General features: G+C 71.3%; 49 protein-coding genes (1 of these 49 cut by a window edge). 19 read left to right on the top strand and 30 right to left on the bottom strand.

What is annotated here, in order from left to right:
- Positions 1-353: 353 nt before the first annotated feature.
- Positions 354-1,361 (bottom strand): stage II sporulation protein M, encoded by a 1,008-nt coding sequence (locus tag ACIBVL_RS21695; protein WP_399098890.1) that lies wholly within the window; start codon positions 1,359-1,361, stop codon positions 354-356.
- A 129-nt stretch (positions 1,362-1,490) separates the two neighbouring features.
- Here ACIBVL_RS21695 and ACIBVL_RS21700 point away from each other — a divergent pair, with 129 nt between their 5' ends.
- Entirely contained in the window at positions 1,491-2,429 is a 939-nt protein-coding gene (locus ACIBVL_RS21700; RefSeq protein WP_399098891.1) for an RDD family protein, read from the top strand.
- Positions 2,430-2,446: 17 nt separating this feature from the next.
- Here the strand turns inward: ACIBVL_RS21700 and ACIBVL_RS21705 are convergent, their stop codons facing one another.
- The 8 genes from ACIBVL_RS21705 to ACIBVL_RS21740 form a co-directional block, all read right to left on the bottom strand.
- The gene (locus tag ACIBVL_RS21705) at positions 2,447-3,061 is read right to left on the bottom strand and encodes a hypothetical protein (protein ID WP_399098892.1); all 615 of its coding nucleotides are present in this window, start codon (positions 3,059-3,061) and stop codon (positions 2,447-2,449) included.
- A 141-nt stretch (positions 3,062-3,202) separates the two neighbouring features.
- Positions 3,203-4,660: an adenosylhomocysteinase gene (gene ahcY, locus ACIBVL_RS21710; RefSeq protein ID WP_399098893.1), complete on the bottom strand. Its 1,458-nt coding sequence runs from the start codon at positions 4,658-4,660 to the stop codon at positions 3,203-3,205.
- A 325-nt stretch (positions 4,661-4,985) separates the two neighbouring features.
- Positions 4,986-5,966: a cation diffusion facilitator family transporter gene (locus tag ACIBVL_RS21715; protein WP_399098894.1), complete on the bottom strand. Its 981-nt coding sequence runs from the start codon at positions 5,964-5,966 to the stop codon at positions 4,986-4,988.
- Between the two features lie 125 nt (positions 5,967-6,091).
- Complete coding sequence (manA, locus tag ACIBVL_RS21720) at positions 6,092-7,243, bottom strand: mannose-6-phosphate isomerase, class I (protein WP_399098895.1); 1,152 nt, start codon at positions 7,241-7,243, stop codon at positions 6,092-6,094.
- Between the two features lie 49 nt (positions 7,244-7,292).
- Positions 7,293-8,426: an SIS domain-containing protein gene (locus tag ACIBVL_RS21725; RefSeq protein ID WP_399098896.1), complete on the bottom strand. Its 1,134-nt coding sequence runs from the start codon at positions 8,424-8,426 to the stop codon at positions 7,293-7,295.
- Between the two features lie 265 nt (positions 8,427-8,691).
- The gene (locus tag ACIBVL_RS21730; protein ID WP_079054586.1) at positions 8,692-8,862 is read right to left on the bottom strand and encodes a Trm112 family protein; all 171 of its coding nucleotides are present in this window, start codon (positions 8,860-8,862) and stop codon (positions 8,692-8,694) included.
- A gap of 146 nt (positions 8,863-9,008) precedes the next feature.
- Positions 9,009-10,373 carry a phosphomannomutase/phosphoglucomutase gene (locus ACIBVL_RS21735; RefSeq protein ID WP_399098897.1) on the bottom strand — a complete coding sequence of 455 codons (1,365 nt, stop codon included), beginning with the start codon at positions 10,371-10,373 and terminating at the stop codon, positions 9,009-9,011.
- A gap of 184 nt (positions 10,374-10,557) precedes the next feature.
- Complete coding sequence (locus ACIBVL_RS21740) at positions 10,558-10,980, bottom strand: DUF3499 domain-containing protein (RefSeq protein ID WP_053760356.1); 423 nt, start codon at positions 10,978-10,980, stop codon at positions 10,558-10,560.
- Positions 10,981-11,274: 294 nt separating this feature from the next.
- On the opposite strand from ACIBVL_RS21740, the gene ACIBVL_RS21745 reads away from it, so the two are divergent.
- The gene (locus ACIBVL_RS21745) at positions 11,275-11,724 is read left to right on the top strand and encodes a metallopeptidase family protein (RefSeq protein ID WP_399099473.1); all 450 of its coding nucleotides are present in this window, start codon (positions 11,275-11,277) and stop codon (positions 11,722-11,724) included.
- A gap of 4 nt (positions 11,725-11,728) precedes the next feature.
- Here the strand turns inward: ACIBVL_RS21745 and ACIBVL_RS21750 are convergent, their stop codons facing one another.
- The 3 genes from ACIBVL_RS21750 to ACIBVL_RS21760 all read right to left on the bottom strand — a co-directional run bounded on the left by ACIBVL_RS21750 (position 11,729) and on the right by ACIBVL_RS21760 (position 17,390).
- A complete protein-coding gene (locus tag ACIBVL_RS21750; protein WP_399098898.1) occupies positions 11,729-13,225 on the bottom strand; it encodes a DUF5719 family protein in 1,497 nt (498 codons plus the stop codon).
- A complete protein-coding gene (locus tag ACIBVL_RS21755; protein WP_399098899.1) occupies positions 13,222-16,947 on the bottom strand; it encodes a glycosyltransferase in 3,726 nt (1,241 codons plus the stop codon). Before ACIBVL_RS21755 ends, ACIBVL_RS21750 begins: the two co-directional genes overlap by 4 nt.
- A 179-nt stretch (positions 16,948-17,126) precedes the next feature.
- Positions 17,127-17,390, bottom strand: coding sequence for a WhiB family transcriptional regulator (locus tag ACIBVL_RS21760; RefSeq protein ID WP_030792866.1), 264 nt, complete (start codon positions 17,388-17,390; stop codon positions 17,127-17,129).
- A 699-nt stretch (positions 17,391-18,089) separates the two neighbouring features.
- Here ACIBVL_RS21760 and ACIBVL_RS21765 point away from each other — a divergent pair.
- The 4 genes from ACIBVL_RS21765 (at position 18,090) to ACIBVL_RS21780 (ending at position 22,190) form a co-directional block, all read left to right on the top strand.
- Positions 18,090-18,635 carry a cysteine dioxygenase gene (locus tag ACIBVL_RS21765; RefSeq protein WP_399098901.1) on the top strand — a complete coding sequence of 182 codons (546 nt, stop codon included), beginning with the start codon at positions 18,090-18,092 and terminating at the stop codon, positions 18,633-18,635.
- Positions 18,636-18,750: 115 nt separating this feature from the next.
- Positions 18,751-19,710, top strand: a complete 960-nt coding sequence (gene cofD, locus ACIBVL_RS21770; RefSeq protein WP_399098903.1) for a 2-phospho-L-lactate transferase — start codon at positions 18,751-18,753, stop codon at positions 19,708-19,710.
- Positions 19,707-21,011 carry a coenzyme F420-0:L-glutamate ligase gene (locus ACIBVL_RS21775; RefSeq protein WP_399098904.1) on the top strand — a complete coding sequence of 435 codons (1,305 nt, stop codon included), beginning with the start codon at positions 19,707-19,709 and terminating at the stop codon, positions 21,009-21,011. The genes cofD and ACIBVL_RS21775 overlap by 4 nt, the downstream gene beginning before the upstream one ends.
- A gap of 156 nt (positions 21,012-21,167) precedes the next feature.
- Positions 21,168-22,190, top strand: coding sequence for a DNA-3-methyladenine glycosylase family protein (locus ACIBVL_RS21780; RefSeq protein WP_399098905.1), 1,023 nt, complete (start codon positions 21,168-21,170; stop codon positions 22,188-22,190).
- Between the two features lie 569 nt (positions 22,191-22,759).
- Here ACIBVL_RS21780 and ACIBVL_RS21785 read toward each other — a convergent pair.
- The gene (locus ACIBVL_RS21785; protein WP_399098906.1) at positions 22,760-23,842 is read right to left on the bottom strand and encodes a sugar phosphate nucleotidyltransferase; all 1,083 of its coding nucleotides are present in this window, start codon (positions 23,840-23,842) and stop codon (positions 22,760-22,762) included.
- Positions 23,843-24,115: 273 nt separating this feature from the next.
- A complete protein-coding gene (locus ACIBVL_RS21790) occupies positions 24,116-25,525 on the bottom strand; it encodes an N-acetylmuramoyl-L-alanine amidase (protein ID WP_399098907.1) in 1,410 nt (469 codons plus the stop codon).
- A gap of 162 nt (positions 25,526-25,687) precedes the next feature.
- On the opposite strand from ACIBVL_RS21790, the gene ACIBVL_RS21795 reads away from it, so the two are divergent.
- The 4 genes from ACIBVL_RS21795 (at position 25,688) to ACIBVL_RS21810 (ending at position 31,637) form a co-directional block, all read left to right on the top strand.
- Complete coding sequence (locus ACIBVL_RS21795; protein ID WP_399098908.1) at positions 25,688-26,446, top strand: TIGR03089 family protein; 759 nt, start codon at positions 25,688-25,690, stop codon at positions 26,444-26,446.
- A gap of 266 nt (positions 26,447-26,712) precedes the next feature.
- Entirely contained in the window at positions 26,713-27,879 is a 1,167-nt protein-coding gene (locus ACIBVL_RS21800; protein ID WP_399099475.1) for an LCP family protein, read from the top strand.
- A 264-nt stretch (positions 27,880-28,143) separates the two neighbouring features.
- Positions 28,144-29,913 carry an LCP family protein gene (locus ACIBVL_RS21805; RefSeq protein WP_399098909.1) on the top strand — a complete coding sequence of 590 codons (1,770 nt, stop codon included), beginning with the start codon at positions 28,144-28,146 and terminating at the stop codon, positions 29,911-29,913.
- A gap of 80 nt (positions 29,914-29,993) precedes the next feature.
- The gene (locus ACIBVL_RS21810; protein WP_399098910.1) at positions 29,994-31,637 is read left to right on the top strand and encodes an LCP family protein; all 1,644 of its coding nucleotides are present in this window, start codon (positions 29,994-29,996) and stop codon (positions 31,635-31,637) included.
- 28 nt (positions 31,638-31,665) lie between these two features.
- Here the strand turns inward: ACIBVL_RS21810 and ACIBVL_RS21815 are convergent, their stop codons facing one another.
- Positions 31,666-32,700, bottom strand: coding sequence for a glycosyltransferase family 2 protein (locus ACIBVL_RS21815; RefSeq protein WP_399098911.1), 1,035 nt, complete (start codon positions 32,698-32,700; stop codon positions 31,666-31,668).
- 149 nt (positions 32,701-32,849) lie between these two features.
- On the opposite strand from ACIBVL_RS21815, the gene ACIBVL_RS21820 reads away from it, so the two are divergent.
- Positions 32,850-34,304, top strand: coding sequence for an LCP family protein (locus ACIBVL_RS21820; protein ID WP_399098912.1), 1,455 nt, complete (start codon positions 32,850-32,852; stop codon positions 34,302-34,304).
- 134 nt (positions 34,305-34,438) lie between these two features.
- Complete coding sequence (locus ACIBVL_RS21825) at positions 34,439-34,810, top strand: four-helix bundle copper-binding protein (RefSeq protein ID WP_399098913.1); 372 nt, start codon at positions 34,439-34,441, stop codon at positions 34,808-34,810.
- 58 nt (positions 34,811-34,868) lie between these two features.
- Here ACIBVL_RS21825 and ACIBVL_RS21830 read toward each other — a convergent pair whose 3' ends face one another.
- Both ACIBVL_RS21830 and ACIBVL_RS21835 read right to left on the bottom strand, forming a co-directional pair.
- Positions 34,869-35,486, bottom strand: a complete 618-nt coding sequence (locus ACIBVL_RS21830) for an HAD family hydrolase (RefSeq protein WP_399098914.1) — start codon at positions 35,484-35,486, stop codon at positions 34,869-34,871.
- Positions 35,479-36,768, bottom strand: coding sequence for an LCP family protein (locus ACIBVL_RS21835; RefSeq protein ID WP_399098915.1), 1,290 nt, complete (start codon positions 36,766-36,768; stop codon positions 35,479-35,481). The genes ACIBVL_RS21830 and ACIBVL_RS21835 overlap by 8 nt, the downstream gene beginning before the upstream one ends.
- A 120-nt stretch (positions 36,769-36,888) precedes the next feature.
- Here ACIBVL_RS21835 and ACIBVL_RS21840 point away from each other — a divergent pair, with 120 nt between their 5' ends.
- Complete coding sequence (locus ACIBVL_RS21840; RefSeq protein ID WP_399098916.1) at positions 36,889-37,446, top strand: acyl-CoA thioesterase; 558 nt, start codon at positions 36,889-36,891, stop codon at positions 37,444-37,446.
- A gap of 142 nt (positions 37,447-37,588) precedes the next feature.
- Here ACIBVL_RS21840 and ACIBVL_RS21845 read toward each other — a convergent pair whose 3' ends face one another.
- Positions 37,589-38,746, bottom strand: coding sequence for an acyl-CoA dehydrogenase (locus ACIBVL_RS21845; protein WP_399098917.1), 1,158 nt, complete (start codon positions 38,744-38,746; stop codon positions 37,589-37,591).
- 202 nt (positions 38,747-38,948) lie between these two features.
- On the opposite strand from ACIBVL_RS21845, the gene ACIBVL_RS21850 reads away from it, so the two are divergent.
- Positions 38,949-40,292 carry a UDP-glucose dehydrogenase family protein gene (locus tag ACIBVL_RS21850; protein ID WP_399098918.1) on the top strand — a complete coding sequence of 448 codons (1,344 nt, stop codon included), beginning with the start codon at positions 38,949-38,951 and terminating at the stop codon, positions 40,290-40,292.
- 169 nt (positions 40,293-40,461) lie between these two features.
- Positions 40,462-40,860 carry a VOC family protein gene (locus tag ACIBVL_RS21855; RefSeq protein ID WP_399098919.1) on the top strand — a complete coding sequence of 133 codons (399 nt, stop codon included), beginning with the start codon at positions 40,462-40,464 and terminating at the stop codon, positions 40,858-40,860.
- Positions 40,861-40,863: 3 nt separating this feature from the next.
- Here ACIBVL_RS21855 and ACIBVL_RS21860 read toward each other — a convergent pair whose 3' ends face one another.
- The 4 genes from ACIBVL_RS21860 to ACIBVL_RS21875 all read right to left on the bottom strand — a co-directional run bounded on the left by ACIBVL_RS21860 (position 40,864) and on the right by ACIBVL_RS21875 (position 44,942).
- On the bottom strand, positions 40,864-41,967 hold the full coding sequence (locus ACIBVL_RS21860; RefSeq protein ID WP_399098920.1) for a dipeptidase: 1,104 nt from the start codon (positions 41,965-41,967) through the stop codon (positions 40,864-40,866).
- A 121-nt stretch (positions 41,968-42,088) separates the two neighbouring features.
- The gene (locus ACIBVL_RS21865; RefSeq protein ID WP_399098921.1) at positions 42,089-43,267 is read right to left on the bottom strand and encodes a dipeptidase; all 1,179 of its coding nucleotides are present in this window, start codon (positions 43,265-43,267) and stop codon (positions 42,089-42,091) included.
- 5 nt (positions 43,268-43,272) lie between these two features.
- Entirely contained in the window at positions 43,273-43,770 is a 498-nt protein-coding gene (gene purE, locus ACIBVL_RS21870; RefSeq protein ID WP_399099477.1) for a 5-(carboxyamino)imidazole ribonucleotide mutase, read from the bottom strand.
- A 20-nt stretch (positions 43,771-43,790) separates the two neighbouring features.
- Positions 43,791-44,942 (bottom strand): 5-(carboxyamino)imidazole ribonucleotide synthase, encoded by a 1,152-nt coding sequence (locus ACIBVL_RS21875; protein ID WP_399098922.1) that lies wholly within the window; start codon positions 44,940-44,942, stop codon positions 43,791-43,793.
- A 200-nt stretch (positions 44,943-45,142) separates the two neighbouring features.
- On the opposite strand from ACIBVL_RS21875, the gene ACIBVL_RS21880 reads away from it, so the two are divergent.
- Entirely contained in the window at positions 45,143-45,682 is a 540-nt protein-coding gene (locus tag ACIBVL_RS21880; RefSeq protein WP_399098923.1) for a GtrA family protein, read from the top strand.
- 77 nt (positions 45,683-45,759) lie between these two features.
- On the opposite strand, the gene ACIBVL_RS21885 is transcribed toward ACIBVL_RS21880, so the two are convergent.
- Both ACIBVL_RS21885 and ACIBVL_RS21890 read right to left on the bottom strand, forming a co-directional pair.
- Positions 45,760-47,037, bottom strand: coding sequence for an ATP-binding protein (locus ACIBVL_RS21885; protein WP_399098924.1), 1,278 nt, complete (start codon positions 47,035-47,037; stop codon positions 45,760-45,762).
- Positions 47,038-47,092: 55 nt separating this feature from the next.
- Positions 47,093-47,770 (bottom strand): response regulator transcription factor, encoded by a 678-nt coding sequence (locus tag ACIBVL_RS21890; protein ID WP_030603615.1) that lies wholly within the window; start codon positions 47,768-47,770, stop codon positions 47,093-47,095.
- Positions 47,771-48,264: 494 nt separating this feature from the next.
- On the opposite strand from ACIBVL_RS21890, the gene ACIBVL_RS21895 reads away from it, so the two are divergent.
- Entirely contained in the window at positions 48,265-49,761 is a 1,497-nt protein-coding gene (locus ACIBVL_RS21895) for an oligopeptide:H+ symporter (RefSeq protein ID WP_399098925.1), read from the top strand.
- A gap of 63 nt (positions 49,762-49,824) precedes the next feature.
- On the opposite strand, the gene ACIBVL_RS21900 is transcribed toward ACIBVL_RS21895, so the two are convergent.
- The 6 genes from ACIBVL_RS21900 to ACIBVL_RS21925 all read right to left on the bottom strand — a co-directional run bounded on the left by ACIBVL_RS21900 (position 49,825) and on the right by ACIBVL_RS21925 (position 55,311).
- Entirely contained in the window at positions 49,825-51,066 is a 1,242-nt protein-coding gene (locus ACIBVL_RS21900) for a hypothetical protein (protein WP_399099479.1), read from the bottom strand.
- A 64-nt stretch (positions 51,067-51,130) separates the two neighbouring features.
- Positions 51,131-52,183: a neocarzinostatin apoprotein domain-containing protein gene (locus ACIBVL_RS21905; RefSeq protein ID WP_399098926.1), complete on the bottom strand. Its 1,053-nt coding sequence runs from the start codon at positions 52,181-52,183 to the stop codon at positions 51,131-51,133.
- Entirely contained in the window at positions 52,180-53,016 is an 837-nt protein-coding gene (locus ACIBVL_RS21910) for a hypothetical protein (protein WP_399098927.1), read from the bottom strand. The genes ACIBVL_RS21905 and ACIBVL_RS21910 overlap by 4 nt, the downstream gene beginning before the upstream one ends.
- Positions 53,017-53,047: 31 nt before the next feature.
- Positions 53,048-53,713 (bottom strand): LPXTG cell wall anchor domain-containing protein, encoded by a 666-nt coding sequence (locus tag ACIBVL_RS21915; protein WP_399098928.1) that lies wholly within the window; start codon positions 53,711-53,713, stop codon positions 53,048-53,050.
- A gap of 526 nt (positions 53,714-54,239) precedes the next feature.
- Positions 54,240-54,734 carry an ATP-binding protein gene (locus ACIBVL_RS21920; RefSeq protein ID WP_399098929.1) on the bottom strand — a complete coding sequence of 165 codons (495 nt, stop codon included), beginning with the start codon at positions 54,732-54,734 and terminating at the stop codon, positions 54,240-54,242.
- A 199-nt stretch (positions 54,735-54,933) separates the two neighbouring features.
- Positions 54,934-55,311, bottom strand: a complete 378-nt coding sequence (locus tag ACIBVL_RS21925; protein ID WP_399098931.1) for an STAS domain-containing protein — start codon at positions 55,309-55,311, stop codon at positions 54,934-54,936.
- 285 nt (positions 55,312-55,596) lie between these two features.
- Between ACIBVL_RS21925 and ACIBVL_RS21930 the strand changes: the two genes are divergently transcribed.
- Both ACIBVL_RS21930 and ACIBVL_RS21935 read left to right on the top strand, forming a co-directional pair.
- Positions 55,597-56,508 carry an RNA polymerase sigma factor SigF gene (locus ACIBVL_RS21930; protein ID WP_399098932.1) on the top strand — a complete coding sequence of 304 codons (912 nt, stop codon included), beginning with the start codon at positions 55,597-55,599 and terminating at the stop codon, positions 56,506-56,508.
- Between the two features lie 156 nt (positions 56,509-56,664).
- Positions 56,665-56,923, top strand: partial view of an RICIN domain-containing protein gene (locus tag ACIBVL_RS21935; protein WP_399098933.1) — the 5' end (the start) only. It continues 1,271 nt past the right edge of the window; the window shows 259 of its 1,530 coding nt (coding positions 1-259); it begins with the start codon at positions 56,665-56,667; the stop codon falls past the right edge of the window.

Here is a 56,923-nt window from a genome sequence, read left to right on the forward strand (position 1 = left end):
CAGGCTTTCCTCCGGGCTTCCCTTCGGTCTTGCGTTTCCGACTCTATCAGATCTTTTCTCGATCCGATTTCCTCGGTGCTTTCCAGGTTCCCGCTTTTGTCTCGCGGTTTCCTTTCCGGCGGGTCCGACTTTATCAGAGGTTCTGGACCGGTCTGACCGGCCAGTAGTTTTCCGATTCGTCGGGGGGCTTCTGCGGAATCAGAGTTCCGAGCTGCCGCATAGATTCTCACTGCTGCCGACCGGACCACATCCAGTTCCAGGCAACTGTTCGAATCTACCTCCTCGCGCACTCCGTGTCAACGGCTCTTGCGGGGCGAAGAGGAGACTAGCAGCTCTGCAAGCCGCTTCGCACATCAGGCGGCCGTGGGCACCGTGGCGCTGCGCTCGGTTGCCTCGACGTCCCCTGTGGCTCCGGCGCGGACAGCCCTGCCGCCGAGGACATGGACGTACGCGATGAAGGCCAGTTCGGCGGCGATGCCGATGGTGATGCGGGCCCAGGTGGGCAGGTCCGAAGGGGTGACGAAGCCTTCGATCGCGCCGGAGACGAAGAGGACAAGGGCCAAGCCGATGGCCATGCCGACCGCGGCTCGGCCCTCTTCGGCGAGGGCGGTGCGGCGGGAGCGGGGGCCCGGGTCGATGACGGTCCAGCCGAGGCGGAGTCCGGTGCCGGCGGCGACGAAGACCGCGGTCAGTTCGAGCAGCCCGTGCGGGAGGACCAGGCCGAGGAAGGTGTCGAGCCGGCCCACCGAGGACATGAGGCCGGCGCCGATGCCGAGGTTGAGCATGTTCTGGAAGAGGATCCAGAGCACCGGGAGGCCCAGGAAGACTCCCAGGACCAGGCACATCGCGGCGGCCTGGGCGTTGTTCGTCCACACCTGGGCGGCGAAAGAGGCGGCCGGGTGGCTCGAGTAGTACGTCTCGTACTGACCGCCTGGGCGGGTGAGTTCCCGCAGCTCGTCGGGGGCCGCTATGGAGGACTGTACTTCCGGATGGGTGCCGATCCACCAGCCCAGGAGGGCGGCGACGGCGGTGGAGAGGAGTGCGGTGGGGATCCACCAGCGGCGCGAGCGGTGGACCGCGGCGGGGAAGTCCTCGGTGAGGAAGCGGGTGACATCGCGCCAGGATGCGTGGCGGGTTCCGGTGACGGCGCTGCGCGCGCGTGCCACGAGCCGGCTGAGCCGGCCGATGAGCTGGGGCTCGGGGGCGCTGGACTGGATCAGTGAGAGATGGGTGGCGGTGCGCTGGTAGAGGGTGACGAGTTCGTCGGTCTCGGCGCCGGTGAGGCTGCGTCGGCGGCGCAGGAGGGCGTCGAGGCGGTCCCATTCGGCTCGGTGGGCGGAGACGAAGACGTCGAGGTCCATCGGTGTGCCTGCTCCTCGGCTTTCGTCGGCTGCCGGTGGCGTGGATCAGCTTGTCGTACTGCGGCGCGATGTGCCCTCAGCTTGGCAGACTGGCTGTTTTAGGGGCAGGTCGGGGAAGGGGTGACGGGCGTGAGTGAGCTGGTGACGGGTGAGGCGGTGGCGCTGGAGCTGCAGCCCGCCAGGCTGCCCAGCAGGGCGCTGGCCACGTTGCTGGACCTGGTGGTGGTCTTGGTCGCCTATGTGGTCGTGAGTGTCGCTCTGCTGTTGGCGACGGCTTCCCTGGACGAGGCGGCGCAGACTGCTGTCTCGATCGCCACGTTCCTCTTGGTTCTGGTGGGTGGGCCGATCGCCGTGGAGACCCTCAGTCATGGGCGGTCGCTGGGGAAGATGGCGTGCGGGTTGCGGGTGGTGCGGGACGACGGCGGGCCGATCCGGTTCCGGCATGCGCTGGTGCGGGGCGCGCTCGGGGTGGTGGAGATCGTGCTGACGTTCGGGGTGGTGGCCTGTGTCGCCTCGCTCGTGTCGGCGCGGGGACGTCGGCTCGGGGATGTCTTCGCCGGAACCCTGGTCGTGCGGGAACGGGTGCCGGTGGCGCGGAGCGCTTTCGTGCCGCCTCCTCCGCCCTCGCTGGCGGGGCGGTTCCAGGAGCTTGATCTGTCCGCGGTGCCGGACGGGCTGTGGTTGGCGATCCGCCAGTACCTGGGGCGGATGAACCAGCTGGATCCGCAGGTGGGCTGGGCCATGGCGGGGCGGCTGGCTGGTGATCTCGCGGAGCGGACGGGAGCTCCGGTGCCGCCGGGGGTGCCGTCTGCCGCGTATCTGGCCGCGGTGGTGCAGGAGCGGCAGGTCCGGGAGGCTCGGCGGGCCTTCGGGGACAGTCCGACTGCGGGTGGTCCGACGGCTGGTGGGGCGGTGGTCGGTGTGGTGGGTGCCTTCGGCTCGCCGTCTTCGTACGGGCCGCAGTCGCCGCTCGGTTCCTCGGCGCCGTCTGAGTCGCCGGTGGCCGCGGAGGGGTCGGAGGGTGTGGGGGGCGAGGGTCGGAGCACTGGTTTCGTGCCGCCTGTGTAGGGCTGGGCGGGGCGCCTTCAGGTGAACGTGGACGGGGGTGATTCGAGGTCCTCGAGTTCGATGCCGGGGGCTGAGAGGACCACGTCGCCGGCGATGTGCACGGCGTGCTGCTCGCCGGTGTCCAGGGCTGTGACCTGGTATTCGTCCACGGTCAGGGGGGCGTTGTCAGTGGCGTGTGTTTCTCTCTTCACCAGGGCCCAGGACTGGTCGACGGTGCGTGGGGCGAGGACCGGGTCGGTGAAGGCGACAAGGCGTACGCGGGTGGCCGCGGAGGAGGGGGTGAGGCGCAGGAGGCGGGTGGTGGCGACGAGGAAGGCGGGGGAGCTTCCGGTGAAGGCGTGTGCACGGACGTTGCCTTCGGTGGCGTGGGTGCCGGTGGGGTCGGTGCGGACCCAGGTGACGCCGTCCAGGGCGGCGCCGCGGACCTGCCAGCTGCTCGCGTGGAGTTCGAGGCGGAGGGGGCGGCCGAGGTCGTCGAGGGTGAGGTCGACGGAGCCGGTGTGATCGCCGGTGGGGGTGGTCAGCTGGGAGACGTAGCGCCAGCCGGAGGGGCCGGGGGCGCAGTGGAAGTGCTCGTGAGCGAGGGGGGTGTGATCGTGCGGATCGTGGAGCGAATATCGGCCGCGGGGCATGGGGGTCCTGGGGTGTGACGGGCTGGTCGGGCGCCGCGGCGGTCCGGCCGAGGGGCCGAAGGGGCAGGCCCCCGACACGGGGGTGCGGGGGCCTGCTCTGAGGTGCTGCTGCGGCTGCGGGCTCAGGAGCTCGCGGCCGGGTCAGTAGCGGTAGTGGTCCGGCTTGTAGGGGCCCTCGACCTCGACGCCGATGTAGGCGGCCTGCTCCGGGCGGAGGGTCGTCAGCTTGACGCCGAGCGAGTCCAGGTGGAGGCGGGCGACCTTCTCGTCCAGGTGCTTGGGCAGCGTGTACACGCCCACCGGGTACTCGTCGGGCTTGGTGAACAGCTCGATCTGGGCCAGCGTCTGGTCCGCGAAGGAGTTGGACATCACGAACGACGGGTGGCCGGTGGCGTTGCCGAGGTTCAGCAGGCGGCCCTCGGAGAGGACGATGATCACCTTGCCGTCGGGGAAGGTCCAGGTGTGGACCTGCGGCTTGACCTCGTCCTTGACGATGCCGGGGATCTTCGCGAGGCCGGCCATGTCGATCTCGTTGTCGAAGTGGCCGATGTTGCCGACGATGGCCTGGTGCTTCATCTTGGCCATGTCGGAGGCCATGATGATGTCCTTGTTGCCGGTCGTGGTGATGAAGATGTCGGCCTTGTCGACGACCTCGTCGAGGGTCGTGACCTGGTAGCCGTCCATCGCGGCCTGGAGGGCGCAGATGGGGTCGATCTCGGTGACGATGACGCGGGCGCCCTGGCCGCGCAGGGATTCGGCGCAGCCCTTGCCGACGTCGCCGTAGCCGCAGACGACGGCGGTCTTGCCGCCGATGAGGACGTCGGTGGCGCGGTTGATGCCGTCGATGAGGGAGTGGCGGCAGCCGTACTTGTTGTCGAACTTCGACTTGGTGACGGCGTCGTTGACGTTGATCGCCGGGAAGAGGAGGGCGCCGTCGCGCTGCATCTCGTAGAGGCGGTGGACGCCGGTGGTGGTCTCCTCGGTGACGCCGCGGATCTCCGAGGCGAGCTGGGTCCACTTCTGGGAGCCCTCGGTGATGGTGCGGTTGAGGAGCTCGAGGATGACGCGGTGTTCCTCGTTCTCGGCGGTGTCGACGGAGGGGACCTCGCCGGCCTTCTCGTACTCGACGCCCTTGTGGACGAGGAGGGTGGCGTCACCGCCGTCGTCGAGGATCATGTTCGGGCCGCCGGTGGGGCTGTCCGGCCAGGTCAGGGCCTGCTCGGTGCACCACCAGTACTCCTCCAGGGTCTCGCCCTTCCAGGCGAAGACCGGGACGCCCTGGGGGTCGTCCACCGTGCCGTTCGGACCGACGGCGATGGCGGCGGCCGCGTGGTCCTGGGTGGAGAAGATGTTGCAGGAGGCCCAGCGGACCTGGGCGCCGAGAGCGACCAGGGTCTCGATGAGGACGGCGGTCTGCACAGTCATGTGCAGGGAGCCGGTGACGCGGGCGCCGGCGAGAGGCTGGGCCTCGGCGTATTCCTTGCGGATCGCCATGAGACCGGGCATCTCGTGCTCGGCGAGGGTGATCTCCTTGCGGCCGAACGCGGCCAGGGAGAGGTCGGCGACCTTGAAGTCCTGTCGGTTGTCGACAGTCGTCATGGTGAGCTGCTCCTCGGGGTTGGGTCGAGGTGTGGGTACGGCTGGTCTGCGCGGCGGCGGACACAGGGGTGCCCGAAGAGGACACAGGCATGCCCGCGTGCGCGCAGCGCAGTCCGTCGGAGGCCCTCTCTCCCTCGGTCGGTCCGCAGGGGGACCGCCCGACCGCCATCAGCAGCGACGTCTGGCTCCGTTCCAAGCTACACCGGAGGCGGCGGGCAGCCCCAGTCCGCCTGCGAACAGATCACGCCGATCACGGATCGTGAGGGCGGGAAGCGAACAGGGCCCGCCGTGGTGGGGGCGGGCCCTGTCGGGAGGTGGGAAAGGGTCAGTGCTCCGCCGGGTGTTGGGCGGGGCCGCCCGGGGTGGCCTCGGGGTCGGGGCCCTTGGCGGCCTCTGCCTCGCTGTAGATGTCGGGTTCGAGGTAGATGACGCGGGCGATGGGGACGGCCTGGCGGATGCGGGCCTCGGCGGCGTTGATGGCGGTGGCGACCTCGGTGGCGGTGTCGTCGTGCTGGACGGCGATCTTGGCTGCGACGAGGAGTTCCTCGGGGCCGAGGTGCAGGGTGCGCATGTGGATGATGCCGGTGACGGTGTCGCCGTCGACGATGGCGGCCTCGATCTTCTGGACTTCTTCGATGCCGGCGGCCTCGCCGAGGAGGAGGGACTTGGTCTCGGCGGCGAGGACGAGGGCGATCAGGACGAGGAGGATGCCGATGCAGACGGTGCCGATGCCGTCCCAGATGCCGTCGCCGGTGAGGAGGGCGAGGCCGACGCCGCCGAGGGCGAGGATCAGGCCGATGAGGGCGCCGAAGTCCTCGAGGAGGACGACGGGCAGTTCGGGTGCCTTGGCGCGGCGGATGAACTGGGACCAGGACAGGGTGCCGCGCAGGTCGTTGGACTCCTTGATGGCGGTGCGGAAGGAGAAGCCCTCGGCGATGATCGCGAAGACGAGGACGCCGACCGGCCAGTACCAGTGTTCCAGTTCGTGCGGGTGCTTGATCTTCTCGTAGCCCTCGTAGATGGCGAACATGCCGCCGACCGAGAAGAGGACGATGGAGACGAGGAAGGCGTAGATGTAGCGCTCGCGGCCGTAGCCGAAGGGGTGCTGGGGGGTGGCGTCGCGCTGGGCCTTCTTGCCGCCGACGAGGAGGAGGGCCTGGTTGCCGGAGTCGGCGAGCGAGTGCACGCCTTCGGCGAGCATCGACGACGAGCCGCTGAACGCGAACGCCACGAACTTCGATGCCGCGATCGCGAGGTTGGCGCCGAGTGCTGCCACGATCGCCCTGGTGCCGCCTGACGCGCTCATGTGTTCGCGTTGTCCCTTCGCCTTCGTATGTGCGGTTCGCCGTCCAGGCCTTTGCCTGTCCTTTGCCGGTGGGTCATTCTTGCAGCCCGTCGCGGCGACGACGCGTCAGGTATCCACAAGCCCGGTCAGACAATCACAGTGGCGCGGAAGAGGGTGCCCGTGCCGGACACTTCGGCCTTGTCGCCGGCCGGGACGAAGACCGACTGGCCGGGTGCCAGTTCGTGCTCCCCCGCCTGGACCGTCCCCGCCGTGCAGAGCAGGATCTGCGGGGTCGCGCTGGTGAGGTCGTGGGCGGTGCCGCCCTCCGGGAGGACGTACCGGGACAGGCGGAATTCGTCGATGGGGGTCTCGTAGACCTCTTCGCCGTCGGGTGACGCCTCCGGGCGCAGCACTCCTGGGTCGCCGGGTTCGAAGCGGACGATGCGCAGGAGTTCGGGGACGTCGACGTGCTTGGGGGTCAGGCCGCAGCGCAGGACGTTGTCGGAGTTGGCCATGATCTCGACGCCGAGGCCGCTGAGGTAGGCGTGCGGGATACCGGCGCCGAGGAAGAGGGCCTCGCCGGGCTGGAGCCGGACGTGGTTGAGGAGCATGGCGGCGATGACGCCGGGGTCGCCGGGGTAGTGGCGGGCGATGCCGGCGTAGGGGGCGTGGTCGCCGCCGAGGCGGTCGCAGGCGGCTGCCGCGGCGGTGACCGTGTGGGTCATGTCCTCGGGGTCGGCGGTGAGGATCGCGGTGAGGACCTCGCGCAGGGCCGCTTCCTCGGGGTGGGCGTGCAGGAGGTCGACGTAGGGCTTGAGGGAGTCGACCCCGAGGCCGTCGAGGAGGGCGGCGGCCTGGAGCGGGTGCCGGAAGCCGCACAGGCCGTCGAACTCGGTGAGGGCGCAGATGAGTTCGGGCTTGTGGTTGGCGTCCTTGTAGTTGCGGTGGGGGGCGTCGACGGGGATGCGGCGGCGCTCTTCGTCCTCGTAGCCCTCCTTGGCCTGGGCCAGGTCGGGGTGGACCTGGAGGGAGAGGGGGGCGCCGGCGGCGAGGAGTTTGAGGAGGAAGGGGAGGCGGGGGCCGAACTTGGCCACGGTGCGCTCGCCCAGTTCGCGCCGCGGGTCGGTGTCGATCACCTCGACGAGGGTGCCCCGTTCGGTGCGCGAGGGTGCGCCCGGGTGGGCGCCCATCCACATCTCCGCCTGCGGTTCGCCGGTGGGCTCGGTGCCGAGCAGGTGTGGGATGGCGGTGGGGGAACCCCAGGCGTAGGGGCGGATGGTGTTGTCGAGGCGGTCCATCGGGTCTCTGCCTGTCTTTCCGGCCGGCTGACTGAGTTGTCGGTATAGATCAAGCCTGTGAGGCGAGCGCCAGGTAAACGGCGGCGAAATCCGTGGTGGCGATCAGTTCGGCGAGGGTGACGAGTTCGTCGCCGTCGTCCGGTTCGAGTTCGCTGATCGGTGTGTCGTGGCTGAGGACCAGGTCGCGGGCGGCGGGGGCGGCGGTGAGGCCGCCGATGGGGCGGTCGCGCAGCAGGACCACGCGCGCGTGCAGGGCGGGGGGTTCCTCGACGCGGTCGCGGAAGAAGTCGTCCGGGTCGGCGCTGGCGGCGAGGGGGCCGGCGAGGAGGGCGCTGTGTTCGGCGAGGGCTTCGGGGAGTTCGGCGACGAGGGCGGGGCGGCCTGCGAGTTCGGCGAGGGCGGCGGCGAAGCGGCGGCCCGCGGGGCCGGCGGAGGTGCCCTCGGTCCAGATCACGGGGAGGGAGTCGGCGAGTTCGGCGGCCAGGGTCTTCGCCGGGTTGCTGTAGGTGGCGATGGCGGGGCCGCAGCGTTCGGCGACCTGGTCGAGGCGGTCGGCGACCTTTTCGAGCGCGTCGGCCGGGGCGGAGAGGAGGGCGATGCGGTCGAGGACGGCGAGGAGGGGCGTGAAGAGGGCCCACAGGACGCCGGGGGCGGACGCGGCGACGGGGGGTTGCTCGTCCTGTTCGTAAGGGGCGGTCGCGAGCGGTACGAAGAGGCCGTGCGCGCCGCTGGTGGCCTCGGTGAGGGGGGTGCGGGCGGGGGCTACGGCGACGACGGTGCAGCCTCGGCGGTAGGCCTGCTCGGCGAGGAGGGAGAGGCCGGGTTCGGTGCCGTCGGGGGTGGCGATGAGGAGGAGGTCCACGGAGCCGGTCCAGCCGGGGAGTTCCCAGCGCAGGGCGCCCGCGGCGGGGGCGACGCCGGTGGGGGCGAGGCGGATGACCGGGCAGGCGGCGCCGGCGAGGGTGCCGAGGAGGTCGGCGACGCAGGTGGCGGCGGCGCCGGGGCCCGCGATGAGGATCGCGCGCGGACGGCCGTCCGGTTTGAGGTCGTGGACGCCGGCTTCGGCGGCGTGCCGGGCGGCGGTGCGGACGCGGGCGCCCGCCTCGGCCGCGCCGCGCAGGAGAGCTCGGCGGTCGGCCTCGGCGAGGGCCTCCGGCGTGTCGAGCAGCGAGTCGTCGAGCATGGCGGGAGTCTCCGATCGCCGAGGGGGTCGTCGGGCTTGTGGTGCCTGGGTGGGTGGCGTCGTGGGGCGGGACCCGAGGCCCGTCTGCCCGAGGGCTTGGGGCCTGAACCCGTTCCGGCGGGCTGGTGCGTGGCGACTGACGTCCGGCGCAACGGGCCCGGTCGGTGGCCTTCCGGTCCTGCGACTCCCCTTCCCGTGCCCCGCGGCAGGTGGTCGCCCGGGGGTGGTGGGGCGGGCCCGGCTGTCGTGGCGGCCTGGGTCGTGGTTACGCGGGGCGGCGGGCCTCGTCGACGAGGAGGACGGGGATGCCGTCGCGGACGGGGTACGCCAGACCGCAGTCCTGGCCCGTGCAGATCAGCTCGGATTCCTGCTCCTTGAGGGGAGCGTGGCAGGCCGGGCAGGCGAGGATCTCCAGGAGGCCGGCTTCGAGCGGCATGGGGTGTGTCCCTTCAGGGTCGGCGGTCGTGGCTGGGGGGTGTGCGGATGTGCCTGGTCAGCGTACCGCTGGTGGGGTGGGGGTGGTGGGGGGTGCGGCAGGGGCGGCCCCGGGCGGGGCACACCCCTTGGGCCTGCGCGCGGATCTCACCCCCGGATGATCGCCAGGGCCTCGTCTCTGATCTTGGTCATGGTGGGTTCGTCCCGGGCTTCGGCGTTCAGCCGGAGCAGGGGTTCGGTGTTGGAGGGACGGACGTTGAACCACCAGTCGGGGGCGGAGACGGTGAGGCCGTCGAGTTCGTCCAGGGTGATGTCGGGGCGGTCGGCGTAGGCCGCGCGGATCGCCGCGATGCGGTCCGCCTGGTCGGTGACCGTGGAGTTGATCTCGCCGGAGCCGGTGTAGCGCTCGTATGCGGCCACCAGGGACGACAGGGGCGATTCCTGGCCGCCCAGCGCCGCGAGGACGTGGAGGGCGGCCAGCATGCCGGTGTCGGCGTTCCAGAAGTCCTTGAAGTAGTAGTGGGCGGAGTGTTCGCCGCCGAAGATCGCGCCGGAGCGGGCCATCTCCGCCTTGATGAAGGAGTGGCCGACCCGGGTGCGGACCGGGGTGCCGCCGTGCTCCTCGACCACTTCGGGGACGGTCCAGGAGGTGATCAGGTTGTGGATGATCGTGCCCTTGCCGCCGTGGCGGGCCAGTTCGCGGGCGGCGACCAGGGCGGTGATCGCGGAGGGGGAGACCGGGTCGCCCTGTTCGTCGACGACGAAGCAGCGGTCGGCGTCGCCGTCGAAGGCGAGGCCGAGGTCGGCGGACTCCTCGCGGACGCGTTTCTGCAGGTCCACGATGTTCGCCGGGTCGAGGGGGTTGGCCTCGTGGTGGGGGAAGGTGCCGTCCAGTTCGAAGTACATCGGGACGACGGTCAGGGGCAGGCCCTCGAACACCGTGGGCACGGTGTGGCCGCCCATGCCGTTGCCCGCGTCGACCACGACTTTCAGGGGGCGGATGGCGGTCAGGTCGACGAGTGAGCGCAGGTGCGCCGCGTAGTCCTTCAACGTGTCGGTCCGGGTGCGGGTTCCCGGTACGGCGGCGGCTTCGGGGGCGCCCGTCTCCGTCCAGCGCTCCACCAGTTCGCGGATCTCCGCCAGGCCCGTGTCCTGGCCGACGGGGGCCGCGCCGGCGCGGCACAGCTTGATGCCGTTGTACTGCGCCGGGTTGTGCGAGGCGGTGAACATGGCGCCGGGCAGGTTCAGGGCGCCCGAGGCGTAGTAGAGCTGGTCCGTGGAGCACAGGCCGATCTCGGTGACGTGCACACCGAGTGCCGCCGCGCCGCGCGCGAAGGCGCCGCTCAGGCCGGGTGAGGAGGGGCGCATGTCGTGGCCGACCACGATCGCCTCGGCGTCCGTCACCCGGGCGAAGGCCGCTCCGAACAGCTCGGCGAGGGACTCGTCCCACTGGTCCGGGACCACCCCGCGTACGTCGTACGCCTTCACGATCAGCGACAGATCAGCAGCCACGGGCAAACCTTCCTCAAGTCCTGTTCAGTCGCCACAAACTACCCGGAACGGTTCACCCCCTGCTGTGAGTCCGCCCGGTGGCCGCCCAGAAGCAGCCTTGCGCGCTAACCGGAGCCGGGCGGGAGCCGGGGGACGGCAGCGGCACACGTCAACGGGTGTGCGGTGAACCGTGGAGGAAGTGGGCTCAGTTGTCCGGGGAGCGCAGGACTCGCAGGTGGCCGCGGCGGGCGACCTCCATCGGGTCCGCGGCGCGTCCGCCGCCACCGGCCTGCGCCGCGCGTTCCTGCGGACGGGCCGCCTCGCGGACGGCGTTGGCAAGCGCTTCCAGGTCGTCCCCACTGGGCCGCGCGGGAGCCGAACCGTCGAGGAGGCGGACGACCTCCCAGCCGCGCGGGGCGGTGAGGCGCTCGGAGTGCTCGGCGCACAGGTCGTAGCAGTGGGGCTCGGCGTAGGTGGCGAGCGGGCCGAGGACCGCGGTCGAGTCGGCGTAGACGTACGTCAGCGTCGCGACGGCGGGTCGGCCGCAGGCGGTTCGCGAACAGCGACGTACAGGGCTCACGACGTTGGACGGTACCGCACTCTTGAGCGGGCCGCGACGACTCTCCACCAGGTCACTCCACCGTGTCGTGTTGTGAAACGCCCCACGCGCCTCTCCAGTCATACCCCGCTGACCTGCGCGAACACCAGTCATCAGCGGATGGAAGAGGAAGGTCCGCGGTCACCGGCCGGTACAAACAGGAGCAATTGCCATGAGGTCACCGGTCTCGGAGAGATACGAAATCGAGCCCAACCTTGGCTGGAATGGTCATCCTGCGACAGGGGGTGCGGGGCGGACGGGAGGGGCCGGGATGCCGCGTGGGGCCGGACGCCCGATCGCGGCGGGGTCTACGCTTCAGTAGTGATGGACAACCCCGTACCGCCCCGTGCCGCAGGCCCCGGGCCCCGTCGCCGCGATCGTCACGGCCGGGGCATGCGGGGACCGATCGCGCCCCCTCAGGTTCCGCTGGCCGCGAGCCGCGGCGAGGCGTTCGCCGATCTGGTGCAGGACTCCGTGGAGCGGCTGGAGCGGCGGTGGCCGCAGCTCGCCGAGATCGACTTCATGGTGCTCGAGGTGCCGCGGCCGGCCGCGGCCGGGGAGCCGTGGAACGACGAGGCGGTGCCGCTCGGCGGGACGGTTCCCGCGCGCGAGGGGCGGCGGGCGCGGGTGGTCGTCTACCGGCGGCCGGTCGAGATCCGCACCAAGGGGCGCGACGAACGGGCCGCGCTCGTGCACGAGGTGGTCGTGGAGCAGGTGGCGGAGTTGCTGGGGCTGACGCCGGAGACGGTGGATCCGCGCTACGGCGAGGACTGACGGGCTACTGCTGCAGGACCGCCACGTCCTCGTCCGCCTCGGGGACCTCGACCGTGCCCCGGTCGTCCGGCAGGGTCTGGATGGTGAAGCCGGGGACGCCCTCCTCGGTCGCCGCGAGGGTGCGGGCGGCGTAGACGGGCGTGTCCGTGAGAGGTTCCACCGTCAGGGCGTAGGTGCCCTTCAGGCCTGCCGGGACGGGGAGTTCGACGTCCTGGGTCGTACCGGACCTGATCGTGTACGTCTTCGACGCGGCCGTTCCGCCCTCGCTGCCCGCGGACGCCGTGACCTTCACCTTCGCGGTGCCCTTCGGCGCGGTCAGGGAGAGGGTGGTGCCCTTGGCGGTGTTGTCGGCGGCGGACGCGCGCGTGCCGACCGGCGCGGACGCGGGGATGAACGCCGACTCCTGCTTGTTCCCCTTGCCGCGCAGGACCCGTACGGCCGCGACGACCGGCACCGACTGGTCCGTGGGCGTCAGGACCAGTGAGCCCGCCTCGCCGCGGGTGACGTCACCCAGGTCGACGGCGGCGGTCATGCCCGCCTTGACGTGCAGCGTCTCGTGTCCGGCGGGGGTGATCAGGCCGGTCGGGGAGGCGAGCTGGACCTTGAGGTCGGCGTCGGCGTCACCCGGTGCGTAGGCGACGAGCCGGACGGCCGTGGCGTCATCGGGGATGCCGGGGACGACCAGGCTGGGGGCCGGGTCGGTGGTGGCGGCCAGCCAGTCGCCGCCGAGTTTGTCGTCCAGGGCCTGCACCGAGGCGCCGACGCGGCCGCTGCGGATGTTGACGTGGACGGTGAGGTCGTCCTGCTTCTCGTCGGTGAGCGTGGACAGCAGGACCGGTTCGCTGGAGTGCGGCGGGACCGTGATGCCCTCCCCCACCGTGGTCTGCACGGCGCCGTCCTTGCCGTAGATCTCGATGTCGGCGACGGCGGCGGAGTCGTCCGGGTTGGTGAGGTGGACGTAGTCGGTGCGGTCGGCGGCCGTGCTGACGCCCGGGAACCAGAACTCCGTGTCCGCCGGGGTGCAGGTGACGCCCTGCAGGCCGCGGCCGCTGCCGGCGGCGACCTCGGTGGTCTCCTGGACCGTCCAGCCGGGCGCGAGCTTGCCCTCGGCGGTGCCCAGGAGCGCGGGCGCCTCTCCTCCGGAGGTGTCCCCGGTGGCGGGGGTGCCCGGCGTCTTGGGGGTCACGACGGGCTTCGCGGCCTTCTTCCTGCCCTTGCCGCCCGCGCTGTCGTCCGTCGCATCCTCGGTGGCGGCGACGAGTTCGGCCGTGCCGTCGCTGCCCGTGCCCTTGGTGACGGGCGTGAAGGACGTGTACGCGGTCTCGGCGATGTCGGAGGTGCTGGGCGCCGGGCAGAGCAGACTCGTGCGCTCCACGGGCAGTACGGCGGCCGCCTTGGCCGTGTCGCCCGTGCCGGAGGCGGGCTCGTTGAGTGTCGCGAACCCGGTGACGGCGGCGAGCGCGGCCGTGCCGGCGATCAGGGACAGGGTGGTGCGGTTCACTGCTGGCTCCCGTCGGGACGCTCGCTGCCGGTGCCGGTGCCGTGGGGGGGCTGCTGCGTCGGGTCGTAGGCGGGGTCGTAGCCCTGGTTGCCGTAGCCCTGGTCGTAGCCGTACGTCTGCTCGTACGGCGCCTGCCCGCCCTGTCCGTCGTAGGTGTAGGGGTCGTACTGGCCGGCCTGGTAGGGATCGTAGGACTGCTGGTCGTAGGTGCCGGCCGGGTACTGCTGGGTGCCCTGGTACTGCTCGCCCTGGTAGCCGCCGTACTCGGCGTCCGCGTAGGTCGGCTGGTTCCAGTCGTCGTAGGACTGCTGCTGCGGCACCCCGGCCGGGACCTCCTCCGCCGGCTCCTGCTGGGCCGGCGGGGAGGGGAAGTCGTCGTGCTGGGCCGCGGGTTCGTCGGACTCCTCGGCCTGGGCGCGCAGGCGGCGGGCGCGGCGGCCCTCGCCTTCGGCGGCCTGGGCGGGGATCGGCTGCTCCTCGGGGAGGTCGTCGTCGACGTCGCGGCGGCGGCCGGGCAGGGCCAGGACGATCAGGACGAGGGCGAGGAAGCCCTGCGCCCACAGCCAGGCGGTGTGTGTGAAGGGGTCGTCGTAGGTGACGTCCAGCGTCCCGCCGGAGGCGGGGAGTTCGAAGCCCTGGGCCCAGCCGTCGACGGTGGTGCGGGTGAGGGGCTTGCCGTCCAGCGTGGCGGTCCAGCCGTCGGCGACGGCGTCGGCCAGGCGCAGGACGCGGCCGTCGGAGCCGGCCGGGATCGTGGTGTGGATGTCGACCGGGCCCGCCGCGACCGGAGTCGCCGTGCCCTTGCCGGAGGAGGCGACGATCGCCGCGCGGGAGACCTCCTGGTCGACGCGCCACAGGGCGCTGCCGTCCTGCTGGCTGAGCCGGCTCAGGCCGGGCGTGGCGTCCAGGATGCGGGTGACGTCGCGGGGCGCGCCCTTGTGGACGAGGACGTAGCGCACGGCGAACTTGCCGAGTTGGTCGCTCTGGTCGGCGCCGGAGCCCGCGACGAGGTTGGCGACCACCTTGTCGAGCGTGGCGTTCTCCCCGTCGGCGACGCTGAGTTCGGCGTCGCCGAGGCGGGCGCCGGAGCCACGGACCAGCATGTAGTCGACGTGGGCGGCGGAGTCGCTGTCGAGGACGAGGGTGCGGGCCTGGTCGCGGGTGCCGGCCTCCTCGGCGACGAACGCGGGCACCTGGACGGGGTCGCGGCGCTCCAGGGGGCCGTCGGCGCCGCCGATCATCCAGCCGGCGGCGAGCAGGAGGGGGCCCGCGGCGGAGGCGAAGGCGATGAGGGCGGCGACCGGCTGGCGCCAGCCGAAGCTCTGCTCGGCGACACGCGCGCGTGCGCCGTCGGCGCCGATGACGGCGGCGGCCAGGAGGGCGATGCCGTAGACGAGGGTGGCGGGTCCGGCCCAGGTGGAGCTGTTGGACAGGGCCGCGAAGACGAGGGCCACCAGGGCGACCGCCCAGGCGGTCCAGATGCCGAACTGACGCTCGCCGCGCAGCAGGGCGGCGAGGGCGGCCAGGACGATGCCGATGAGCATCAGCCCGTCGACCGTGCCGGGTCCGCCGGGGCTGGCGGCGAGCAGGTCGAGCGCGGAGGCGGTGGACGGGCCGTAGTCCAGGCCGGCCTGGGTGAAGAAGCCGAACGGGAGCAGGGACAGCGACCAGGGGGCGAGGATCAGCAGGGGGGTGCCGAGCTGGGCCAGGAAGCGCAGGCCGTAGGCGGTGATGTCGGTGCGGCGCACGGCCAGGACGGCGAGGCCGAGGACGAGCGCGAGGGGCCAGACGATCGGCGTGAACGCGGTGGTGATCGTCAGCAGCAGCGCGTACGCCCAGGTCGCGCGCCAGCTGCCGCGGGCACCCGAGGTCCTGGTCAGGCCGCCGGCGGCGGCTCCCGCGCGGGCCATGAGCGGCAGCAGGACGGCCAGGACGGCGGTGCCGACGCGGCCGCCGGCGAGGGCGCCGGTGGCGGCGGGCAGGAAGGCGTAGACGACGGCGGCCCACGCGCGCAGGAGGCGGGACCCGACGATCGGACGGGAGGCGAAGTAGGCGGTGAACCCGGCCAGCGGCACCGAGCAGACGAGCAGCACGGTGAGGGCGAGGCCGGTCGAGCCGAGCAGCAGGGTGGCGAAGGCCGCGATGATCGCCAGGTAGGGCGGGGCGGACGGGGTGCCGCCCGCGCCGACCGGGTGCCAGGCGTCGATGTAGCGCGACCACAGTTCGGAGGCGTCGGCCGGGGCGGGCAGCAGGGCGCCGCCGGCGAGGGCGCCGCCGCCCAGGAGGTTGCGGCAGGCGACGAGGGAGACCAGCAGCAGGACGAGGAAGAGGACCGGGCCGGGTTTGCGGGCGATGCGCTTGAGGCGGGCGAACTGCTCGATGTCCAGGAAGTCGGCGTCGTCGCCGCCGGGCCCGGACTCCAGTCCGCCGCCGTGCCGTCCGGCGCCGTTCGCGGTCTCCGGGTCGTCGGCGCCGAAGAGGTTGCCGGCGACCTGTTCGACGCTGGCCCGCACGGTGGCGCCGGGCGGCGGGAACAGGGGGCGCAGCTCGCCCTTGTCGATCTGCGGTGTGCCGCGGCTGCGCCGTCCGGCGACGATCCGCTCGGGCCGCAGCAGGGTGCCCAGCAGGCCGCGGATCTCGTCGACCGCCTGGCCGGGGACCTTGCCGACGAGGTAGGCGACCGTGCGCAGCAGCGTGCCGAGGACCACCCGCAGCAGGATCCAGGGCAGCAGGGCCGTACGGCTGTTGACGAGGAGGGTGTAGACGGCGCCGGCCTTGTCGACCTTGTGCGGGGAGGCCGTGGTGCGGCCGGCGCAGTCGACGGTGCGGCGCTCGCGGGAGGCGGCCTCGGCGTGCCGTACGACGGCTTCGGGGGCGATGAGGACGCGGTGGCCGGCGGCGGTGGCGCGCCAGCACAGGTCGACGTCGTCGCGCATCAGGGGCAGGCGGCGGTCGAAGCCGCCGAGTTCCTCGAAGACGTCGCGGCGGATGAGCATGCCTGCGGTGGAGACCGAGAGCACGGGCCGGACGTGGTCGTGCTGGCCCTGGTCCTGCTCGCGGCGGTCCAGGCCGGTCCAGCGGCGGCCGGAGGAGGCGATGGTGACGCCGACCTCGAGGAGCTGACGGCGGTCGTACCAGCCGCGCAGCTTGGGGCCCACGACGGCCACGTCGTCGCGGCCCAGTTCGAGTTCGTTCTCCACGACGCGCAGGAGTTCGGCCAGCGCGCCGGGTTCCGGTGCGCAGTCGTCGTGCAGGAACCAGAGCCACTGGACGGGCTCTCCGTGCGGGAGCTCCGGCATGTCGTAGGTGTCGTCACGCCACGTGCGCGTGACGGGGTCCCAGCCGCTGGGCCGCTTCAGGTAGGGCAGTTCCTCGGGGGTGAGGACCGGGGCGGTGCGGTTGGCCTCCTCGACGGCCTGGCCGAATCCGGTACGGCGGGCGAGGTGCAGGACGCGGTCGTCGCCGAGGGCTTCGGTGACCAGCCGCGCGGAGTCGTCCGAGCTGCCGGTGTCGGCGGCCATGACGAACTGGACGGGGCGCTCCTGGCCGAGCAGCCCGGCGAGCGCGTCGGGCAGCCAGCGGGCACCGTCGTGGGAGACGAGGACCGCGGTGACGACATGCCGCGGGAACTCGGGCGGGCGGGTCGGGTCGAACGCGGCCGGGCCATACCCGGCGGTGGCAGTGCCGGCTTGGTGGCCTGCCGTGTGGCTGTGCACGGACATCGAGGTACGGGCCCCGGTTCGATGGACTGCGGTGGACGCCTGCGCCGCGTGCGGGCGGCGGGGTGTCTCGGACGAGCGACCACACTATCGGCTGGGCAGGACGGCGGCCCGCCGCCTGTGGACAACCCACTTGCGACGGGCCGTTCGGAGCCTCGTCCGCCCGTGCTGCGGGGTGGTTCTCAGACGGCCGCCTTCTTCAGCCTGCGGCGCTCCCGCTCGGACAGGCCGCCCCAGATGCCGAAGCGCTCGTCGTTGGCGAGGGCGTACTCGAGGCACTCGGAGCGGACCTCGCAGGCGAGACAGACCTTCTTGGCCTCGCGGGTGGAGCCGCCCTTCTCGGGGAAGAAGGACTCGGGATCGGTCTGGGCGCACAGGGCGCGCTCCTGCCAGCCGAGTTCCTCGCCCGCGTCGTCGACCAGCAGTTGCTGCACCAGCTCGGTCATGTGCGCCCCTCGCTCTGTCTTTCGCGTCCCCGTGTACATGGCCGTTTACCGATGTCGGTGACATGGCCCATTACCGATGCCGGCTGAACGACACGAGTGAAATTACAAGTGTGCTGCTCCGGGCGAGTCAAGCCGAGATCTGCTATTGAGCCCCTTATTCACTCTGCGGAACCAAGGCCGTGCGGTAAGTGTTCAAATCGCCATAAACCTTGACACGCAGATGAGGCCCTGCGAGGGCTTCGGGCCCCCACAGCGCTTGTACGGAGAAGGACGCCCAGAAGTTCGATCCCGTTGCGACACGCGCGCGGAACGAGTTGTGCCCCATGTGTCCCGGTGACCGGGTGCGCAAACCTTTCACCTCGGAGATGCACCGGATGAGGTGAACGGCGTCCCGCATACCGGGCGCCGAGTTGACATCGGCAGGTGTGAACCGGTGTCCTAGTGGGCATGCTCGCGAACTCGGCACTCACCTCGACCCGCTCCGTCGGGTCCCACGGTGCTGCCCGCGCTCGCTGTAGCTGTTGTTGCTGTTCCAGCTGTTGAGCCTGCCCAGCGCTCCGGCTGCCCCTTCCGAGTCCACCGCGACCCGGCTGCCGTTTCCCTTCGGCCCGCACCAGGGCACCCCTGTTCCACCCGTGATCCGGGCGGACGGCACATGAGACCCAGCCCCCCTTCTTCCGCCGAGGAACCACCCACCCCATGAACAGCGACAGCGACCTCCAGATCGCCGGCGACATCCTCGAAGTCCCGCACCTCCTGCAGGCTCCGCGCGAGCACCCGGTCACCGTGGCCGAGTTCGTCGGCCTCGCCCGCTCCCTCGCCGCCGACCGTGACCAGTGGGCACACCTGGTCCGGTACGACGCCACGACCCGCTGGTACCACCGGCTGCGCACCGGCCCGGGCTACGAGGTGTGGCTGCTGTCCTGGGTGCCCGGCCAGGGCAGCGGACCGCACGACCACGGCCACTCCTCCGGGGTGCTGACCGTTCTGGAGGGCGAGCTGACCGAGCACACGGAGCGGGGCAAGCGGGTACTGGGCGAGGGGGCGCAGCGGGTGTTCGCGCCGGGGTACGTGCACGAGGTGGTCAACGACGCGCTGGAGCCGGCGGTGAGTCTGCACGTGTACTTCCCCGGGCTCACGGAGATGCCCATGCTCCCCCAGTCCCGGCTTCGCTCGGCCGGGGGGACCCCCATCGCCTGCGCCGCCGGCGAGACGTACGACGAAGTGGACGCCGTCAGCGCCTAGCGGGCGTCGGGGCACGGGGCCGGGACGCTCGTACGGGCGGTCGGGTTGTCCACAGGCCGGCAGTTGTCCACATCCGCCCGGCGGGTTGTCGTCGCAGCCTGCGAGACTGGCTCCCATGCGCATTGTGGTTCTGGCAGGCGGCATCGGCGGTGCCCGGTTCCTGCGCGGTCTGAAGCGGGCCGTGCCGGACGCGGACATCACGGTCATCGGCAACACCGGCGACGACATCCATCTCTTCGGGCTGAAGGTCTGCCCGGACCTCGACACGGTGATGTACACGCTCGGCGGCGGCATCAACGAGGAGCAGGGCTGGGGGCGGGCCGACGAGACCTTCCATCTGAAGGAGGAGCTCGCGGCGTACGGCGTCGGGCCCAAGTGGTTCGGGCTGGGCGACCGGGACTTCGCCACGCACATCGTGCGGACGCAGATGATCGGCGCCGGGTATCCGCTGAGCGCGGTGACCGAGGCGCTGTGCGACCGGTGGAAGCCGGGGGTGCGGCTGATCCCGATGACCGACGACCGGGTCGAGACGCATGTCGCGGTCGAGGTCGACGGTGAGCGCAAGGCCGTCCACTTCCAGGAGTACTGGGTGCGGCTGCGGGCGTCGGTGCCGGCGGAGGCGGTCGTGCCGGTCGGAGCCGAGCAGGCGAAGCCGGCGCCGGGGGTGCTGGAGGCGATCGCCGCGGCGGACGTGGTGCTGTTCCCTCCGTCGAACCCGGTGGTCTCCATCGGCACGATCCTCGCCGTGCCCGGCATCCGCGAGGCGATCGCCGAGGCCGGGGTGCCGGTCGTGGGCCTGTCCCCCATCGTCGGCGACGCGCCCGTGCGGGGCATGGCCGACAAGGTGCTCGCGGCGGTCGGCGTGGAGTCGACGGCCGCGGCGGTGGCCGAGCACTACGGCTCGGGGCTGCTCGACGGCTGGCTCGTGGACACCGTCGACGCGGGCTCGGTGGAGCGGATCGAGACGGCCGGCATCCGCTGCCGGGCCGTTCCGCTGATGATGAGCGATCTCGACGCCACCGCGCGGATGGCTCGGGAGGCACTGGCTCTGGCAGAGGAGGTACGGGGGGCATGACCGCTGAGAGGGCTTACCGCGTCTGGGCCGTGGCCGGACTGCCCGAGGTGCGGGCCGGGGACGACCTCGCCAAGCTGATCGCCGTCGCCGAGCCCGGGCTCGCCGACGGGGACGTGCTGCTGGTGACCTCGAAGATCGTGTCCAAGGCGGAGGGGCGCGCCATACGGGCGGACGACCGGGAGGCCGCGATCGACGCCGAGACCGTGAGGGTCGTGGCACGGCGCGGGACGCTGCGGATCGTCGAGAACCGGCAGGGGCTGGTTCTGGCCGCGGCGGGTGTCGATGCCTCCAACACCCCCTCCGGGACGGTGCTGTTGCTGCCCGAGGATCCGGACGCGTCCGCCCGGGCGATCCGGGAGGGGCTGCGGGAAGCGCTCGGTGTCGAGGTCGGCGTCGTCGTCACCGACACCTTCGGGCGGCCCTGGCGGGCGGGGCTCACGGATGTGGCGATCGGCGCCGCCGGGGTGCGGGTGCTGGACGATCTGCGCGGGGGCACGGACGCGTACGGCAATCCGCTGAGCGCGACGGTCGTCGCGACGGCGGACGAGCTGGCGGCGGCCGGGGACCTGGTGAAGGGCAAGGCGGCCGGGCTGCCCGTGGCCGTGGTCCGGGGGCTGGCGCATGTGGTGGCCGAGGGGGCCGGGCAGGGGGCGCGGACGCTTGTGCGGGAGGCGCGGGAGGACATGTTCCGGCTCGGGACCTCGGAGGCGGTGCGGCTGGCGGTCACTCAGCGGCGCACCGTGCGCTCCTTCACCGACGAGCCGGTGGATCCCGGGGCGGTACGGCGGGCGGTCGCCGCGGCGGTGACGGCGCCGGCGCCGCACCACACCACGCCGTGGCGGTTCGTGCTGCTGGAGTCGGCCGAGTCACGGACCCTGCTGCTGGACGCGATGCGGGACGCGTGGATCGCGGATCTGCGGCGGGACGGGAAGTCCGAGGAGTCGATCGCCAAGCGGGTGCGGCGGGGTGACGTGCTGCGGAACGCGCCGTATCTGGTGGTGCCGTGCCTGGTGATGGACGGGGCGCACACGTACGGGGACGCGCGGCGGGACGGGGCCGAGCGGGAGATGTTCGTCGTGGCGGCCGGGGCCGGGGTGCAGAACTTCCTCGTCGCGCTGGCCGGGGAGCGGCTGGGGTCGGCGTGGGTGTCGTCGACGATGTTCTGCCGGGATGTGGTGCGAAAGGTGCTGGAGTTGCCGGAGGGGTGGGATCCGATGGGGGCGGTGGCGGTGGGGCATGCGGCGGAGGAGCCTCGGGCTCGGGGCGAGCGGGGGGTGGGAGGCTTCATTGAAGTGCGGTGAGGCGGAGGGAGAGGGGCTTCGTGTGGCGCGCCCGTCCGCCTGCTGGTTCGTGCGTTGCTCGGGGGGCCTGTTTCGGTCACGTGGAGTCGCCCGCACTCTCGTAGGGTTCTCTTTCCCCTCGTAGCTTCTTCCTTTCGATCCCTTAGGACCTCGGCTGTGTCAGGACGATTTGCTCCCCGGACCACGCGTACGACCGTGCGCGGGGGGCATGCCGGTGTGCCCGCTGGGGTGCCTCGGCCGGTCCGGGGTGGCGGTGACGGGCCGGCGCGGGTGCGGGAGTGGGTGCCGGAGGGGGCGCTCGATCTGGGGCTGGTGCTGGGGCCGTTGCGGCGGGGGCCCGGGGATCCCACGTTCCGGGCGATGCCCGACGGGTCGGTGTGGCGGGCCAGTCTGACGCCTGTCGGGCCTGGGACGTTGCGGGTGTCGGCGGTTCCCGGCGGTGGGGCTGTGCGGGGGGAGGCGTGGGGGCCGGGGGGAGAGTGGCTGTTGGAGCGGTTGCCCGACCTGCTCGGCGCCTCCGACGAGCCGGAGGCGTTCGTGCCTCGGCATCGGGTGGTGGCGATGGCTCGGCATCGGCGGCCGGGGTTGCGGTTGACGCGGACCGGATTGGTGCTGGAGTCGTTGATTCCGTCGATTCTGGAGCAGAAGGTCACGACCGACGAGGCGTATCGGGCGTGGCGGTTGCTGGTGCGGAAGTTCGGGGAGCCGGCGCCGGGGCCTGCGGCGGGTGGGCGGCTGTGGGTGATGCCTGCGGCGCGGACGTGGGCGCTGATTCCGTCGTGGGAGTGGCATCGGGCGGGGGTCGACAACAAGCGGGCGTCGACGATTCTGCGGGCCGTTCGGGTGGCGGGGCGGATGGAGGAGGCGGTGGGGATGGGGCCGGAGGAGGCCCGGGCTCGGTTGGAGGTGGTGCCGGGGATCGGGCCGTGGACTTCGGCGGAGACCGTGCAGCGCAGTCATGGGGCGGCGGATGCGGTGACCGTGGGGGATCTGCATCTGCCGGGGATCGTGGGGTGGGCGTTGGCTGGGGATCGGGGGGCGGACGATGCGGTGATGTTGGAGTTGTTGGCGCCTTATGCGGGGCAGCGGCATCGGGCTGCTCGGTTGATTCTGTTGAGTGGGCGGGTTCCGGAGCGGAGGGCTCCGCGGATGCGGCGGGGGGATATCGGGGCGCTGTAGGGGTTTCGCCCCCGCCGCCCTTACCCTTCCCGTCCCCAGGGGCTCCGCCCCTTCGACCCCGGCGGGGACTGCGTCCCCTGCACCCCTCGCGGGGCTCCGCCCCCGCACCCCGCTGGGGGCTGCGCCCCCAGACCCCGCTTCGGCCCTGAACGGGCCTCGTCCTCAAACGCCGGACGGGCTGAAATGCCCTGACCGGCATCGAGAAGCGAAGCCCCCACGGGTGGGTGGGGGCTCGGGACGGCACGGCCCCCGCCTTGAACTCCCAACCGGCTGAAATGACCTGACGGCACCAGGAAACCCCCACCGGTCGCTGGGAACTCGGGACAGCACGGCCCCCGCCTTGAACTCCCCGACCGACTGAAATGACCTGACGGCACCAGGAAACCCCCACCGGTGGGTGCGGGCTCGGGACGGAACCGTCTCGGCCTTGAACTCCAGACGGGCTGCCATGACCTGACGGCACCAGGAAACCCCCACCGGTCGCTGGGAGCTCGGGACAGTACGGCCCCGGTCTCACCCGACCGATGGGCTCTGAGGTCCTGGACCGCGCCTTGGCGTGGTCGGCGGGGTTACTGGTCCGAGGAGAAGCGGAGGGCGCCTGCTGGGATGCGGGCGTCGCACCAGACTCTTGCACCCTCGCGGAGTTCGTTGTCGGGGCCGATGACGGCACCGTCGCCGATGACCGTGCCGGTGAGGACGGAGCGTTCGCCGACTCGGGCTCGGGTGCCGATGAGGGAGTCGGTGATGACGGCGCCTGGTTCGATGACGGCGCCGGGGAGGATCGTGGAGCCGAAGACCCTCGCGCCTTCCGCGACGAACGCGCCCTCGCCCACGACCGTGCCGCCCGTCAGCTTCGCGTCGGCGGCGACCCTTGCCGTCGGGAGGATCAGACGGTCGCCGCAGCGGCCGGGGACCGCAGGGGACGGGGCGCGGCCGAGGACCAGGTCCGCCGAGCCCCGTACGAAGGCCGCGGGGGTGCCGAGGTCCAGCCAGTACGTGGAGTCCACCATGCCCTGGAGGTGGGCGCCGGCGGAGAGGAGGTCGGGGAACGTCTCGCGTTCCACCGAGACCGGGCGGCCCATGGGGATCGTGTCGATGACCGAGCGGCGGAAGACGTACGCGCCCGCGTTGATCTGGTCGGTGACGATCTCCTCGGGGGTCTGGGGCTTTTCGAGGAAGGCCAGGACCCTGCCCGTCTCGTCCGTGGGGACCAGTCCGTACGCCCTCGGGTCCGTGACCTTGGTGAGGTGGAGGGAGACGTCCGCCGACGTCGCCTCGTGTGTCGCCACCAGCCTTCTGATGTCCAGGCCGGTGAGGATGTCGCCGTTGAAGACCAGCACCGGGTCGTCGGGGGCCGAGTGCAGGCGGGACGCCACGTTGCGGATCGCGCCGCCCGTGCCGAGGGGTTCGTCCTCCGTCACGTACTCGATGTGGAGGCCCAGCGACGAGCCGTCGCCGAAGTACGGTTCGAAGACCTCCGCCAGATAACTCGTCGCGAGGACGATGTGGTCCACGCCCGCCGCCTGCGCCCGCGCCAGTTGGTGCGTGAGGAACGGCACCCCCGCCGCCCTGACCATGGGCTTGGGCGTGTGCACCGTGAGCGGGCGCAGTCGGGTGCCCTTGCCGCCGACCAGGAGGATCGCTTCTGTCACCTTCGTCTCTGCTTCCTGCCGGGACCGGCCGAACTGTCATTCGACCGGCCAGTGTATGCAGACCGTTGTGTGGCGCTTTCCAGGCCGTGCGGTGTTCCGTCCCAGTCCCAAGGAGACTGTCCCCCCGACGGCTGACGAAATGTGCCCCCAGCTGGATGTGTTCTCCGGCCGTTCGGGTGCAGGCGGTTGCGGTCCGATGCCGGCGGTCCTCGCCGCCCGTGGTCCCTCCGGGGGCCGCTCCAGGCCCCCGGAACCACCGAACCCGGGCCCGCCTCAGCGCCCCTGATAGTGCGCCGCGGTCGAGCGGGCCGAGCCGAGCTTGCCGTAGAGCTGCTTTCCGGGGCATTCCGTGGCGAACCCGTCCCGATGACCTGAGATCACATTCAGTCGTACGTTCTTTCCCCTCGGGTAGAGATTGCCACCTCCGGACTTCAGGTATGTCTTTCCTTTCGGATTCGCCCCGAACAGACCGAGTTTCCATGCCGTCAGCCGCGCGATGGCCGTGACCGTGGCCGAGTTCGGCTTGGCGGAGGAGAAGGTGCCGAGGACGGCGATCCCCATGCTGTTGCTGTTGAACCCGAGGGTGTGAGCGCCCATGACCGCCTTCGTCACGCCCCCCGCGCGGCCCTCGTAGATGGTGCCGCACTTGTCGACGAGGAAGTTGTAGCCGATGTCGCGCCAGCCCATGCTCCGCACGTGGTAGCGGTAGATACCGCGGATGACGGACGGGGCCTGGGAGCACTTGTAGTTGTTGCCGGTCGCCGTGTGGTGCACGAAGGCCGCCTTGACCGTCGACGTGTAGCGGAATCCCGTCTCCCGCAGGCTCTCGTCGGCGCCCCAGCCTCGGCGCGTGACGATGGCCGGGCGCGGACCGATGTACGGCTTCGCCCGCCGGCTCTTCGTCGACTCGCTCCCGTGGGGGGAATTGGGGGAGATGAGTTCGCGGCTGGTCTGGTCGCGGCTCAGGGCGGGGAGTTCCAGGGGGGCGGGGGCCGCCTCCTGGGCGTTCGGTACGGCGGCTTGTTCGGCGTTCGGTACGGCTCTGGTGCGCGGGGGGCCCACCGGGACGTGGGTCGGGGTGGGGGCGCCGGGGTCGACCAGTTCGAGGCGCAGGCCGGTCGGGAGCGGGGCGGGGGCGGTGAGGGTGCGGACGCCCCTGCCGGTCTCCTCCGTACGGCTGCGGGTGTCGGGGTGGACGCGGACCTCGACTCCGTCGGAATCGCCGACCCACAGGGGGGCGGTGGCGCCGCGGACCCGGCCCGAGGAACGTTCGGCGGTGTCCGGGTCGGCGCCGTGGTCGGCGTTGTGGGTCTCCACGTCCTGCCAGCCGGACCAGGCGTTGCCGCCGGCCGGGCGGGTGCGGACCTGGACGCGGGCTTCGAGTTCGGCGTCCGGGTCGTCCCAGATGACGCCGAGGAGGGAGAAGCGCCTCACGTCCCGACGGGACAGGCCCTGGTCGGCGTTGCCGAGGGCACGGTCGCGGGTGAGGGAGGTGAGGGGGCTGAGGGGCAGCGACTGGGTGCTGCCGGGGAGGGAAGTGGCTCTGGTGTCGGCGATGTCGGCGATGCCGGCCTCCGCGGTCGGCGCCGGTCGCACTGCCGCCGCCGTGGCGGGCGACGTCAGTGGGAGGGCGAGGGCGGCCGCACAGGTGACACCGATCGAAGTAGCAAGCAATCCACGCATGCGAACGATCCTGGACATAGTCATACATATCTGTCCATCGGGGATTTGACGGGCCGTCGGGCGCGTTCCGCCGAATCGGTGGCCGCGCCGCCGGCCGGCGTTCGGCCGAACCGGTGGCCCGTCGGTGGGTGCCGGGGCGGGTCGGCGCGTACGCTTGCGCGGGTGAACGCCACCGATCGCACCCCTGCCGACCTGCTGCGTTCCGCGCTCGCCGCGGATCCCGCGCGCCCCCTGGTGACCTTCTACGACGACGCCACGGGTGAGCGGGTCGAATTGTCCGTGGCCACCTTCGCCAACTGGGTGGCCAAGACCTCGAATCTCCTCCAGGACGGGATGTCCGCCGAGCCCGGTGACCGGGTCGCGTTGCTGCTGCCCGCGCACTGGCAGACGGCGGTGTGGTTGCTGGCGTGCGCGTCGGTGGGGGTGGTCGCGGATGTGGAGGGGGATCCGGCGCGGGCGGACTTCGTCGTGGCGGGGCCGGGGCGGTTCGAGGCGGGGATGGCGTGTGGCGGGGAGCGGTACGCGCTGACTCTCGCGCCGCTCGGACGCCGGTTCGTGCCGGCGCCTCCGGAGGGGTACGCGGATTACGCCGTGGAGGTTCCGACGTTCGGCGACCGGTTCGTGCCGTACGCACCCGTCGATCCGGAGGCGGCGGCACTGATCGTCGCGGGGGCGGAGTACACAGGGGCGGAGATCGTGGAGCGGGCGCGGGCCGAGGCGGGCGGGTTGGGGTTGACGGGGCCCGGCTCGCGGTTGCTGTCGGGGTTGCCGTACGACACGTGGGAAGGGTTGAGCGCGGGGCTGTACGGGCCGTTGGCGAGTGGGGGGTCCGTGGTGCTGTGCCGGAATCTGGAGCGGGCGGGTGAGGAGGCGGTGGCTCGGCGGATCGAGAGTGAGCGGGTCACGGCGACGGCCAGGTAGACCTGCCCGGGGTTCTCTCGCCCCCGCCGCCCTTCCCCTGCCCCTTCCCCTGCCCCTTCCCCTGCCCCTTTCCGCTCCCCAGGACTCCGCCCCTGAACCCCGGCAGGGCCTGCGCCCCATGCGGTCCGCGGTCGGGGTCACCCGTTCGGAGTAGGTCCGGCCGCCGGGTGGGGCAGGGGGCGGCATCGTCGTAGGAGGGGCACGACGTGCTCGTACGGGCTACCGGATGCGGGAGGGGTGAGCCAGGCGTGGGACGTCGCGGGGACATGGGGGGCCGGGTGTCCGCCGGGCGGGGGGCCCGGCGGCGGTGGATCGGGTGCGGGGTGGGGGCCGTGGTGTTGTTCGCGGCCGGGAGCGGGGGTGTCGGGTGGGTGCTGTACGCGAACCTCGACGGGAACATCACGCCCGACGAGGCGGCCGCGGCGGAACTCGAGCGCTATGCGAAGGAGCGGCCGACGTCGTTGGTGAAGGACGCGCAGAACGTGCTGGTGATCGGGTCGGACTCGCGGGCCGGGGACGACAACGGGCGGTACGGGACGGACTCCGGGACCGAGCGGTCGGACACCACGATCCTGTTGCACCTGTCCGGCGGGCGGCGCAGCGCCACCGCGGTGTCGGTCCCCCGCGATCTGATGGTGGACGTGCCGTCCTGTCGGCGGCCGGACGGGACGCGGACCGCGTCCGGGTTCGCGATGTTCAACCACGCGTTCGAGACGGGAGGGTCGGCCTGCACCATCCGGACCGTGGAGAAAATGACCGGCGTGCGGATCGACCACCATGTCGTCGTCGACTTCAGCGGGTTCAAGGACATGGTCGACGCCGTCGACGGGGTCACGGTGTGTCTGGAGGATCCGATCGCGGACAAGGCCGCCGAGCTGCGGCTGCCCGCCGGGAAGGTGACGCTCGACGGAGAGCGGGCGCTCGGGTACGTGCGGGCCCGCAAGTCGCTGGGGGACGGCAGCGACACCGAGCGGATGGAACGGCAGCAGCGATTCCTCGGGGCGCTCGTCCACAAGGTGCAAAGCGATGACGTCCTGCTGAATCCCGTGAAGTTGTATCCGGTGCTGGACGCGGCCACGTCCTCCCTCACCACCGACCCGGATCTGGCGAGTCTGCGCGGACTCTACGAACTCGTGCGCGGCCTGCGCGACATTCCTACCGAACGTGTGCAATTCCTGACCGTTCCACGGGAGTCGTACGTCCACAACGCCAATCGCGACCAACTCATGGAGCCCGAGGCCGGGAAACTCTTCGAACGGCTGCGCACCGACGCCCCCGTGGCGGTTTCTCAGGAACTTCCCATGAATTCGGGCTCTGCGGAGTCGGGTGATCACGGACCGTACGGGCGGCGGGCCGCCTCCCCCGCCGCCTCTCCCTCACCACCGGCCCCTACGTTCCGCGGGAACACGGCCGTCGAGGACGGCTGCGGGTAAAGCGCTTGCCAAGGCGAGGCCTTGTAACCGAGTCCGGTCCAAGGAAATGGGCTGGATTGCCCGGTTGTAGGGACGTGGAATTTGTCACGGCCGTCGCCCCACGTTGAACTGGGCGGATAGTGTGAGCGACCCGGTGCACCCAACCGCGAGATCCGTCCTGGGGTCGTGCACTGATTGACCGAGTGAGACTGAGTGACCTTGACGACCCGAGCGCCTTTTGAGGGGGAAAGGCGCCGCGTGGCCCCGACGGAGGATTCGGAAACCGTGGACGCGCAAGGCCGTGGGCGGGCGGACAGCATCGATCCCGCAGACCAGTGGGTGCTCAATCCGAACACCGGCGAATACGAACTGCGACTGACTCCTTCCGCACCGCAGTCGGCGGTGCCCGGACCCCGCAGAGCCGCCTCGGGGGCGGCAGCGGCGGCAACCGGTGCGCCGGGTGCCGCGCGGGGCCGTCCGGGGCCGCCGGACCGGGAGTCGCCGGAGGGGGCGCCGGACCGGGTGCCGGGGCCGCGACGGCGGCGCGGGGCTCCGGAGGAGCCGCCGAGCCGGCGCGGGCGCCGACCGGTGAAGAAGAAGTCGAGGGCGAAGAAGATCCTGCTGTGGACCGGCGGGACGATGGCCTTCGTGCTCGTGGGCTCGGCCGCGGCGGCCTACCTCTATCTCGAGCACCTCAACAACAACATCACCTCCGTCTCCGACGACGGCGCGAGCACCGGTGGCTTCAGCACGGACAAGGCGATCAACATCCTGCTGATCGGCACCGACAAGCGCACCGGCGCGGGCAACACCAAGTACGGCGACGCCAACAGCGTCGGTCACGCGGACACCACGATCCTGCTGCACGTCTCCAAGGACCGGACGAACGCGACCGCGCTGAGCATCCCGCGCGACCTGATCGTGGACGTCCCGGACTGTCCGACCACACAGGCGGACGGCACCACGAAGGTCATCAAGGGTCAGGAGAACGTCCGCTTCAACACCAGCCTCGGCCAGGAGGAGCGGACGCCGAGCTGCACCGTGCGGACGGTCACCGAGCTGACCGGGATCCAGGCGGACAACTTCATGGTGGCCGACTTCAACGCGGTCAAGACGCTGAGCACGGCGGTCGGCGGCGTGGAGGTGTGCCTGGCCAAGGACATCGACGACGCGGACTCGCACCTGAAACTGTCCAAGGGCACCCACACCATCGAGGGCGAGCAGGCGCTGGCGTTCCTGCGCACCCGCCACTCGGTGGGCTTCGGCGGCGACCTGAGCCGGATTCAGCTGCAGCAGCAGTTCCTCAGTTCGCTGATGCGCAAGCTGAAGTCGAACGACACCCTCACCAGCCCCACCAAGATGATCAAGCTGGCGGAGGCGGGCACCAAGGCGCTGACCGTCGACTCCCAGCTCGACAGCATCGGCAAGCTCAAGGACCTGGGCCTGGAGCTGGGCAAGCTCAATGTGAAGAACTTGACCTTCACGACCGTGCCGGTGGTCGACAACCCGGCGGAGAAGGTCAAGGCGACCGTCGTCCTCAACGACTCGACGGCACCCACCGTCTTCCAGATGATCAAGGACGATGTCTCCTTCACCGAGGTGAAGCAGAAGGCGGCGGCCTCCAAGGACGCGGCCTCCGCCGCGGCCGCCGCCCGGCTCAAGGGAACCAAGTCCGCCGCCTCCGAGGTCCGGGTGCGGGTCATGAACGGCGGAGCCCCGGCCGGCAGCGCACAGGAGACTCTTAACTGGCTGCAGAATGATGAGGGCGTGACGAAGTCCGAGAACGCGGGCAACGCGCCGGAGGAACTGAGCAGGACGACGCTCGAGTACGACCCCGACCAAGCAGACCAGGCACGCAGGCTCGCCGCCATCATGGGGCTGCCCGGCACCGCGCTGAAGCCGGGCGAGAGCGTCCTCAACGCCCAGGGGCTGCCGACGATGACGTTGACGCTGGGCAAGGACTTCAAGGGCGCGGGCGTTTCGCTCACGGCAGCGGCGAAGGTGCCGGACACGGTCCAGAAGTCCACGGCGGACAAGGTCGAGTGCGCCAAGTAGGTAACCCTTCGGGCCCGTCACGCGTCTGACTTGACGCGGGACGGGCCCGTGTCAGGCGCACGGCGTGGAGGGGCAGGGGAATGGCGGCGAAAGGTGGGGTGCGGGGAGAGGTCCCCCCGGTCGAGGACACGATGTCCCTGACGCCGGTGGACAAGAACGCACCGGAAGCAGACGCTTCCAAGAACGACGGCGGGCACAGAGCCGGCCGAGGCGTGGACCGCAGGCGGCGCAGACGGCGTGTGCTGCGCTGGTCGGCGACGGTGCTGGCGGTGGTGATACTCGGCGGCGCGGGCGCCGGATACCTCTACTACGAGCACCTCAACTCCAACATCAAGAGCGACGACCTCAACCTCGGCGACGCCAAGGACCGCGCGGCCAGGACACAGGCCAACTCGGCCGGTCAGACGGCGCTGAACATCCTGCTGATCGGCTCGGACGCACGCGACACCGCGGAGAACCAGAAGCTGGGCGGCGCGAAGGACACCTACGGCGGCCCCCCACTCGCGGACGTCCAGATGCTGCTGCACATCTCGGCGGACCGCAGCAACATGTCGGTGGTGAGCATGCCGCGCGACACCCTCGTCGACATCCCCAAGTGCACCGACCCGGACACCAAGAAGACGTACGCGGCGAGCACCCGGTCGATGACCAACGAGTCGCTGGGCCGTGGCGGCCCGGGCTGCACGGTGGCGACCTGGGAGAAGCTCACCGACATCCACATCGACCACTTCATGATGATCGACTTCTCGGGTGTGGTGTCGATGGCGGACGCCATCGGCGGCGTCCCCGTGTGCGTGGACGCCAACGTCTACTCGCACACCGGCACCGGCAAGGGCTCCGGCCTGAAGCTGGAGGAGGGCACCCACTCCATCAAGGGCAAGCAGGCCCTGCAGTGGCTGCGCACGCGCTACGGCTTCGAGGACGACACCGACCTCGCCCGCGCCAAGGCACAGCACATGTACATGAACTCGATGGTCCGCGAGCTGCGCGCCAACGCCAAGCTGACCAACCCCAACAAGCTGCGCAAACTGGCCGAGGCGGCGACGAAGGCGATCACCGTCGACGACGGGCTGGACACCATCACCAAGATGTACGACCTGGCCACCGAGCTGCAGAAGGTGCCCACCGAGCGCATCACGATGACGACGATGCCGAACGCCTACGACACCGTCCAGACCGGGCGCGTGGTGCCCACCTCGGACGCCACGAAGCTGTTCCGGCTGGTGCGCGAGGACATCGCCCTCGACGGCAAGGACGAGAAGAAGACCACCGCCACGCCGTCGCCGACGGTCACGGACACCGCCGCCGCGGACGACGAGATCGCGGTGCAGGTGCACAACAGCACCCGTACCGGCACGCTCGCCCCGGTCAGCGGGCGCGCGGCCACCGTGACCCAACTGCTGAAGAACAAGGGCTTCACCGAGGCCGTCGCGGACACCTCCGCGGCCACCTCCGAGGAGACGACCCTGATCCGCTACCCGAGCGCCGACCTCCAGGCCGACGCCCAGCGGGTCGCGAAGGCCCTCGGCATCCCGACGAGCCAGGTGAAGAAGTCCACCGACGTCTCCGGAATCACGCTCTTCGTGGGCGGGGACTGGCGCTCGGGCACCAAGTACGAGGCGCCGAAGAAGGAGGACAACGACACGACGCCCGCGTCGGCGCAGGCGATCAACGGCGCCGACGACTCGCAGTGCATGCACGTGGACCCGAACTACACCTGGTAGTCCGGGCCCTGGTGCCGTCCGGCGGTGCTCAGCTCGACGAGCTGCTGAGGACCGCCGGGCGGCGCGACGCGATGACCTTCCTCGCCAGCGACCTGGGGCTGGTCAGGAAGCCGAAGCCCCACGACATGTGCATGGTGGCGAGGGCGACGGGGATCTGCAGCCGTGCCTTCAGCGGCAGCCCCTTGCCGGCCGGCACCGACCCGGCGGCGATCGCCGCGAGGTAGCCGCCGGGGATCACGAACCCGAGCGGGGTGACGGCGGCGCCCACGACCAGGCCCGCGACTATCGCGCAGACCGCGGCGGGCGGGGCGAGGTAGCGCAGGTTGATGGAGCCCTCGTGGTAGCGGGCGACGACGTGCCGCCAACGGCCGTAGTCCTTGTACTGCTTGGCGAGCGCCCTCACGCTCGGCCGCGGCCGGTAGGACACCCTCAGCTCCGGCGAGAACCAGATCAGCCCGCCGGCCTCCCGGATGCGGAAGTTCAGCTCCCAGTCCTGGGCGCGGATGAACTCCTCGTTGTAGCCGCCCTGCTGCTCCAGCGCCTCGCGCCGGAAGACCCCGAGGTAGACCGTCTCGGCCGGACCGGCCTGCCCGCCCGTGTGGAAGGCGGCGTTGCCGACACCGATCTTCGAGGTCATGGCGGCGGCGACGGCGTGCTCCCAGTCGTTCTCACCCTCGGCGTGCATGATGCCGCCGACGTTCTGCGCGCCGGTCTCCTCCAGGAGCCGTACGGCGGTGGCGATGTAGTCGGGGGAGAGCATGCCGTGGCCGTCGACGCGGACGACGATCGGATGGCGGGAGGCCTTGATCGCGGCGTTGAGGGCGGCGGGCGTGCGGCCGGTCGGGTTGGGGACCGTGTGGACGCGCGGGTCGTCGGCGACGAGCGCGGCGGCGATCTCGTCCGTGCGGTCCGTGGACGGACCGAGGGCGATCACGACCTCCATCTCGCCGGCGTACTCCTGCGCGAGGATCGCTTGGACGGCTCCGCGCAGATGCCGCTCCTCGTTGAGGACGGGCATGATGACGGACACGGCGGGGAGCTGCACGTCGGGCTTGGCGTTCATAGGGGGCTCACGTTACCGCGAACGGGGGACACGGTTGCGCCCCGCCGGGTGCGCTGCCCCGGGCGACAGATCGTACGGGCCTACGGTACTCACGGCTCCCCGCTCCCCCACTCCCCCGCTCCTCGGCCGTCGCCCGGAGGTGTCCCCGTATGCCCACCACACCGCCCCGGACCCGGCGCCGCCCGCCCCGTCCCCCGGTACGCAGGAGACGGCCCCGCTGGGCCGTGCGGGCGGCGACCACGCTCTCGGCCGTCGTGCTGGCCTCCGCCGGGATCGGGCACTCCGTGGTCACCAGCCTCGACGCGGACATCGCCCGGGTCGACCCCTTCAAGGACATGAAGAACCGTCCGCGGGCGGGCCACGGCATGAACGTCCTGCTGGTCGGCACCGACGGGCGGGACAAGGTCACGGAGCTCGAACGGCGGCGGTTCCGGCTCGGCGGCGCGCCCTGCCACTGCACCGACACCATCATGATCGTGCACATCTCGGAGGACCGGGAGCGGGCCAGCGTGGTCAGCCTGCCGCGCGACTCCTACGCCCGCACACCCCCGCACATCGACCAGGTCAGCGGCAGGAAGCACCACGGCCACCCCGTCAAGCTCAACGCGGCGTACGCGGAGGGCGGCCCCCAGCTCACCGTGCGCACGGTGGAGAGCATGACCCGTGTGAAGATCGACCACTATCTGGAGGTCGACTTCACCAGCTTCATGAAGACCGTCGACGTGCTGGGCGGTGTGAAGATCTGCACGGCGCAGCCCCTGAGAGACACCTACACCGGCCTGGACCTGCCACCCGGCAAGCACACGCTGCGGGGCGGCACGGCCCTGCAGTACGTCCGCTCCCGGCACGCTGACGCCTCCTCCGACTTCGGCCGGATGAAGCGTCAGCAGCGTTTCCTGGCCTCGATGGTGGACCAGTCGACCTCGTCCGGGATCCTGTTGAATCCGTTGAGGTTCCGGGACGTGGCGCGGGCGGTGCTGAGCTCGGTGCGGGCGGACCGCGGCTTCGGGACGGACGAACTCCTGGACCTGGGCCGGGCGATGCGCACCTTCTCCCCGTCCTCCTCCGAGTTCACCACGGTGCCGGTCGGTCGCACGGGGTTCGAGGTGCCGGGCATCGGCTCGACCCTGAAGTGGGACCCGGTGAAGGCGGAGCGTCTCTTCCGGTCCCTGCGCGAGGACAAGCCCCTCGCCACCGCGGCCCCCCGTCCACGGCCTCGCCCCCGGGAGGAGGTGCTGCGGGTGGAGGTGCCGCCGCAGCAGATCCGGGTCCAGGTCGAGAACGGCACGACGACGAAGGGCCTGGGCAGGCGCGTGGACGACGCGTTGGCGGCCACGGGCTTCCGTACGACCCACCGCCCGGTCGACGCCCGCGACCACGCCGTCCGGCGCACGGTCGTCGTCCACGACCCCCGCTGGGACCGCTCCGCCCGGTCCCTCGCCGCGGCCTTCCCCGGCAGCGAACTGCGCGCCGTCCCCGGCCTCGGCCCGACCCTGAGGGTCGTCGCCGGCGCGGACTTCCGGGAGGTCCGCAAGGTGGGGGCGCAGGAGCCGGTGTCGCCGGAGCCGGAGGTGGTGCGGGGGGACGAGGTGGGGTGTGCGTAGGTACGTATTCCTCCCTCTGGGGAACGAATAGTGCGGATTGGTTGCCTCCGCCCGATGGCGCAAGGCGTCCGGGGAGCGTAGGACGGAAGTGCACGGGGCCCGCCCCGGGCCCCTCACCCCACCCCGGAGGAGCCATGACCATGAACCAGCCCGGAACCATGCCGGCCATGAGCAAGGAGATGCAGGACTGCGTCGAGGCGTGCATGGCCGCCCACACCATGTGCGAGGAGACCATGAGCTCCTGCATGCAGATGGGCGGCGGCCAGGCCCAGATGCGGATCATGAGCGCGCTCATGGACTGCTCGGAGATGACCCGCATGTGCGCCGACATGATGATGCGGCGCTCGCCCCTGTCGGCAGAGATGTGCGCGATGTGCGCCAGGGCCTGCGACATGTGCGCCGAGGCGTGTATGTCCATGCCCGACGACCCACAGATGATGCGCTGCGCCGAGGCGTGTCGCCGCTGCGCCACGACGTGCCGTGCGATGGCGGGCGCCACGATGTGATCTCCGCCTGAACGCGATCAGGGGCACCCCCGTGGGTGCCCCTGGTCACGACGTGGCGTCACTCGAACAGCGGCGCCAGCTCCCGCTCCAGGTCCGCCGCCGTACGGAAGTGCACGGCCCGCATGCCCAGCGCGGCGGCCGCGGCCACGTTCTCCTCGGTGTCGTCCACGAACAGGCACCGCTCGGGCCGGGCGCCCGCCCGTGCCGCCCCCAGTTCCAGGATCCGCGGGTCCGGCTTGGCGAGCCCGACGCGGGCGCTGCTGACGACGTCGTCCGCGAGGTCGGTGAGGCCCATCGCGGCCAGGTCGGCCTCCAGTCCCGTCGTCGCGTTGCTGACCAGGACCAGCGGCACGCGGGTGCGGGCCCGGCGCAGCAGCGCCACCACCTCGTCGTCGGCGTGGAAGGGCGACTCCAGCAGCGCGGTGCCGAGCGACCAGGCCGTCTCCTCGTCCTCCACCAGGCCGGCCAGCCCCTCGGCGATGGCGGCGACCCACTCCTGCTCGGTGATCTGCCCCAGCAGCAACGGCCCGTCGACCTCCGGGGCGAACGCCACCTTCTTGGTGGTGCCCTCCGCCAGCCCGGCGGTGCGCTCCAGCGCCTGGAGGTGGGTGGAGTCGAAGTGCCGTACCACGTTGTCGATGTCGCAGAGCACCGCGTCGAAGGGGCGGTCAGTCACTCGTCACCGTGACCTTCTCGTCGTTGTTCAGCTCCTTCACCAGCTGCTTCACCTTCGTCTTGTCCCAGACGAGGTTGCCGCCGGAGGAGCCGGAGATCGGCATGTTCATCGACACGCCGTCGCCGCCGTTGACGCCCTTCATCGCGAAGAACATCGAGCCGAGGTCGTACAGCCCCATGTCCTTGTCGACGATGAGCGAGTCCAGGCCCGCGCCCATCACCGGGTAGAACTTGAAGGGGTTCAGGATCGTCGACGGGGTGGCCACCTGGTGGGCCAGGGCGGCCAGGAACTTCTGCTGGTTCTTGGTGCGCTGGAGGTCGGACGCGGCGAACGCGTGCCGGGTACGGACGAAGGCGAGCGACTCCTCGCCGTTCAGCGTCTGCTTGCCCGCCTTGAAGTCGGCGCCCGAGTACTTGTCCTTGAAAGCCTTGTCGATGGTGATCTCGACGCCGCCGACCGCGTCCACGATGTTCGCGAACCCGGCGAAGCCGATCTCGACGTAGTGGTCGATGTGCAGCCCGGTGTTGTACTCGATCGTGCGGACCAGCAGCTCGGGACCGTCCTCGGCGTACGCCGCGTTCAGTTTCACGTGCCGGCCCGAGCCCTTGTACGTCTTGCCGGACTCCGAGCCCACGTACGTCGGGACCTCCACGTCCGAGTCGCGCGGCAGCGAGATCAGCGTGTCGCCGTTGGACCCGACGTGCAGGATCATCATCGAGTCGGTGCGCTTGCCCTCGGCGGAGCCGGTGTGCAGCTCCTTCTTCTCCGCGGCGGACATGCCCTCACGGCTGTCGGAGCCGACGATCAGGTAGTTGGTGCCGTCGCCCGCCTCGGGCCGGTCGATGACCTTCGACAGGTCGACCTCGCGGCGCAGCTTGCCGTCGGCCCAGAAGTAGGTGCTCACCGTCGTGACGATCAGCACGCCCGCCACGGTGATCGCGGTCCACTTGACGCGGCGGCGCCAGTTCGGCGCGGGACGGGAGTTCCGGGGGTACCCGCCCGCCGGCCCGCCCGGCTCACCGGGGCCGCCGGGGGAACCGTAGACGTGGCCCGTGCTGTAGCCGCTGTCGTAGCCGGCCTGCTGGGCGTTGGTGTAGTCGCCGTGTCCCTGGCCGTTGACGTACGACGGCTGCGGCGGGACGCCGGGGCTGTGCGGCGGGGCGGCCGGGCCGCGGCGGACCTGGCGCATGACGCGCGCGCTCTCCGGCTGGGCGCCGGCACTGCCGCTTCCGTAGCGGGGGCCGCCGTTGTTGTCGGACCATCCCTCGGGCCAATCGTTCATGCGCCCCAGTGTGCCGGTCAGGGCTGTGTCCCTTACAAGGGGCGTCGGAGAATCAGGGCCGCGCTGTTGCCAAGCTGACACAAAATCCCGGGTTGTCCCCCTCGGCATAAGGTGGAGGTCATGACAGACCAGGTCACCGCAGTGGACTCGGATATCCCGGGCATTCCGGGCAAGCCGACGTCCGCGTCCCGCACCACCCTCAGCCACATCATGACCCACAACGACACCAACCTCCTGGGCACGGTGCACGGCGGTGTGATCATGAAGCTCGTCGACGACGCGGCGGGTGCCGTGGCCGGGCGGCACTCCGGCGGGCCCGCCGTCACCGCGTCCATGGACGAGATGGCGTTCCTGGAACCGGTCCGCGTCGGCGATCTCGTCCATGTGAAGGCCCAGGTCAACTGGACCGGCCGGACCTCGATGGAGGTCGGCGTCCGGGTCCTGGCCGAACGCTGGAACGAGTCGGCGCCGCCCACCCAGGTCGGCTCGGCCTACCTGGTCTTCGCCGCCGTGGACGCCGACGGCAAGCCCCGTGCGGTTCCCCCGGTGCTTCCGGAGACGGACCGCGACCGGCGCCGCTACCAGGAGGCCCAGATCCGCCGCACGCACCGGCTGGCGCGCCGGCGGGCGATCATGGAGCTGCGGGAGCGGCGAATCGCCGAGGGCTACGAGAACTGAGCTGCGCGGAACTCAGTTCGGGGCGCGAGAGGTAGTGGGCCGCCGGATCGTGCGGGACGGGCCGCGGGGGTCGTGAGACGGCACGACGAAGGGCGCCCCGGCACCGGGGCGCCCTTCACGGCTGCGGTCGTGGCGCCGGCCGTTACGGCAGGTTGCGGGCCATCACTATGCGCTGGACCTGGTTGGTGCCCTCATATATCTGCGTGATCTTGGCGTCGCGCATCATGCGCTCGACCGGGTAGTCACGGGTGTAGCCGTAGCCGCCGAGGAGCTGGACGGCGTCCGTGGTGACCTCCATCGCCACGTCCGAGGCGAAGCACTTGGCGGCCGCGCCCTGGAAGGTGAGGTCGGCGTCGCCGCGCTCGGACTTGGCGGCGGCCGCGTAGGTCAGCTGGCGGGCGGCCTCGATCTTCATGGCCATGTCGGCGAGCATGAACTGGATGCCCTGGAAGTCGGCGATCGGCTTGCCGAACTGCTTGCGCTCCTGGACGTAGCCCTTGGCGTAGTCGAAGGCGCCCTGGGCGACACCGAGGGCCTGGGCGGCGATGGTGATGCGGGTGTGGTCGAGGGTCGCCATCGCCGTGGCGAAGCCGGTGCCCTCCTCGCCGATCATGCGGTCCGCCGGGATGCGGACGTTGTCGAAGTAGACCTCGCGGGTCGGGGAGCCCTTGATGCCCAGCTTCTTCTCCGGGGCGCCGAAGGAGACCCCGGGGTCGGACTTCTCGACCACGAAGGCCGAGATGCCCTTCGAGCGCTTCGTGGGGTCCGTGACCGCCATCACCGTGTAGTACTCGGAGACGCCGGCGTTGGTGATCCAGCGCTTCACGCCGTTGAGGATCCAGTGGTCGCCGTCGCGGACCGCCTTGGTCTTCATGCCGGCCGCGTCCGAGCCCGCGTCCGGCTCGGAGAGGCAGTACGAGAACATCGCGTCGCCCTTGGCGAGCGGGGTCAGGTACTTCTTCTTCAGGTCCTCGGAGCCGGAGAGGATCACCGGGAGCGAGCCCAGCTTGTTCACGGCGGGGATGAGGGAGGAGGACACGCAGGCGCGGGCCACCTCCTCGATGACGATCACCGTCGCCAGCGCGTCGGCGCCCGCGCCGCCGTACGACTCGGGTACGTGCACCGCGTGCAGGTCGCTCGCGACCAGGGCGTCCAGCGCCTCCTGCGGGAACCTGGCCTCCTCGTCGACGGCTGCGGCGTACGGCGCGATCTTCGCCTCGGCCAGTGCGCGGATGGCGTCTCGGAGCATGTCGTGCTCCTCGGACGGGCGATACAGGTCGAAGTCAGCCGATCCGGCCAAGGTTGCTCACGCTCCAAAGACGCTGCTGTTACCGACGCTAATTACCGTTAAGTAACTCAAATTTTAGAGGTCCGGCAGCGGGACTGATACGTGAGCTGGACAACAAGGGGAAGGTCCTGGGGGAAAGTGCCCGGTGAGGGGCCCCGGCACGCCCCGACTATGCTCAGGCAGCGCACCCCCGGCTTACCTCTCTGGAGCACCCATGAGCCTCAAGATCACCGTGATCGGCACCGGCTATCTCGGCGCGACACACGCCGCGGCCATGGCCGAGCTGGGTTTCGAGGTGCTCGCCCTGGACGTCGTCAAGGAGAAGATCGAGAAGCTGGAGCGCGGCGAGGCCCCGATGTACGAGCCGGGTCTCGAGGAGTTGCTGCGCCGGCACGTCACCGGCTTCGAGGGGGCGACCGGGCGGCTGCGGTTCACCCAGGACTGGGCGGAGGTCGGCGCCTTCGGCGATGTGCACTTCGTGTGTGTGAACACCCCGCAGAAGCACGGTGAGTACGCCTGCGACATGTCGTACGTCGAGTCCGCCCTGGCGTCGCTCGCCCCGCATCTGGCCCGGCCCGCCCTCGTGGTCGGGAAGTCGACCGTGCCCGTGGGCTCCGCCGACCGGCTCGCCCGTATGATCGCCGAGCTGGCGCCCGCCGGCGCGGACGCCGAACTGGCCTGGAACCCGGAGTTCCTGCGGGAGGGGTTCGCCGTCGACGACACCCTGCACCCCGACCGGATCGTCGTCGGCGTGCGCAGCGAGCGCGCCGAGAAGCTGCTGCGCGAGGTGTACGCCACCCCGGTCGGGGAGGGCTCGCCGTTCGTCGTCACCGACTTCCCGACCGCCGAGCTGGTGAAGACCGCCGCGAACTCCTTCCTCGCCACCAAGATCTCCTTCATCAACGCGATGGCGGAGGTCTGCGAGGCCGCCGGCGGTGACGTCGCCAAGCTGGCGGAGGCCATCGGCTACGACGACCGGATCGGGAAGAAGTTCCTGCGGGCCGGGATCGGCTTCGGCGGGGGCTGCCTGCCCAAGGACATCCGTGCCTTCATGGCGCGCGCCGGTGAGCTCGGCGCCGACCAGGCGCTCACCTTCCTCCGCGAGATCGACTCCATCAACATGCGCCAGCGCGGCCGGATGGTGGAGCTGGCACGGCAGGCGCTCGGGGGCGGTCCCTTCCTGGGCAAGCGGGTCGCCGTGCTCGGCGCCACCTTCAAGCCCGACTCGGACGACGTACGTGACTCTCCCGCGCTGAACGTGGCCGGGCAGATCCACCTCCAGGGCGGCCAGGTCACCGTCTACGACCCCAAGGGCATGGACAACGCCCGCCGGGTCTTCCCGACGCTCGGATACGCCGACTCGGCGCTGGAGGCCGTACGGGGCTCCGACGTCGTCCTGCACCTCACCGAGTGGCGGGAGTTCCGTGAGCTGGACCCGGCGGCGCTCGGGGAGGTCGCGGCGGTCCGGCTGATTCTCGACGGGCGCAACGCCCTCGACCCGGTGCTGTGGCGCAAGGCCGGCTGGACGTACCGGGCGATGGGCCGGCCCACGGCCTGACCCAGGGGTGACGCCGGTTCGGCCGAGGCTCAGTCGGCCGAACCGGCGTCTGTCTGCATTCTGCCGCACCCGAGTGATGTTTGCCGCGTGAACTTCCTCTGGGTCTTCTTCCGGGGCGCGCGGGAGGGCTGCGCGTTACGCGGCGGGACCGTGCGGGCATCCGTTCGGCATGGCATTCGTCGCTCGTTTCCGTTCCGTCGTGCTCGACTGTCCCGACCCGCGCGCGCTCGCCGAGTTCTACGCGGCGGTCCTCGGCGGTACGCCCCGGGCCGAGGAGGGCGAGGAGGACTGGTACGTCCTCCAGGTGCCCGACGGCCCCCGGCTCGCCTTCCAGCAGGTCGAGGGGTACACCCCGCCCGAATGGCCGCGCCCCGACCGCAATCCGCAGCAGTTCCACCTCGACCTCGACGCCGGCGCCACCTGGGCGGAGGTCGACGCGGCGCACGAGCGGGTGCTGGCTCTGGGGGCGCGGCCGCTGGACCTCGAGGACCGGGAGAAGAAGGACTTCCAGGTGTACGCCGACCCGGCGGGCCACCCGTTCTGCCTGTGCCGGATCGAGACCCCCTGACGATCAGCCGTCCAGCTCCGCGATGTTCGCTCTCGACGCCTCGCGGCGCTCCTGCGCGGCGCGGGCCGTGAAGTCGGCGGTGCGCAGGACGCGCTGAGCGTTGCCCCAGGTCAGCAGGGCGAGGTCGGTGTCCGTCCAGCCCCGGCGCAGGAGTTCGGCGACGAGGTGCGGGTAGCCGGAGGCGTCGGCGAGGTCCTGGGGATGGGCGGCGCCGGAGTCGTACGTACCGGACAGGCCGACGCAGTCGGGGCCCGCGACGGCGCGGACGTGGTCGAGGTGGTCGGCGACGTCCCGGACGTCCGGGCCGGTCTGCTCGGCGGTCAGCGGCACCATGCACAGCCCCTTGGCGGCGCCCAGCCGGGCGAGCAGCACGTCGGGGAGGTTGTCGGGGTGGGGGCACAGTGCGCGGGCGGCGGAGCGGGTGCACAGCACCGGGGTCCTGGAGAGCGCGAGGACCCGGCCGATGGTGGCGTCGGAGGCGCCGGAGAGGTCGGCGAGCACGCCCAGCCGGTTCATCTCGCGCAGGACCTCCTCGCCGAACCGGGTCAGCCCCGCCTCGCTGGCCCAGGAGGTGCCGGCGAGGGTGAGGACGCGCAGTCCGAGGGAGTGCAGGACGCGCAGTATGGCGAGGGAGTCGTCGAGGGCGGCGGCGGGGGCCGGGCCGAGGACGACGGCGACCCGGCCGCAGTTGCGGGCGTCGAGGACCTGTCCCGCGGTGCGGGCGGGGCGCAGCCCCTCCGGGTGCGTGGCGATCACCGAGCGGGCGAGGTCGAGCTGCTCCAGGGTGGCGCCGACGGCCCGGTCGGCGGCGAGTCCCTCGGGCAGGTGCAGCGAGCAGAACAGCGCGCCGACATGCCCCTTGCGCAGCCGGGGTACGTCGGTGTCGACGCCGCGCTCGCCGAGCTGGAGGTCGTGCCAGGGCAGATGGCGCAGCGCCCGGGGCAGACCGCTGTAGCCGTCGGCGACGGGGTGCGCGGCGAGCAGGGCGTGGGCGCGCCCGAGGTGGTCGGTCTCCGCTTCGGCCTCGGGGACGTACGGGGCGGTGAGGGGAACCGGCAGTTCGTCGGCCTCGGGAAGGTCGTGCACTTCGTCCTGGAGGTCGGTCATGACGGTCTCCGTACGTCGCTCAGCGGCTCGATCGGCAGCGGTACGGCCACCGTCGCACGGGGACGGGGAGGCTTCCTGGTGGGTGGGGCGTTCGGGCGTACGCCCCACCCGGGAACGCCGGTCAGCCGTCCAGCGACTCGATCCTCGCGTGCGACGGCTCCCGTGTCGCCCGTAGTTCACGGGCCACGTCCTCCGCCGCGCCCAGCACGCGGACCGCGTTCTGCCAGGTCAGCTTGGCGAGGTCGGGCCTCGACCAGCCGCGGTCGAGGAGTTCCGCGATCAGGTTGGGATAGCCGGAGACGTCGTTGAGGCCGTCCGGGGTGAAGGCCGTTCCGTCGTAGTCGCCGCCGATGCCGAGGTGGTCGATGCCCGCCACTTCGCGCATGTGGTCCAGGTGGTCGGCGACGGTCGCGGCCGTGGCGACGGGGCGCGGGTTGCGCTCCTCGAAGGCACGGTGGACCTTCATCGCCTCGGGGGTGGTGTCCAGGTCGAAGAATCCGTGGGCCCGCAGGTTGTCGCCCGCCGCCGCCGTCCAGTCCACCGCCGCCTGGAGCACGAACTTCGGTACGAACGTCACCATGGCGACGCCGCCGTTGGCGGGGAGGCGTTCAAGGACGTCGTCGGGGATGTTGCGGGGGTGGTCGCAGACCGCGCGGGCGGAGGAGTGCGAGAAGATCACCGGCGCGGAGGTGGTGTCCAGGGCGTCGCGCATGGTCGTCGCCGCGACGTGCGAGAGGTCGACGAGCATGCCGAGGCGGTTCATCTCGCGCACGACCTCGCGGCCGAACGCCGTCAGGCCGCCCGCCCTGGGCTCGTCGGTCGCCGAGTCCGCCCAGTCCACGTTGTCGTTGTGGGTGAGGGTCATGTAGCGGACGCCGAGCGTGTACAGGCCGCGCAGGGTGCCCAGCGAGTTGGCGATGGAGTGGCCGCCCTCCGCGCCCATGAGTGAGGCGATACGGCCCTCCGCCCGCGCCGTCTCCATGTCGGCGGCGGTCAGGGCGGCCCTGAGGTGCTGCGGGTGGCGGTCGATCAGCCGCTGGACGCAGTCGATCTGCTCCAGTGTCGCCGGGACCGCGTCCGGCAGGTCGGCGCGGACGAACACCGACCAGTACTGCGCGCCGACTCCGCCCTCGCGCAGACGCGGCAGGTCGGTGTGCAGGTGGGCGGCCTGGGAGGTGGCGATGTCGCGGGCGTCGAGGTCGTAGCGGACCTGTTCGCGCAGTGCCCAGGGCAGGTCGTTGTGGCCGTCGGCCACGGGGAACTCGCGCAGCAGGTCGCGGGCTTCGTCCAGGGAGGTCATCTCCGTCACTTTCCGAAGCCGAAGCCGTTCGAGCCCTCGACCTTGGCGCGCAGCCGCTTGCCCTTCTCGGTGGCCTGGTCGTTCAGCTCCTGCTGGAAATCGCGCATCCGGGCGAGGAGGTCCGCGTCGTGGGCGGCGAGGATCCGGGCGGCGAGCAGGCCGGCGTTGCGGGCGCCGCCGACGGAGACCGTGGCGACGGGCACGCCGGCCGGCATCTGCACGATGGACATCAGGCTGTCCATGCCGTCGAGGTACTTCAGCGGGACGGGCACGCCGATGACCGGCAGCGGGGTGACGGAGGCGAGCATGCCGGGGAGGTGGGCGGCGCCGCCGGCGCCGGCGATGATCACCTTCAGGCCGCGTTCGGCCGCCTGCTCGCCGTACGCGATCATCTCGCGGGGCATGCGGTGCGCGGAGACGACGTCGACCTCGTAGTCGATCTCGAACTCGTCGAGGGCCTGGGCGGCGGCCTCCATGACGGGCCAGTCGCTGTCCGAACCCATGACGATGCCTACAACGGGGCTCATTCGGTGATCGTGCCTCTCAGGTAGCCGGCTGCGTGACGGGCGCGCTCCAGCACGTCGTCGAGGTCGTCGCCGTAGGTGTTGACATGGCCCACCTTGCGGCCGGGCTTCACGTCCTTGCCGTACATGTGGATCTTCAGCTGGGGGTCGCGGGCCATGCAGTGCAGGTACGCGGAGTACATGTCCGGGAAGTCGCCGCCGAGGACGTTGACCATGACCGTCCAGGGGGCGCGCGGGCGCGGGTCGCCGAGGGGGAGGTCGAGGACGGCGCGGACGTGGTTGGCGAACTGGGAGGTGACCGCGCCGTCCTGGGTCCAGTGGCCCGAGTTGTGGGGGCGCATCGCCAGTTCGTTGACGAGGACACGGGAGGACCCGTCGTCATTGCGGGTCTCGAACAGTTCGACGGCGAGGTGGCCGACGACGTCCAGTTCCTTGGCGATCGTCAGGGCCAGCTGTTCGGCCTGGAGGGCGAGGGCCGGGTCCAGGCCGGGGGCGGGGGCGATCACCGTGTCGCAGACGCCGTTGACCTGCTGCGACTCCACGACCGGGTAGGCGACCGCCTGGCCGTGCGGGGAGCGTACGACGTTGGCGGCGAGTTCGCGGACGTAGTCGACCTTCTCCTCGGCGAGGACGGGGACGCCCGCGCGGAACGGGTCCTCGGCCTCCTCGGCGGAGTCGACGACCCAGACGCCCTTGCCGTCGTAGCCGCCGCGGACGGTCTTGAGGACGACAGGGAAGCCGTCACCCTCCTGTGCGAACGCCGCCACGTCCTGCGGGTCGGTCACGATCCGGTGCCGGGGGCACGGGATGCCGATCGCGTCGAGCTTCGCGCGCATCACGCCCTTGTCCTGGGCGTGCACCAGCGCGTCCGGGCCCGGGCGGACCGGGATGCCGTCCGCCTCCAGCGCCCTGAGGTGCTCGGTGGGTACGTGTTCGTGATCGAAGGTGATCACGTCGCACCCGCGCGCGAAGTCACGCAGCGTGTCGAGGTCGCGGTAGTCGCCGATGACGACATCGCTCACGACCTGCGCCGCGGAATCCTGGGGGGTGTCACTGAGGAGCTTGAACCTGATGCCCAGCGGGATGCCTGCCTCGTGTGTCATACGCGCGAGCTGGCCCCCGCCGACCATGCCGACTACCGGGAACGTCACGCCCCCAGGGTATCGGCCACGCCGGCCCGGCCGGATCCCGCTCCTCTTACCGGGCTTTTCACCGGCTCATACCGGCCGTTTGCCGCGTTCTTCCCGACCTGTTCTCGACCTGTGAAGGCCGAGCACAGGAAACCGACAAGAGTGGTGGTTAGCATGGCTGGGTTGACGCAACCAAGACCCGGACGGGGGCCTGTACGACCATGGCGCATGGTTCCTCGGGGCAAGTCACGCACGGACGGCTGCGACGGGTGGCCCGTGAGCTGGCCAAATTCGGGGCGGTGGGCGGGGCCGGGCTGCTGGTCAACCTCGGCGTGTTCAACCTCGTCCGCCATCTCACCGATCTGCCGGTGGTGCGGGCCAGTGTCATCGCGACCGTCGTCTCGATCGTCTTCAACTACGTCGGGTTCCGGTACTTCACCTACCGTGACCGGGACAAGAGCGGGCGTACGAAGGAACTGACGCTGTTCCTGCTGTTCAGTGCCGTCGGACTGGTGATCGAGAACGGGTTGCTGTTCCTGGCGACGTACGGCTTCGGGTGGGACAGTCCGCTGCAGAGCAACGTCTTCAAGTTCCTGGGGATCGGGATCGCCACGCTGTTCCGCTTCTGGTCGTACCGGACGTGGGTGTTCCGGGCGCTTCCGGCGAAGGAGGCGGTGGCCAGTGCCGAGTCATTCCTCGCGGAGGAGTCGCTGATCGGGGAGCAGGCACGCGCGAGGAAGGCCCGGCAGCGGGTCAGCTGACCGGAGCTCCGCCGCCGACGGCGTCTTCCCTGGGGACTGCTCCGAGAAAGCCCCCTGCGGCGGCACCGCGTACGCCCCTACCTCACCATCGGCTCCTCGTCGCCCGATGAGGACCTCTTCTGAGGGGCCGTGCGGGAGAGGAAGATGCCGAAGACCGGGGGTTGGGCCTGGAGCATCTCGAGGCGGCCGCCGTCGGCCTCGGCCAGGTCGCGGGCCACGGCGAGGCCGATCCCCGTGGAGTTGCGGCCGCTGATCGCGCGTTCGAAGATGCGGGCGCCGAGATCGGCGGGGACGCCGGGGCCCTCGTCCGTGACCTCGACGACCGCCTGGTTGCCGGTGACACGGGTGCGCAGGGCGACCGTGCCGCCGCCGTGCATGAGGGAGTTCTCGATCAGCGCGGCCAGCACCTGGGCGACCGCGCCCGGGGTGCCCACCGCCCGCAGATGGCGCTTGCCGGAGCTGACGATGGCACGGCCCGCGCTGCGGTACGCCGGGCGCCACTCCGCGAGCTGCTGCTGGATGACCTCGTCCAGGTCGAAGGTGACCGCCGAGCCGGTCCGGGGGTCGCGGGCGTTGGTGAGGAGGCGCTCGACCACGTCCGTCAGGCGTTCCACCTGTGTCAGCGCGATCGTCGCCTCGTCCTTCACCGTGTCCGGGTCGTCGGTGAGGGTGATCTCCTCCAGGCGCATCGACAGGGCCGTCAGCGGGGTGCGGAGCTGGTGGGAGGCGTCGGCGGCCAGGCGGCGTTCCGCGGTGAGCATGCGGGCGATGCGTTCGGCGGAGGAGTCCAGGACGTCGGCGACCCGGTCCAGCTCGGGGACGCCGTAGCGCTTGTGGCGGGGCCTGGGGTCGCCCGAGCCCAGCCGTTCGGCCGTCTCGGCGAGGTCGGTGAGGGGGGAGGCCAGCTTGTTCGCCTGGCGGATGGCCAGGAGGACCGCCGCCACGACCGCGAGCAGCGCCACCAGGCCGATGATCAGAAGGGTGCGGCCCACCTCACGGGTGATCGTCGAGCGGGGCTCCTCCACCCGGACCGTCTCGCCGCCCTCCCCCCTCTCCTCGGCGTGGATGACGTCACCCTCGGGCCGGGCGCCGACCTCGATCCGCGGCCGGCCGGGGATGCTGATCACGGCGTAGCGGTCCTGCGTGACCTGGTCACGCAGGATCTCCGCGGTGATGTTCTCCGCGCCGAGCAGCCGGGTGTCCACGATGCCGACCAGCCGCACCGCCTCGGAGTCCACCCGCTCCTGCGCGCTGTTGCTGATGGTGCGGCTCTCGACGATGACGAGGGAGACACCGAAGACGGCGATCACCACGAGAACGACCGCGAGCGTGGACTGGATCAGGCGCCGGCGCATGTCCTCTTATCCCGCTTACCCTGCTTGGCCCGGTGCTCCACCGAGGTCCGCGCTCTCAGCTCTTCTCGAAGCGGAAGCCCACGCCGCGCACCGTGGCGATGTACCGGGGGTTCGCCGCGTCGTCGCCCAGCTTCTTGCGCAGCCAGGAGATGTGCATGTCGAGGGTCTTCGTGGACGACCACCAGGTGGTGTCCCAGACCTCGCGCATCAGCTGGTCGCGGGTGACGACCCGGCCCGCGTCCCGGACGAGGACCCGCAGCAGGTCGAACTCCTTCGCCGTCAGCTGGAGCTCCTCCTCGCCCATCCAGGCGCGGTGCGACTCGACGTCGATCCGCACGCCGTGGGTGGCGGGCGGCTGCGCGGGCTCGGCGGCGCCGCGCCGCAGCAGGGCCCGTACCCGGGCGAGGAGTTCGGCGAGCCGGAAGGGCTTGGTGACGTAGTCGTCGGCGCCCGCGTCCAGACCGACGACGGTGTCCACCTCGTCGGCGCGCGCGGTCAGGATGAGGATCGGCACGGCGTGCCCCTCGGCGCGCAGTCGGCGGGCCACCTCGAGGCCGTCCATGCCGGGCAGCCCGAGGTCCAGCACGACCAGGTCGATGCCCCCCTGGATCCCGGCGTCGAGCGCGGTCGGTCCGTCCTCACGCACCTCGACCTCGTACCCTTCCCGGCGCAGTGCGCGGGCCAGCGGCTCCGAGATGGACGCATCGTCCTCGGCGAGCAGTACACGGGTCATGAGCTGATGGTAGTCCGCGGGGGGCGGGGCCCGAAGTGTGATCGGCGCCCCTGTTTCTTACTCAGGGACATGTCGGACACCCGACACGCCGCCACTCCGTCCATCCTGATGCGTACCTACGGTCGAGGGGTGGCAGGATGGAATGGACCTTCAGAAGCGCGCCAGGGTTCCTTGATCACCTGTGATCCGCGTCTCAAGTCCTTCCATATCCGACACTCTCCTGACGTATGGTGAAACAACGCCTGCAGCACTGCGGGGACCTTTGGCGCACTCGACGCCGAAGGTCTCTTTTGTGTGCGGAATGACCTACGGCCGGGCCTCTGCTCGCGCGACGCGCGTAGAGGCGTGCACCCCGGGGGTCGCCGGCCACCGCTCCGCGATCCGGGGCGGACTCCCCGTGGGCATGGGGTGGACGGACCGACCCGCCGGTGCCGGCCGCCCCCCACCGGGCGCGTACCCCTCATGCACCGCGTCCCGACCAGCAAGGAACGACCATGGCGTCCAGCCTGACGACGGACTCGGTCCGCCCGGGCACCCCCGGTTCCGAGAAGACCTTCTTCGGCCACCCCCGCGGACTGGCCACTCTCTTCATGACCGAGATGTGGGAGCGCTTCTCCTACTACGGCATGAAGGCCCTGCTCCCGCTGTACCTGGTGGCACCGGGCGGCCTGCACCTGAGCGCGGCCACCGCGACCGCGATCTACTCGGTGTACCTGTCCCTCGTGTACCTGCTCGCCCTCCCCGGCGGCTGGTTCGCGGACCGCGTCCTGGGCCCCCGCAAGACGGTCGCGGTCGCCGGCGCGATCATCATGCTCGGCCACCTCACCCTTGCCCTGCCCAACTCCGGCACCTTCTTCGCGGGCCTCGGCCTGGTCGCGATCGGCTCCGGTCTGCTGAAGGCCAACATCTCCACGATGGTCGGCCACCTCTACGAGGGTCCGGACGACCCGCGCCGTGACGGTGGCTTCACCGTCTTCTACATCGGCATCAACCTCGGCGCCTTCGCCGCCCCGCTGGCCATCGGCACCGTCGGCGAGAACGTCAACTGGCACCTGGGCTTCGCCCTCGCCGCCCTCGGCATGGCGCTGGGCCTCGTCCAGTTCCTGCTCGGCAGCCGTCACCTGAGCGCACGCTCCGACGTCGTGCCCACGCCGATGACGCCCGCCGAGAAGACCGCCACCCTGCGCAAGGCGGGCCTGTGGGCCGCCGTCGCCGCGGTCTTCTACGCGATCGTCGGCTTCTCCGGCCACTACACCCTCAACTGGCTGCTGGTGCCGATCACCGTCGCCGGTCTCGTCATCCCGGTCATGGTCATCGCCCGCATCAAGCGGGACAAGGACCTGGACCGCGCCGAGCAGTCGAAGATGTCCGCGTACATCTGGTTCTTCGTCGCCGCGGCCGTGTTCTGGATGATCTACGACCAGGGCGGTTCCACCGTGTCCCTGTTCGCCGACTCCTCCGCCGACAACACGATCTTCGGCTGGGAGTTCCCGGTCTCCTGGTACCAGTCGGTCAACCCGGTCATGATCATGGCGCTGGCGCCGGTCTTCGCCTGGGCCTGGCTGGCGCTGGCCCGGCGCGGCAAGGAGCCGAGCACCGCGGTGAAGTTCGCGATGGGCCTCGTCATGATCGGCGCGTCCTTCTTCCTGTTCCTCGCCCCGCTGGCGATCGCCGACGGCGGTCACAAGGCGGCCGCGATGTGGCTGGTCGGGATCTACTTCGTCCAGACGATCGGTGAGCTGACGCTGTCGCCGGTGGGTCTGTCCGTGACCACGAAGATGGCGCCCGCGAAGTACGCCTCGCAGATGATGGGCGTCTGGTTCCTGGCCGTCACCGCCGGAGACGCCACCACCGGTCTGCTCTCCATCGCCGGTGTCGACCTCAACAGGACGGGGATCGTGGCCTTCCAGGCCGTGCTGGCCGTCATCGCCGGTGCGGCGGTGTGGATGTACCGGAAGAAGGTCAGGGAACTCATGGGAGACGTTCACTGACGTCCGCCCGCAGCCGACGGAGGCCGTTGCACCCCGATGGGTGCAGCGGCCTCCGCGCGTCGGCTAACGCACCCTTCTTCCCGGCATGAAGGTGAACACCGCGCCGCCCAGCAGGATCGCCGTGCCCGCCACCAGGCCCAGCGCCTTCAGGGCGCCATGGTCCCCGGAGCCCGTCTCCGCGAGGCCGCCGCCGGTCGTCGTACTGGACGAGCCACTGCCGCCGGAGGCGCCGCTCGCCTGTTCCGCGGTGTCCAGGGTGAGGGAGACCGCCGTCCTGTCCGGGGTGCAGGTGGTGGTCGTGCCCATGGCCTCGACCACCAGGACGCCCGGGGAGAGCGTGGACTTGCCGGTCGCGCCCGGTTTGTAGGTGCCCTTGAGGTCCGGGATCTCGATCGGGGCGTTCTGCGGGATCGCCTCGGCGTTCAGCGGTCCCTCCACCTTCACCGTGCCCTCGTCCGCGCCGCCGAGCACGACCTGCATGGTCGGCTTCACCTTGCCGGCCGGGATGGCGATCGGACTGTCCATCACCGACTTCTTGAACTGCACGGTGAGGTCGTAGCTCCCGCCGTCCTTCTTGGCGTTGATCTGGATCGGCGAGGTCGCCTTCTTCTCACCGATGGGCGAGGCGCAGGTGTAGGGGATGTCCACGACCTTGCCGGTGAAGTCGGTCTGGCCGTCGTCGCTCGTCGCGCTCGCCGACGTGCTGGGTGTAGAGGACGTACTGGCCGTCGGGGTCTGGCTCTCGGTCGTGCTCGCGCTCACGCTTCCCGACGGGTCGGACGAGGCGCTCGAGCTGTTCCCCTCCCCCGGCGTCACCGTGATCGTCGCCGCCGCCTGCACCGCCTCCGAGGGCGTGCAGGTGGTGTTCGTCTGCATCGCGTTGACGACGTACGCGTCCGGCGTCAGCGTCACCTGCCCCGCCGCCGTCAGCTTCAGCGTGCCCTTCATGTCGGACAGCACCATGTCGCCGCCCTTGGGGATCACCGGATTCTCGCGCGGGCCGGTCATCTCGACGGCCGCGGTCTGCGCGCCGGCCGCCTTGAGGGTGCCGGACGGCTGGACCGAGTTCGCGGGCAGGTCGATGAGGTCGGGGTTCTTCGACGCGGCCTGGGTGAACTTCCAGACGATGTCGACGGTGTCGCCGACCTTCGCCGTGGCCGGCGCGGTGATGTCGACCTTGGTGGTGCCGTCGATCTCGGGCAGCCCGATGCCCGAGGGCGGCACACAGTGGGTGGCGTAGGACACCTCGGCGGCCTGGGCCGGTCCGGCGGTCACGCCGAGCAGCGCGGCGGCCCCGGCGAACAGCACGGCGGCGCCCGCCGCTGCCGCTCTCTTCCGTCCTGACCCGCGGTCGGGTGGTACGGCTCTCTCACTCACTTGGGTCCCTTCCTGCAGGGAGTCGTGGACTCGTCGGGTGGTCGTCGTGCGGTGCGGAGAGCCGGCCCGCCGTGCCCGGACCGGTGTCCGGCGTGAACCACGGCAGGGTCGTCGACGTGGTGGGGGCCGGGTCGGGGGTCTCCTCCGTGTGCCTACGAGGGGTTCGGCGCCGTTGACGCGTCTGTGGCCGTAGGCGGTCCACCACCGCCATCCCGATCCGGAACAGCGCCGCCGGCACCACCACGCAGAGGAGGATCCAGAACAGGGTCACGCCCCAGGGCCGGCCCACGCCCCACGGCTGCTCCGCGAGGACCTTGCCGCCGTACTTCAGGGAGACGGTGTAGTCGCCGTGGGCGCCCGCGGAGAGTTCGACGGGCAGCTCGACACGCGCCTTCTTGCCGGGGGCGATCGTGCCGCGCCACTGCCGTTCGTCCCACTGCGGGGCGAACACGCCGTGGGCGGTGCCCACCTCGAAGAGCGGGTCCTTCACGGTCGTGGTGCCGAGGTTGCCCACGGTGAAGACGAGCGTGCGGGTGGGCGGGGCCCCGAACCAGGTGAGCAGCCCGCTGGAACCGTCCAGGCGGGTGTCGGTGAGGATCGACAGTTTTCCGCCTGCCGACTCTTCGGGGAGGGGCTCCACGGGGTGCCCGGCCACCTGGAACACCGCGTCGGCCGCGGCCTTCGCGCCGGTCGCGGTGGCCACATGCACCACGCAGGGGCACGGCACCGGCGGCTCGGCCACGGGAAGCCGGCGGCTGAAACGTCCGTCGGCGTCGGTGGTGACGGCACGGCCGTCGGCGTTGGCGCAGGAGTTCGTGCCGCCGACCACCCCGCGCGCCGGGGTCGCCTGCCCGCAGACCAGCAGCATCAGCAGGGTGCGTGCGCGCCAGCCGCTGCCGCTGACGGTGACCGAGTCGCCGGTCCCGGCCTGGGAGGTGGAGAGGGTGACGACCGGCTTGTCCGCGGCGGCGGCCGGGCCGACCGACGCGAGCAGGGGGAACAGGAGGAGAAGGGCCAGCGCCGCGATCCTCAGTCTGCCGTTCACGTCCCCGCTCCCCTCGGCTCGACCTCGCGCCTACGACGCCTTACGACCGCCACGGCACCCGCCGCCACCGACAGCGCGCCGCCGGCCGCCCCCGCCGCCGCGCCCCACGGCACGAACCGGGCCGAGGTCCGGCCGGTGGCCCGTGCGGCGCCGGGGGCGGTGACCGTCAGGCGGACGGTCACGGCGTCCAGGGCCGGGCGGTCGGGCCAGGGCTCGTCGAGCCTCAGCCGGCGACCGGGCGGCAGACGCACGGGCAGGGGACGCACGGCGCGCTCCAGCACGGTGCCGAGGACACCGTCCGCGCGGACCGCGAGCCGTGGGACGAGCTCTGTCGAACCCCGGTTGACCAGCTCGTATGTGATCCGGTCACCGCGCACGGCCACGTGCTCCACGGTCAGCGCGGCGAGCCTGGGACCACCGACCCGCACCAGCAGCCGGACGCCCGCCTGCCGACCGGTCGGCTCCCGTACGACGATCGCTCCGGCGCGGTCGCCGGGGGCCGCGCCCGCCGGGACCGTCACCGTGAACGGCACCTCGGCGCGGGTGCGGGCGGGGACCCGGACGGCGGTCTCGGCGAAGGCGACCGGGAGGCCTCCGAGACCGGTGCCGCGCAGGCGTACGGTGAGCGGCCGGGTGCCCCGGTTGGTCACGGCGACCGTGTCCTGGAGCACCGCCCCGGGTGCGCCCTCGGCGTAGAAGGACGGCCGTCCGCCGCCGGAGGGCGCGACCGACCAGCCGCCGGTGGGGGCGGGGGCGGCGGCCGCGAGCAGGGGCAGGGTCAGGGTGAGGGACAGCGGCAGCAGGGCACGGGCGGCGGCGCGGGCGTACGGCATCGGCGGCTCCAGTACTCGTACGGGGATGCGGTCAGCGGGGCTGGTTCCGCCGGGTCAGCCACAGGACGCCCGCCGCGCCCGCGAGCAGCACGGTGCCGCCGAGGGTGCCGAGGGCGACCGCCGAGTCCTCGGGGCCGGTCTGCGGGAGTTCGCCGCCGCCGGAGTCGTCCTCGCCGCCACCCCCGGACGCCGCCGTCACGTCGAGGGTGAGGGACGGGCCGGGTGTGTTGGTGGGCGTGCAGGTGGTGGTCGTACCGAGTGCCTTGATGGTGAGCACCCCGGCCGTGAAGGTGACCTTGCCGGTCTTCTTCGGGGTGTAGGTGCCGCTCAGGTCGTTGATCTTGATGGGCGTGTTCTCGGGGATCGCGGCCTGGTTGGCGGAACCGGTGACGTTCAGGGTGCCGTTCTCGGCGCCGCCCAGCTTGATGGTGGCGCTCGGCTTCATCGACCCGGCGCCGAGCTCGACCGGACTCGAGGAGACACCTTTCTGCCAGGACATGGTGATCTTGTAGCCGCTGCCGCTCTTGACGCCCTTGATGTCGATCGGCGAGACGGCGCTCTTGTCGCCGATGGGCGTCTCGCAGGTGTAGTTGACGTCGACGACCTCGGCCATGGCCGCGGGGGCGGCCATCCAGACCGCCGAGCCGGCCAGGGCCGCGGCAGTCGCGAGCACGGCGGTTCGCTTCCGGTTCGACACGGTCCCCTCATTCCTGGCAGTACGTGACTGACCCGACCATTACTGACGAGGCATCAGATCGAGCCGTCAAGGTACGCCCGGGGAGATGAGGAGGGAAGACAAGAGGCCCACCGGAGTTGTGACGATCCGACGCGGGCCTTCGGGGGGTTTCGGGATGCCGCCGGTGCGGCGGGGGACGGCCGAGCACGCGCCGCGCGGGGCACCGGCCGACGGCGCGGTCGCCGTGCGGCGGGGGCGGGGCGGCGCGGGAGCCCGCACACGAGACGGCGCCCATGCCCGCCGCGCGGGAGCGGGAGCCGGCGGAGCGCCCGTCACACTGCGCAGCACTCGCTCGCGGCACAGGACGCGGCGGGGCGCTCGCCGCGCGAGGAAGGCTCCGCAGGGCACGCGCCGTGTGGCGCCCGGGCGGCAGGACACGCGCCGCGCGAGGAAGGCTCCGCAGGGTACGCGCCGCGCGAGGCGGGGGCGGCGGGGCGTTCGTCCTTTGGTTCGGGCTCGGTGGCGCCCCGCTGGTGGTCCTTCCGGGTCAGGCGGGGGCGCCCAGTTCTGCCCAGACCGTCTTGCCGGCGAGGCCCGGGGTGCGGACGACGCCCCAGTCGAGGCAGAGGCGCTGGACGATGAACATGCCGTGGCCGCCGGGGCGGCCCGCGCGGTGGGGGGTGCGGGGGGCCGGCTGGCCGGTGCCGCGGTCGGAGATCTCGACGCGGATCACCTTGTTGTCGCAGCCCAGGACCATCCGCTCCGGCCCCTCCGCATGGAGGCAGGCGTTGGTGACCAGTTCGGAGACGACGAGCAGCACGTCCTCGGCGGCGGCCCGCTGGTCGGCGGTGGCCGCGGGCAGCCAGCCCCAGGCGTACAGCGCCTGGCGGGCGAAGTCACGGGCCGCCGGGACGACCCCGCTCACACCGTCGAAGCTCAGTCTGCGGACCTGGCGACCCGCCGAAGCCCCGGCGGCGCCGCCGGCCTCCGGCTCCTGCTCGGGACCGCGGTCGCCCGGCGAGTAGGGCCGGGTGGTGCTCATCAGCGCTTCACCTCACCGATTCACCGGTTCACAATTCAACGTTCTCTCCAGCACGGAATGCGGTACAGAGTGCAGTACGTGGCCAGACGGCGTTTCCGTCGAACGTGCCGCCGACATGTTCAGGTTCAGGATGTCTCCTGCCCGACGGAACCGGCGAAACACCCCCCGTTCACATCGGAACGCACAGGGACGACGATCCTCAGCCGTCCTCGTCCGCGAGCGCGGCCTCGAGGCTGTCGTGAACAGTGAAGACCGCCTCCGCGCCGGTGATCTCGAAGACCCGCGCCACCACCGGCAGCATCCCCGCCAGATGTACGCCTCCCCCGGCCGCCTCCGCCTTCAGACGGGCGCCCAGCAGGACGTTCAGTCCGGTGGAGTCGCAGAACTCCAGCCGGGAACAGTCCACGACCAACCGGCTGATCCCCTTGGAGAGGCACTCCTCCAGTGGCTCCCGCAACAAATCGGCGGTGTGGTGATCCAACTCACCCGCCGGAGTCACGATGGCGCTGGAGCCCTCTTCCCGCACCTCGACCAGAAGCCGGCCCGACTGTGCGCTGCCGACCGTCCCGCGGTCCATGCGTCTCTCTCTCCCGGGGTCGCTCACTGCTTGGTGATGGCCTGTCGACTACCTGCTGAACTACTTGCCGAACGTCCTCGAACCCTACGCCTTCGTCACGCGCTCCAACACCCGAACAATCGCACACAAACAGACATACCTGAACAAAGTGCACTTGCGAAGGGCTCGGTAAAGCCGGTAGGGCTAGAGGAACACGTAACCGACACGGCCGGCTTTGGAGGCGCCGCACACCGTAGTGCGCTCACTGGCTTCGGCAGCCATATGCCGAGAACGATGGAGGACATCATGTCACCCCGGCTCGACGCATCGCGTACCCCGACAGCGACGTCGACAACCCCACCGGATCAGGAACATCTGAATCCCATCGCGGAGCTCCCCGAGATCCCTCCGTACGACGAGATCATCCCTCCGCAGGAGGAGATCGGACAGATGGGCGCCGTCGACGCGCGGGCCCTGTCCAAGACGCTGTTCGAGCGGCTCGAGTCCCTCGAAGAGGGCACGCACGAGTACGCGTACGTCCGCAACACCCTCGTCGAACTGAACCTCGCCCTGGTCAAGTTCGCCTCCTCCCGCTTCCGCTCGCGCAGCGAGCCGATGGAGGACATCATCCAGGTCGGCACGATCGGCCTGATCAAGGCGATCGACCGCTTCGAGCTGTCCCGGGGCGTGGAGTTCCCGACTTTCGCGATGCCGACCATCGTCGGTGAGATCAAGCGCTTCTTCCGTGACACGTCGTGGTCGGTGCGCGTCCCGCGCCGGCTCCAGGAACTGCGCCTCGACCTCGCCAAGGCGGGCGACGAACTCGCCCAGAAGCTGGACCGCTCCCCCACCGTGGCGGAGCTGGCCGAGCGCCTCGGCCTCTCCAACGAGGAGGTCGTGGAGGGTATGGCGGCCTCGAACGCCTATACGGCCTCCTCCCTGGACGCCCAGCCCGAGGAGGACGACGCGGAGGGCGCCCTCGCCGACCGCATCGGCTACGAGGACCACGGGCTCGAGGGCATCGAGTACGTCGAGTCGTTGAAGCCCCTGATCGCCGAACTCCCGCCCCGGGACCGCCAGATCCTCTCCCTCCGTTTCGTCGCGGGCATGACCCAGTCGGAGATCGGTGAGGAGCTGGGGATCTCGCAGATGCATGTGTCGCGGCTGCTGTCGCGGACGCTGGTGCGGCTGCGGAAGGGCCTGACGGTCGAGGAATAAGGGGATCCGCCCTCTGGTGGTGCCCTCAGGGGCCGCGCTGGACCTCTCTGACCACTGCGGCCCCTGAGGGCACGATCCTTACCCCGGGAAACCTCCCCACGACACCCCTCTCACCACTAGGGTCACCTCCACCCCAGACTGACCAGTACGTCAGCAATGGCGAGGAGGCGGATCGTGGTCCGTGCCGAAGGTGAGGGCGAGCAGACGGGCGACTTCGGTGATTCCGACGCGCGCCTGACGGACCTGCTGCGCGGCGCACCCGCCCGGGCCTACCCGGCCCTGCGCACACTCCGTACCCGCCACGAGCCCGCCGTCCTGTCCTACGCCCGCCTCTGCACGACGAGCGAACCGGCGGCCCGCCGCCTGGCGGCGGAGGCGTTCACCCGCGCGGCCCGCGACACCGCGCGCGGCAGCG

Origin of the sequence: Streptomyces sp. NPDC049687, from assembly GCF_044465285.1 — a bacterium.
GTDB lineage: Bacteria > Actinomycetota > Actinomycetes > Streptomycetales > Streptomycetaceae > Streptomyces.

Coding starts and splice junctions, on each gene's coding strand:
- ACIBVL_RS21885 (WP_399098924.1), bottom strand. CDS start 47,037: ATGCGCCGGCGCCTGATCCAGTCCACGCTCGCGGTCGTTCTCGTGGTG.
- ACIBVL_RS21910 (WP_399098927.1), bottom strand. CDS start 53,016: ATGCCGTACGCCCGCGCCGCCGCCCGTGCCCTGCTGCCGCTGTCCCTC.
- ACIBVL_RS21745 (WP_399099473.1), top strand. CDS start 11,275: ATGGACAACCCCGTACCGCCCCGTGCCGCAGGCCCCGGGCCCCGTCGC.
- ACIBVL_RS21820 (WP_399098912.1), top strand. CDS start 32,850: ATGCCCACCACACCGCCCCGGACCCGGCGCCGCCCGCCCCGTCCCCCG.
- ACIBVL_RS21775 (WP_399098904.1), top strand. CDS start 19,707: ATGACCGCTGAGAGGGCTTACCGCGTCTGGGCCGTGGCCGGACTGCCC.
- ACIBVL_RS21765 (WP_399098901.1), top strand. CDS start 18,090: ATGAACAGCGACAGCGACCTCCAGATCGCCGGCGACATCCTCGAAGTC.
- ACIBVL_RS21705 (WP_399098892.1), bottom strand. CDS start 3,061: ATGCCCCGCGGCCGATATTCGCTCCACGATCCGCACGATCACACCCCC.
- ACIBVL_RS21855 (WP_399098919.1), top strand. CDS start 40,462: ATGGCATTCGTCGCTCGTTTCCGTTCCGTCGTGCTCGACTGTCCCGAC.
- ACIBVL_RS21925 (WP_399098931.1), bottom strand. CDS start 55,311: ATGGACCGCGGGACGGTCGGCAGCGCACAGTCGGGCCGGCTTCTGGTC.
- cofD (WP_399098903.1), top strand. CDS start 18,751: ATGCGCATTGTGGTTCTGGCAGGCGGCATCGGCGGTGCCCGGTTCCTG.
- purE (WP_399099477.1), bottom strand. CDS start 43,770: ATGGGTTCGGACAGCGACTGGCCCGTCATGGAGGCCGCCGCCCAGGCC.
- ACIBVL_RS21880 (WP_399098923.1), top strand. CDS start 45,143: ATGGCGCATGGTTCCTCGGGGCAAGTCACGCACGGACGGCTGCGACGG.
- ACIBVL_RS21760 (WP_030792866.1), bottom strand. CDS start 17,390: ATGACCGAGCTGGTGCAGCAACTGCTGGTCGACGACGCGGGCGAGGAA.
- ACIBVL_RS21715 (WP_399098894.1), bottom strand. CDS start 5,966: ATGAGCGCGTCAGGCGGCACCAGGGCGATCGTGGCAGCACTCGGCGCC.
- ACIBVL_RS21790 (WP_399098907.1), bottom strand. CDS start 25,525: ATGCGTGGATTGCTTGCTACTTCGATCGGTGTCACCTGTGCGGCCGCC.
- ACIBVL_RS21755 (WP_399098899.1), bottom strand. CDS start 16,947: ATGTCCGTGCACAGCCACACGGCAGGCCACCAAGCCGGCACTGCCACC.
- ahcY (WP_399098893.1), bottom strand. CDS start 4,660: ATGACGACTGTCGACAACCGACAGGACTTCAAGGTCGCCGACCTCTCC.
- ACIBVL_RS21815 (WP_399098911.1), bottom strand. CDS start 32,700: ATGAACGCCAAGCCCGACGTGCAGCTCCCCGCCGTGTCCGTCATCATG.
- ACIBVL_RS21825 (WP_399098913.1), top strand. CDS start 34,439: ATGACCATGAACCAGCCCGGAACCATGCCGGCCATGAGCAAGGAGATG.
- ACIBVL_RS21730 (WP_079054586.1), bottom strand. CDS start 8,862: ATGCCGCTCGAAGCCGGCCTCCTGGAGATCCTCGCCTGCCCGGCCTGC.
- ACIBVL_RS21695 (WP_399098890.1), bottom strand. CDS start 1,361: ATGGACCTCGACGTCTTCGTCTCCGCCCACCGAGCCGAATGGGACCGC.
- ACIBVL_RS21800 (WP_399099475.1), top strand. CDS start 26,713: ATGGGGGGCCGGGTGTCCGCCGGGCGGGGGGCCCGGCGGCGGTGGATC.
- ACIBVL_RS21890 (WP_030603615.1), bottom strand. CDS start 47,770: ATGACCCGTGTACTGCTCGCCGAGGACGATGCGTCCATCTCGGAGCCG.
- ACIBVL_RS21865 (WP_399098921.1), bottom strand. CDS start 43,267: ATGACCTCCCTGGACGAAGCCCGCGACCTGCTGCGCGAGTTCCCCGTG.
- manA (WP_399098895.1), bottom strand. CDS start 7,243: ATGGACCGCCTCGACAACACCATCCGCCCCTACGCCTGGGGTTCCCCC.
- ACIBVL_RS21725 (WP_399098896.1), bottom strand. CDS start 8,426: ATGCTCGACGACTCGCTGCTCGACACGCCGGAGGCCCTCGCCGAGGCC.
- ACIBVL_RS21930 (WP_399098932.1), top strand. CDS start 55,597: ATGTCACCCCGGCTCGACGCATCGCGTACCCCGACAGCGACGTCGACA.
- ACIBVL_RS21835 (WP_399098915.1), bottom strand. CDS start 36,768: ATGAACGATTGGCCCGAGGGATGGTCCGACAACAACGGCGGCCCCCGC.
- ACIBVL_RS21895 (WP_399098925.1), top strand. CDS start 48,265: ATGGCGTCCAGCCTGACGACGGACTCGGTCCGCCCGGGCACCCCCGGT.
- ACIBVL_RS21850 (WP_399098918.1), top strand. CDS start 38,949: ATGAGCCTCAAGATCACCGTGATCGGCACCGGCTATCTCGGCGCGACA.
- ACIBVL_RS21840 (WP_399098916.1), top strand. CDS start 36,889: ATGACAGACCAGGTCACCGCAGTGGACTCGGATATCCCGGGCATTCCG.
- ACIBVL_RS21920 (WP_399098929.1), bottom strand. CDS start 54,734: ATGAGCACCACCCGGCCCTACTCGCCGGGCGACCGCGGTCCCGAGCAG.
- ACIBVL_RS21810 (WP_399098910.1), top strand. CDS start 29,994: ATGGCGGCGAAAGGTGGGGTGCGGGGAGAGGTCCCCCCGGTCGAGGAC.
- ACIBVL_RS21860 (WP_399098920.1), bottom strand. CDS start 41,967: ATGACCGACCTCCAGGACGAAGTGCACGACCTTCCCGAGGCCGACGAA.